The 57,671-nt window shown below is 54.3% G+C and carries 60 protein-coding genes (1 of these 60 running past the window's edge); 30 read left to right on the plus strand and 30 right to left on the minus strand.

The window, feature by feature from the left end:
• Positions 1–41: 41 nt before the first annotated feature.
• Complete coding sequence (locus BOW52_RS03150) at positions 42–812, plus strand: ATP-grasp fold amidoligase family protein (protein WP_172840095.1); 771 nt, start codon at positions 42–44, stop codon at positions 810–812.
• A gap of 122 nt (positions 813–934) precedes the next feature.
• Here the strand turns inward: BOW52_RS03150 and BOW52_RS03155 are convergent, their stop codons facing one another.
• Positions 935–1,576 (minus strand): adenylate kinase, encoded by a 642-nt coding sequence (locus tag BOW52_RS03155; RefSeq protein WP_078482638.1) that lies wholly within the window; start codon positions 1,574–1,576, stop codon positions 935–937.
• A gap of 266 nt (positions 1,577–1,842) precedes the next feature.
• Between BOW52_RS03155 and recQ the strand changes: the two genes are divergently transcribed.
• Complete coding sequence (gene recQ, locus BOW52_RS03160) at positions 1,843–3,975, plus strand: DNA helicase RecQ (RefSeq protein ID WP_078482639.1); 2,133 nt, start codon at positions 1,843–1,845, stop codon at positions 3,973–3,975.
• On the opposite strand, the gene BOW52_RS03165 is transcribed toward recQ, so the two are convergent.
• From BOW52_RS03165 to BOW52_RS03180, 4 genes are read right to left on the minus strand one after another with little or no spacing between them, the layout of a single operon-like run.
• Entirely contained in the window at positions 3,972–4,679 is a 708-nt protein-coding gene (locus tag BOW52_RS03165; protein WP_078482640.1) for a GGDEF domain-containing protein, read from the minus strand. The two genes, recQ and BOW52_RS03165, sit on opposite strands and share 4 nt — an antisense overlap.
• A complete protein-coding gene (locus BOW52_RS03170; RefSeq protein WP_078482641.1) occupies positions 4,676–5,836 on the minus strand; it encodes a HAMP domain-containing protein in 1,161 nt (386 codons plus the stop codon). The genes BOW52_RS03165 and BOW52_RS03170 overlap by 4 nt, the downstream gene beginning before the upstream one ends.
• Positions 5,826–6,020, minus strand: coding sequence for a hypothetical protein (locus BOW52_RS03175; RefSeq protein WP_078482642.1), 195 nt, complete (start codon positions 6,018–6,020; stop codon positions 5,826–5,828). The genes BOW52_RS03170 and BOW52_RS03175 overlap by 11 nt, the downstream gene beginning before the upstream one ends.
• Positions 6,017–7,390, minus strand: a complete 1,374-nt coding sequence (locus BOW52_RS03180) for a multiheme c-type cytochrome (RefSeq protein WP_078482643.1) — start codon at positions 7,388–7,390, stop codon at positions 6,017–6,019. Before BOW52_RS03180 ends, BOW52_RS03175 begins: the two co-directional genes overlap by 4 nt.
• 585 nt (positions 7,391–7,975) lie before the next feature.
• Here BOW52_RS03180 and BOW52_RS03185 point away from each other — a divergent pair.
• On the plus strand, positions 7,976–8,593 hold the full coding sequence (locus BOW52_RS03185; RefSeq protein ID WP_135621981.1) for a tetratricopeptide repeat protein: 618 nt from the start codon (positions 7,976–7,978) through the stop codon (positions 8,591–8,593).
• A 166-nt stretch (positions 8,594–8,759) separates the two neighbouring features.
• Positions 8,760–9,110, plus strand: a complete 351-nt coding sequence (locus BOW52_RS03190; protein WP_078482644.1) for a hypothetical protein — start codon at positions 8,760–8,762, stop codon at positions 9,108–9,110.
• Between the two features lie 797 nt (positions 9,111–9,907).
• Here BOW52_RS03190 and BOW52_RS03195 read toward each other — a convergent pair.
• Complete coding sequence (locus BOW52_RS03195; RefSeq protein WP_078482645.1) at positions 9,908–11,359, minus strand: multiheme c-type cytochrome; 1,452 nt, start codon at positions 11,357–11,359, stop codon at positions 9,908–9,910.
• Between the two features lie 442 nt (positions 11,360–11,801).
• Between BOW52_RS03195 and BOW52_RS03200 the strand changes: the two genes are divergently transcribed.
• Positions 11,802–13,583, plus strand: coding sequence for a DEAD/DEAH box helicase (locus tag BOW52_RS03200; protein ID WP_078482646.1), 1,782 nt, complete (start codon positions 11,802–11,804; stop codon positions 13,581–13,583).
• Positions 13,584–13,817: 234 nt separating this feature from the next.
• Here BOW52_RS03200 and BOW52_RS03205 read toward each other — a convergent pair whose 3' ends face one another.
• Genes BOW52_RS03205 through BOW52_RS16945 form a run of 3 tightly spaced genes read right to left on the minus strand, consistent with a single transcriptional unit; the run spans position 13,818 to position 15,037 of the window.
• Positions 13,818–14,453 (minus strand): MBL fold metallo-hydrolase, encoded by a 636-nt coding sequence (locus BOW52_RS03205; RefSeq protein WP_078482647.1) that lies wholly within the window; start codon positions 14,451–14,453, stop codon positions 13,818–13,820.
• Positions 14,447–14,812, minus strand: a complete 366-nt coding sequence (locus BOW52_RS03210; protein WP_078482648.1) for a hypothetical protein — start codon at positions 14,810–14,812, stop codon at positions 14,447–14,449. The genes BOW52_RS03205 and BOW52_RS03210 overlap by 7 nt, the downstream gene beginning before the upstream one ends.
• A gap of 48 nt (positions 14,813–14,860) precedes the next feature.
• Complete coding sequence (locus BOW52_RS16945; protein ID WP_172840096.1) at positions 14,861–15,037, minus strand: hypothetical protein; 177 nt, start codon at positions 15,035–15,037, stop codon at positions 14,861–14,863.
• Between the two features lie 788 nt (positions 15,038–15,825).
• Here BOW52_RS16945 and BOW52_RS03215 point away from each other — a divergent pair.
• Positions 15,826–16,266, plus strand: a complete 441-nt coding sequence (locus BOW52_RS03215) for a sulfur globule family protein (RefSeq protein ID WP_078482649.1) — start codon at positions 15,826–15,828, stop codon at positions 16,264–16,266.
• Positions 16,267–16,353: 87 nt separating this feature from the next.
• Here the strand turns inward: BOW52_RS03215 and BOW52_RS03220 are convergent, their stop codons facing one another.
• On the minus strand, positions 16,354–16,611 hold the full coding sequence (locus BOW52_RS03220) for a glutaredoxin domain-containing protein (protein ID WP_078482650.1): 258 nt from the start codon (positions 16,609–16,611) through the stop codon (positions 16,354–16,356).
• 152 nt (positions 16,612–16,763) lie between these two features.
• Between BOW52_RS03220 and BOW52_RS03225 the strand changes: the two genes are divergently transcribed.
• The 3 genes from BOW52_RS03225 to BOW52_RS03235 are packed head-to-tail and all read left to right on the plus strand — an operon-like array spanning position 16,764 to position 18,769.
• The gene (locus BOW52_RS03225; protein ID WP_135621983.1) at positions 16,764–17,090 is read left to right on the plus strand and encodes a hypothetical protein; all 327 of its coding nucleotides are present in this window, start codon (positions 16,764–16,766) and stop codon (positions 17,088–17,090) included.
• Positions 16,994–17,482, plus strand: coding sequence for a hypothetical protein (locus BOW52_RS03230; RefSeq protein ID WP_135621985.1), 489 nt, complete (start codon positions 16,994–16,996; stop codon positions 17,480–17,482). The genes BOW52_RS03225 and BOW52_RS03230 overlap by 97 nt, the downstream gene beginning before the upstream one ends.
• Positions 17,483–17,539: 57 nt before the next feature.
• The gene (locus BOW52_RS03235; protein ID WP_078482653.1) at positions 17,540–18,769 is read left to right on the plus strand and encodes a magnesium transporter; all 1,230 of its coding nucleotides are present in this window, start codon (positions 17,540–17,542) and stop codon (positions 18,767–18,769) included.
• A 51-nt stretch (positions 18,770–18,820) separates the two neighbouring features.
• Here BOW52_RS03235 and BOW52_RS03240 read toward each other — a convergent pair whose 3' ends face one another.
• Together BOW52_RS03240 and BOW52_RS03245 are read right to left on the minus strand one after the other, a co-directional pair.
• On the minus strand, positions 18,821–19,252 hold the full coding sequence (locus tag BOW52_RS03240; protein WP_078482654.1) for a DUF6524 family protein: 432 nt from the start codon (positions 19,250–19,252) through the stop codon (positions 18,821–18,823).
• An 84-nt stretch (positions 19,253–19,336) separates the two neighbouring features.
• Positions 19,337–19,825: a hypothetical protein gene (locus BOW52_RS03245; protein ID WP_078482701.1), complete on the minus strand. Its 489-nt coding sequence runs from the start codon at positions 19,823–19,825 to the stop codon at positions 19,337–19,339.
• A 109-nt stretch (positions 19,826–19,934) separates the two neighbouring features.
• On the opposite strand from BOW52_RS03245, the gene BOW52_RS03250 reads away from it, so the two are divergent.
• The 4 genes from BOW52_RS03250 to BOW52_RS03265 all read left to right on the plus strand — a co-directional run bounded on the left by BOW52_RS03250 (position 19,935) and on the right by BOW52_RS03265 (position 24,341).
• On the plus strand, positions 19,935–21,134 hold the full coding sequence (locus BOW52_RS03250) for an NnrS family protein (RefSeq protein ID WP_078482655.1): 1,200 nt from the start codon (positions 19,935–19,937) through the stop codon (positions 21,132–21,134).
• A gap of 90 nt (positions 21,135–21,224) precedes the next feature.
• Positions 21,225–22,154, plus strand: coding sequence for a MotA/TolQ/ExbB proton channel family protein (locus BOW52_RS03255; protein WP_078482656.1), 930 nt, complete (start codon positions 21,225–21,227; stop codon positions 22,152–22,154).
• Positions 22,154–23,089 (plus strand): coiled-coil domain-containing protein, encoded by a 936-nt coding sequence (locus BOW52_RS03260; protein WP_078482657.1) that lies wholly within the window; start codon positions 22,154–22,156, stop codon positions 23,087–23,089. Before BOW52_RS03255 ends, BOW52_RS03260 begins: the two co-directional genes overlap by 1 nt.
• A gap of 133 nt (positions 23,090–23,222) precedes the next feature.
• Entirely contained in the window at positions 23,223–24,341 is a 1,119-nt protein-coding gene (locus BOW52_RS03265; protein WP_078482658.1) for a PAS domain S-box protein, read from the plus strand.
• A 6-nt stretch (positions 24,342–24,347) separates the two neighbouring features.
• Here the strand turns inward: BOW52_RS03265 and BOW52_RS03270 are convergent, their stop codons facing one another.
• Complete coding sequence (locus BOW52_RS03270) at positions 24,348–25,016, minus strand: energy-coupling factor ABC transporter permease (RefSeq protein WP_078482659.1); 669 nt, start codon at positions 25,014–25,016, stop codon at positions 24,348–24,350.
• Between the two features lie 83 nt (positions 25,017–25,099).
• Between BOW52_RS03270 and BOW52_RS03275 the strand changes: the two genes are divergently transcribed.
• The 3 genes from BOW52_RS03275 to BOW52_RS03285 all read left to right on the plus strand — a co-directional run bounded on the left by BOW52_RS03275 (position 25,100) and on the right by BOW52_RS03285 (position 27,235).
• Positions 25,100–25,942: a class I SAM-dependent methyltransferase gene (locus tag BOW52_RS03275; RefSeq protein ID WP_078482660.1), complete on the plus strand. Its 843-nt coding sequence runs from the start codon at positions 25,100–25,102 to the stop codon at positions 25,940–25,942.
• An 80-nt stretch (positions 25,943–26,022) separates the two neighbouring features.
• Complete coding sequence (locus tag BOW52_RS03280) at positions 26,023–26,616, plus strand: malonic semialdehyde reductase (RefSeq protein WP_078482661.1); 594 nt, start codon at positions 26,023–26,025, stop codon at positions 26,614–26,616.
• A gap of 112 nt (positions 26,617–26,728) precedes the next feature.
• The gene (locus BOW52_RS03285) at positions 26,729–27,235 is read left to right on the plus strand and encodes a hypothetical protein (RefSeq protein ID WP_078482662.1); all 507 of its coding nucleotides are present in this window, start codon (positions 26,729–26,731) and stop codon (positions 27,233–27,235) included.
• A gap of 5 nt (positions 27,236–27,240) precedes the next feature.
• Here BOW52_RS03285 and sthA read toward each other — a convergent pair whose 3' ends face one another.
• Together sthA and moaC are read right to left on the minus strand one after the other, a co-directional pair.
• Positions 27,241–28,629, minus strand: coding sequence for a Si-specific NAD(P)(+) transhydrogenase (gene sthA, locus BOW52_RS03290; RefSeq protein WP_078482663.1), 1,389 nt, complete (start codon positions 28,627–28,629; stop codon positions 27,241–27,243).
• A gap of 75 nt (positions 28,630–28,704) precedes the next feature.
• Positions 28,705–29,187 carry a cyclic pyranopterin monophosphate synthase MoaC gene (gene moaC / locus BOW52_RS03295; RefSeq protein WP_078482664.1) on the minus strand — a complete coding sequence of 161 codons (483 nt, stop codon included), beginning with the start codon at positions 29,185–29,187 and terminating at the stop codon, positions 28,705–28,707.
• Between the two features lie 110 nt (positions 29,188–29,297).
• Here moaC and moaD point away from each other — a divergent pair, with 110 nt between their 5' ends.
• Positions 29,298–29,531, plus strand: coding sequence for a molybdopterin converting factor subunit 1 (moaD, locus tag BOW52_RS03300; RefSeq protein WP_078482665.1), 234 nt, complete (start codon positions 29,298–29,300; stop codon positions 29,529–29,531).
• Position 29,532: 1 nt separating this feature from the next.
• Positions 29,533–29,973 (plus strand): molybdenum cofactor biosynthesis protein MoaE, encoded by a 441-nt coding sequence (locus BOW52_RS03305; protein ID WP_078482666.1) that lies wholly within the window; start codon positions 29,533–29,535, stop codon positions 29,971–29,973.
• 5 nt (positions 29,974–29,978) lie between these two features.
• Here BOW52_RS03305 and BOW52_RS03310 read toward each other — a convergent pair whose 3' ends face one another.
• The 5 genes from BOW52_RS03310 to BOW52_RS03330 form a co-directional block, all read right to left on the minus strand.
• On the minus strand, positions 29,979–30,539 hold the full coding sequence (locus BOW52_RS03310) for a YfcE family phosphodiesterase (protein ID WP_078482667.1): 561 nt from the start codon (positions 30,537–30,539) through the stop codon (positions 29,979–29,981).
• A gap of 22 nt (positions 30,540–30,561) precedes the next feature.
• On the minus strand, positions 30,562–31,110 hold the full coding sequence (ppa, locus tag BOW52_RS03315) for an inorganic diphosphatase (RefSeq protein WP_078482668.1): 549 nt from the start codon (positions 31,108–31,110) through the stop codon (positions 30,562–30,564).
• A gap of 104 nt (positions 31,111–31,214) precedes the next feature.
• On the minus strand, positions 31,215–33,242 hold the full coding sequence (locus BOW52_RS03320) for a sodium-translocating pyrophosphatase (protein ID WP_078482669.1): 2,028 nt from the start codon (positions 33,240–33,242) through the stop codon (positions 31,215–31,217).
• A 115-nt stretch (positions 33,243–33,357) separates the two neighbouring features.
• Complete coding sequence (locus BOW52_RS03325) at positions 33,358–34,620, minus strand: 6-phosphofructokinase (RefSeq protein WP_078482670.1); 1,263 nt, start codon at positions 34,618–34,620, stop codon at positions 33,358–33,360.
• Between the two features lie 82 nt (positions 34,621–34,702).
• Positions 34,703–35,065: a hypothetical protein gene (locus BOW52_RS03330; RefSeq protein ID WP_078482671.1), complete on the minus strand. Its 363-nt coding sequence runs from the start codon at positions 35,063–35,065 to the stop codon at positions 34,703–34,705.
• Between the two features lie 246 nt (positions 35,066–35,311).
• Here BOW52_RS03330 and BOW52_RS17855 point away from each other — a divergent pair, with 246 nt between their 5' ends.
• Entirely contained in the window at positions 35,312–36,568 is a 1,257-nt protein-coding gene (locus BOW52_RS17855; RefSeq protein WP_078482672.1) for an adenylate kinase, read from the plus strand.
• Positions 36,569–36,722: 154 nt separating this feature from the next.
• Positions 36,723–37,793, plus strand: coding sequence for a glycosyltransferase (locus BOW52_RS03340; RefSeq protein ID WP_078482673.1), 1,071 nt, complete (start codon positions 36,723–36,725; stop codon positions 37,791–37,793).
• A gap of 31 nt (positions 37,794–37,824) precedes the next feature.
• On the opposite strand, the gene BOW52_RS03345 is transcribed toward BOW52_RS03340, so the two are convergent.
• From BOW52_RS03345 to BOW52_RS03390, 10 genes are all read right to left on the minus strand, one after another.
• A complete protein-coding gene (locus BOW52_RS03345; RefSeq protein ID WP_236725623.1) occupies positions 37,825–38,913 on the minus strand; it encodes a glycosyltransferase family 4 protein in 1,089 nt (362 codons plus the stop codon).
• A 47-nt stretch (positions 38,914–38,960) separates the two neighbouring features.
• On the minus strand, positions 38,961–39,785 hold the full coding sequence (locus BOW52_RS03350; RefSeq protein ID WP_135621987.1) for a sulfotransferase domain-containing protein: 825 nt from the start codon (positions 39,783–39,785) through the stop codon (positions 38,961–38,963).
• Positions 39,782–40,729 (minus strand): mitochondrial fission ELM1 family protein, encoded by a 948-nt coding sequence (locus tag BOW52_RS03355; RefSeq protein ID WP_236725624.1) that lies wholly within the window; start codon positions 40,727–40,729, stop codon positions 39,782–39,784. The genes BOW52_RS03350 and BOW52_RS03355 overlap by 4 nt, the downstream gene beginning before the upstream one ends.
• A complete protein-coding gene (locus BOW52_RS03360; protein ID WP_078482676.1) occupies positions 40,704–40,895 on the minus strand; it encodes a zinc-finger domain-containing protein in 192 nt (63 codons plus the stop codon). Before BOW52_RS03360 ends, BOW52_RS03355 begins: the two co-directional genes overlap by 26 nt.
• Positions 40,896–40,920: 25 nt before the next feature.
• Positions 40,921–41,844, minus strand: coding sequence for a branched-chain amino acid transaminase (locus BOW52_RS03365; RefSeq protein ID WP_078482677.1), 924 nt, complete (start codon positions 41,842–41,844; stop codon positions 40,921–40,923).
• Positions 41,845–41,887: 43 nt separating this feature from the next.
• Positions 41,888–44,770, minus strand: a complete 2,883-nt coding sequence (glnE, locus tag BOW52_RS03370; RefSeq protein WP_078482703.1) for a bifunctional [glutamate--ammonia ligase]-adenylyl-L-tyrosine phosphorylase/[glutamate--ammonia-ligase] adenylyltransferase — start codon at positions 44,768–44,770, stop codon at positions 41,888–41,890.
• A 159-nt stretch (positions 44,771–44,929) separates the two neighbouring features.
• A complete protein-coding gene (locus tag BOW52_RS03375) occupies positions 44,930–46,222 on the minus strand; it encodes an ankyrin repeat domain-containing protein (protein ID WP_172840098.1) in 1,293 nt (430 codons plus the stop codon).
• A 201-nt stretch (positions 46,223–46,423) separates the two neighbouring features.
• The gene (groL, locus tag BOW52_RS03380; protein ID WP_078482679.1) at positions 46,424–48,070 is read right to left on the minus strand and encodes a chaperonin GroEL; all 1,647 of its coding nucleotides are present in this window, start codon (positions 48,068–48,070) and stop codon (positions 46,424–46,426) included.
• 51 nt (positions 48,071–48,121) lie between these two features.
• A complete protein-coding gene (locus tag BOW52_RS03385) occupies positions 48,122–48,412 on the minus strand; it encodes a co-chaperone GroES (protein WP_078482680.1) in 291 nt (96 codons plus the stop codon).
• Positions 48,413–48,650: 238 nt separating this feature from the next.
• Positions 48,651–49,079 carry an FxsA family protein gene (locus tag BOW52_RS03390; RefSeq protein ID WP_078482681.1) on the minus strand — a complete coding sequence of 143 codons (429 nt, stop codon included), beginning with the start codon at positions 49,077–49,079 and terminating at the stop codon, positions 48,651–48,653.
• An 87-nt stretch (positions 49,080–49,166) separates the two neighbouring features.
• Here BOW52_RS03390 and cutA point away from each other — a divergent pair, with 87 nt between their 5' ends.
• From cutA to purH, 10 genes are all read left to right on the plus strand, one after another.
• Complete coding sequence (cutA, locus tag BOW52_RS03395; protein WP_078482682.1) at positions 49,167–49,487, plus strand: divalent-cation tolerance protein CutA; 321 nt, start codon at positions 49,167–49,169, stop codon at positions 49,485–49,487.
• A 4-nt stretch (positions 49,488–49,491) separates the two neighbouring features.
• Complete coding sequence (gene dsbD / locus BOW52_RS03400; RefSeq protein WP_078482683.1) at positions 49,492–51,759, plus strand: protein-disulfide reductase DsbD; 2,268 nt, start codon at positions 49,492–49,494, stop codon at positions 51,757–51,759.
• Positions 51,760–51,978: 219 nt separating this feature from the next.
• A complete protein-coding gene (gene aroQ, locus BOW52_RS03405) occupies positions 51,979–52,419 on the plus strand; it encodes a type II 3-dehydroquinate dehydratase (RefSeq protein WP_078482684.1) in 441 nt (146 codons plus the stop codon).
• Between the two features lie 30 nt (positions 52,420–52,449).
• A complete protein-coding gene (gene accB, locus BOW52_RS03410) occupies positions 52,450–52,914 on the plus strand; it encodes an acetyl-CoA carboxylase biotin carboxyl carrier protein (protein WP_078482685.1) in 465 nt (154 codons plus the stop codon).
• Positions 52,915–52,944: 30 nt separating this feature from the next.
• On the plus strand, positions 52,945–54,285 hold the full coding sequence (accC, locus tag BOW52_RS03415; protein ID WP_078482686.1) for an acetyl-CoA carboxylase biotin carboxylase subunit: 1,341 nt from the start codon (positions 52,945–52,947) through the stop codon (positions 54,283–54,285).
• A 72-nt stretch (positions 54,286–54,357) separates the two neighbouring features.
• A complete protein-coding gene (gene prmA / locus BOW52_RS03420) occupies positions 54,358–55,239 on the plus strand; it encodes a 50S ribosomal protein L11 methyltransferase (protein WP_078482687.1) in 882 nt (293 codons plus the stop codon).
• Between the two features lie 76 nt (positions 55,240–55,315).
• Positions 55,316–56,152: a DUF3426 domain-containing protein gene (locus BOW52_RS03425; protein ID WP_078482704.1), complete on the plus strand. Its 837-nt coding sequence runs from the start codon at positions 55,316–55,318 to the stop codon at positions 56,150–56,152.
• A gap of 92 nt (positions 56,153–56,244) precedes the next feature.
• Positions 56,245–57,234 carry a tRNA dihydrouridine synthase DusB gene (gene dusB, locus BOW52_RS03430; protein ID WP_078482705.1) on the plus strand — a complete coding sequence of 330 codons (990 nt, stop codon included), beginning with the start codon at positions 56,245–56,247 and terminating at the stop codon, positions 57,232–57,234.
• Positions 57,231–57,488: a DNA-binding transcriptional regulator Fis gene (gene fis, locus BOW52_RS03435; RefSeq protein WP_078482688.1), complete on the plus strand. Its 258-nt coding sequence runs from the start codon at positions 57,231–57,233 to the stop codon at positions 57,486–57,488. Before dusB ends, fis begins: the two co-directional genes overlap by 4 nt.
• Before the next feature lie 105 nt (positions 57,489–57,593).
• Positions 57,594–57,671, plus strand: the 5' portion of a protein-coding gene (gene purH / locus BOW52_RS03440) for a bifunctional phosphoribosylaminoimidazolecarboxamide formyltransferase/IMP cyclohydrolase (protein ID WP_078482689.1). It continues 1,482 nt past the right edge of the window; only the first 78 of its 1,560 coding nucleotides appear in the window; the start codon lies at positions 57,594–57,596; the stop codon falls past the right edge of the window.

Here is a 57,671-nt window from a genome sequence, read left to right on the forward strand (position 1 = left end):
GGGCGCCGTAGGCATAAACGGTCGCGTTAAGTATTTGCCGCTTGCTTGGGCTTGGATGCCCAAAACATGCTTCCGCAAAAATAGCGACTCCCCGAAGTAGCGGTTGGAATATCCGTGTAGCCAACAAAGCTCAAATCAGTTGGCACAGCATTAAAAAACAGCTCAAAAGGTGGTTATCACAGTGCTTCTACGAGCGTCACGGAGAAGCTAACTACAGAGGGATCAAGCCGAGAATCATGATTGAGCCTCTGCTATCAGAAGATCAGGGGGAGTTGCGTGACTACAAACTCTACTTCTGCAATGGTAAATATCTCGGTGCACACGTCGATTTTAACCGTTTCAGTGATCACCAATACCGAATCTACGATGTCGCGTGGAATGAGTTCGAAAAGGAGGATCCCAATATCGTACGAAATCTTCCATTATGTCCCAGACCCGAAAAGTTGGATGAAATGATCGAGATCGGCCTCAAGTTGTCTCAGGGTTTCCCCTATGTACGTGTCGATCTCTACTATCCTCAGGGTCAAATCTTTTCCGGGGAGTCGCTATTTTTGCGGAAGCTTGTTTTGGGCATCCAAGCCCAAGCAAGCGGCAAATACTTAACGCGACCGTTTATGCCTACGGCGCCCCTAACCGCCTTCGCTTCGCTATCCATAGCGGTCAGCGTCGGTGAGCTGACTTTCACCCCCGGCAACGGCCTGGCACGATACGACCCTATCGAAAGTGACTTCTACCTCGGTGCCCCCTTCAATGTACTCCCCTACCTCAACACCCCCTACTACGAACCACACTGGACACCGACTTCTCGCTAAGATGGGACACGCGCCGAACCAGAATCGTGATTCATGTCCATAGCAGGGTTAGCAACAATCTTGCGCCCACAAAAAAGCCCGCCAAAAGGCGGGCTTTTTTTCAGATCAGATTAGCGCCTGGCTTAGAGGCCAACCTTCTCCTTGATTGCATCTACTACGGCATCGCTTGAAGTAGCAACAACTTCCATCAGCATGCCTTCGTTCTTGTAGAAACCGGCCAGAGGTGCGGTCTTCTCGTTGTAGACGTCGAGACGGTTAGAGATCGCCTCTTCGGTCTCGTCATCACGCTGTACAACCGGACCACCACACTTGTCACACTTGCCCTCTTCCTTGGTGGGGTTCGATTTAACGTTGTAGATCGCGCCACAATCGGTGCAGGTACGACGGGTGGTGAGACGATCGAGGATTACATCACGAGGAACCTCAAGGCTTACAACAGCGTCAAGCTTCTCGCCGATCTCTTCCAGCAGAACCTTCAGCTGCTCAGCCTGGGGAATGGTGCGGGGGAAACCGTCGAGCAGGTAACCGGCCTTGCAGTCGTCCTCACGCAGACGATCCTTCATGATGTTCATGATCAGCTCGTCAGGAACCAGATCACCTGCGTCCATGAACGCCTTGGCCTGCTTACCCAGGTCGCTGCCAGCCTTAACTGCAGCACGCAGGATGTCGCCAGTAGAGATCTGTACTGAGCCGTCGATCGCGGTCAGCAGCTTGGCAACGGTGCCCTTACCTGCGCCTGGGGCGCCCAAAAGGATCAGTTTCATGGATATTTCCTCTAGTTAGTGGTTGAAAAATGGAATTCTTCGCCCGCAACATCCGGGCTTTGGAGCGCAAAGATTACTCGAAATATCAGATTTGTCTAATATTTTGTCTCTATAACGACCGAAAACCGCCTAATGGCGGCCAAATCTACCGGAGCAGCTCAATATCTGCTGCCATTAGTCGGGTTGGGCGGTGTAAAACGGGGTATCATCTCCCCGCCCGGCATGATCGTCGGCAGTCACTATAACGATCCAGACCCCCTATATTTATGGCACCCAATCACGCCCCGACAAATAACGCTCAGCAGATCCTCAGTACTGTCTTCGGCTACGAGCAGTTCCGTCCCCACCAGCAGGAGATCATTCAACACCTGATTGCGGGGGGTGATGGGCTGGTGCTGATGCCTACCGGTGGCGGTAAGTCGCTCTGCTTTCAGATTCCGGCGTTGGTGCGCAGTGGCGTTGGCATTGTCATCTCACCACTGATCGCTCTGATGCAGGATCAGGTCGATGCGCTACGCCAGAACGGTGTACGCGCCGCCTATCTCAACTCCTCACTCGCAGCCGATGAGGTGCGTGCCGTCGAGCAGGCGCTGATTAACGGTGAACTCGACATGCTCTATATCGCTCCTGAGCGATTGATGATGGGACGCATGCTCGATCTACTGACACGGGTGGAGCTGGCGCTGTTTGCGATTGATGAGGCGCACTGCGTCTCACAGTGGGGCCACGACTTCCGCCCGGAATATCGCCAGCTCTCGATTCTGCATGAACGCTTCCCTGAGGTGCCACGGGTTGCGCTCACCGCTACCGCCGACACACCGACCCGTAAAGAGATCGTCGAGCGGCTGGGGCTTGCAGGGGCTCGACAATTCGTTAGCGGCTTCGACCGCCCCAACATCCGTTATCGCATCACCGAAAACAACGGCAACGCCCGTGACCGGCTGCTGCGCTTTATTCGGAATGAACACGAAGGTGATGCCGGAATCGTCTACTGCCTGTCACGCAAACGCGTCGACCAGATTGCCGAGTGGTTGGAGGGCAAGGGGCTGACCGCCCTCCCTTACCACGCCGGCATGCCAGCCGAGGATCGCCGCGCCAATCAGGAACGTTTCCTGCGAGACGAAGGGGTGATTATTGTCGCCACCATCGCCTTCGGCATGGGCATCGACAAACCCGACGTGCGTTTTGTCGCCCACCTCAATCTTCCCAAGAGCCTCGAGGCCTACTATCAGGAGACGGGGCGCGCCGGTCGTGATGGGCTGCCCGCCAACGCCTGGATGAGTTATGGACTGCAAGATGTCATCACCCTGCGCCAGATGCAGGAGGGCTCCGAGGCCAGTGAAAATCACAAACGTAGCGAGCGGGCCAAGCTCGATGCAATGCTCGGTTTCAGCGAACTGACCAGCTGCCGACGTCAGGCGCTACTGCGCTACTTCGGTGACCAGCTTGATGAGCCGTGCGGCAACTGCGATACCTGCCTCGAACCGCCCGAGACCTGGGAGGCAACGGTAGCGGCACAGAAGGCGCTCTCATGCGTACATCGCACCGGGCAGCGCTTCGGTGTTAACTACCTGATCGATGTACTGACCGGTTCCGATCACGAACGTATCAAACAGTTCAGTCACGACCAGATCTCCACCTATGGGATCGGCCGTGAGCTCGACAAAAACGGTTGGCGTAACCTCTATCGCCAGCTGATTGCGCGTGGACTACTAGCCGTCGATATTGAGGGACACGGCGGACTACACCTCACCGAGGCGAGCCGTCCCGTACTGCGCGGTGACGAACTACTGATGCTGCGAAAGGCGAGCAAGGCCTCGAAACGAAAATCGAGTGGCCGCAAAACGAGTCACTTCAAGGGCGAGTCGGAGCGGCTCTGGGATGCACTACGGGAGTGTCGTCGTGAGCAGGCCGCAGAACAGGGTGTCGCCGCCTATATGATTTTCCACGACGCCACACTCATGGAGATGGTGGAGAACCGCCCCGAGACCCTTGAACAGCTCGGGCGAATTTCTGGCATCGGCGAACGCAAACTCGACGCCTACGGCGAGGCCTTTCTTCAGGTGCTCAAGGGGCACGACGAAGAGGGCGAATCGAAAACAGTCAGCCGTTACGAGGAGACACTACAGCTGTTTCTACTGGGGATGGACGTATCCGCCATCGCAACGCGCATGGCGATCAAACCCGACACCATCTACAGTCATCTCGCCAAGGCGATTGAGGCGGGTGCTGCCGAACTCTCTGAGGTGGTCTCTCTCAAACCGGGAGAGATCCAGTCGATCATCTACGCCTTTGAACAGAGCGACAGCAGCCAACTAAAACCGGTATTTGAGATGCTGGGTGGTCTCTACGACTACGGGATATTGCGTTGTGTGAAGGCGGCCAGACTAGCCAGCTAGGTACTCTTTTGAAAGACGGTATAGGCGTTGCGACCACGCTGCTTAGCCGCGTACATCGCACTATCGGCACCCTTAATGAGCGCCTCAATCGAGTCTGCGTCACGCGGATAGATGGCCACGCCTACGCTCCCCGAGATTTCAACCTCATGTTCTTGCAGCAGTGTAAATGGCAACGCCAGCTGCTCCAGCACACGTTCGACGACCTGCACTGTACTCTCTTCACTCTCTACCTCTGGCAGGATCACGGTGAACTCATCACCGCCCATACGCGCCACTGTATCGGCCTCGCGAATACAGAGTTCCAGGCGCCGCGCCACCTGCTCGAGCAGCTCATCACCGGCATTATGACCATAGTTGTCATTAACCCACTTAAAGCGGTCAAGATCGATAAAGAGCAGTGCCAACTGATGCTGCTCACGGTGTGAGACCTTGATCGCCTGCGAGAGGCGATCAAAAAAGAGGTTGCGATTAGGCAGTCCGGTCAGTCCATCAAAGTTGGCACGGCGAACCATCACCGCCTCGATCTCACGTCGCTCCGTTACATCCTGAACCGTACCCTCCAGCTTGATCGGGCTCCCCTGGCTATCGAGATAGAGCTCTCCCTCCAGCTCAACAATCTTCTCTTCGCCACCATCAGCCATCAGGCGCAGCTCCAACTCACCGACCTCACCCTTACTGATGGCGTGGGCACGAAGACCACTCATATAGGGCGATCATCAGGGTGGAGTCGCTCCAGCAAACAATCACGCCCACCGGGAAGGCCCGTGATACCGAAGATACGGTAGAGTTCATCAGAGCCACTGAAGCGATCGTTGACCAGGTCCCACTCCCAGCTACCGAGTCGTGCGATACGCTGCGCATTAGCCAGACTCCGCTCTTTATACTTGAGCACCGAATTGGCACGACTCAAATCCTCGGTACGCTCCGCTACCTGCTGCTCAAGTGTCTCACTGTAGTTACGCAGCTCACTATTTTTCTGCTCAATTGCATCAACCATATTGTTAAAGCGCTGCGCCAACAGCCCAACCTCATCGCGGCTATCGATTTCAATGTGGGTATTATCTCCACCCGCTGCGATCTGGTCAGTCCGCTCAGTCAGTCGCACGATTGGTGCCAGTACTCGCCGCGACAGCCCGCTGCCAATAAATGCCACTAACAGGAAGCCCATAAAAGAGAAGAGGAAAAATTGATTAACTAGATTCTGTTCGATCGTGCGAAAGGGTGCCTGAGGGTAGGTCAACATTATCGAACCTTCCATCGAAGGATCGATGGAGTCGAGCGCACGCGCCTCAACAAAGTAATGAGTATCACTAAAACGTATCTCACTCACCTTGTCGCGATCATTAAGTAACAGTTGATACTCGAGGTAGGAGAGCGGTATGGAACGAAGCCGGTTATCACCCCGGTTCAGCGTAGAGGCCATCACGGCACGACGCCTGACCAACGTGATATCAACATCGGTATCGCGACTGATATTACTAATGAGTTGATCGTTGATCACATACCCCACCAACACGATGCCATCAAATGCCCGCGCAGCATGACCATCGGGAAAGCCCGATGAGTAGATAATCAGGTTATTGAGATCCTGAACTACGCTGGTATCGCGCTTGTGATCAAATACGGCGCGGCGCACCAGACGCCATGACATCAGCGACAGACCTTGACGCTCAGGATCGGCTGAGTGGTGACGTACCCGCCCTTTGTGATCGAGCCATATCACCACATCGGCTGAAATCTCCTGACGCAGCTGATCGAGACGCGCAACGGTGCCATCACGGTCAGCCTGCACCTGTAGCGCAAGCAGTCGTTCATCGTGAATAAAACGGTTACTACCGATTCGCCCCATCTCACCGACCACGGAGAAGAAGTTCTCTACCAGTCGAAATGGTATTGTGAAATTGATCGTGCAGAACCTCGCGAAACTGTTTATCAGCGAGCTGCACCATGGTGAAAGCACCGGCAGCAGTCCCGATAAAGACCACCAGCGAGAAGAGCAGAATGATCCTAAAGCGCAGCTGTCGATAAAACGGGATCTTGTTCATTTCACCGCAGCGGTCGTATCTACCCTGATATCGGGATAGTGGCGTTCAAACGCCTCAACCGCCCACTCCAGTGTTCTCTCTTCATGACAGCCACCGTTTTGACACGAGTTGGGGATCTTATCTCCCTTGCTCAGATCGGGTGGAACAACCTTGAAGGCATGACTACGCAGGCTGAAGAAACCGCCGGTTTTGACCATGCGCGGCATATGACAATCGGCACAGCCAACGGCGGTGGTTGGGCAGGGGTAGTGCGTCTCACCACGTTCAGCCACCCAGTGCGACATACTGTCGATATGGCAGGCGGCACACTTGGCAGTGCCATCCTCTTGTGTCGCCTTACCTCGATCCTTGCCATGCGGCTCATGGCAGGCGACGCAGGTCACACCATATTTCGCACTATCAAGGGTCGGACGATTCTCGGGTTTCGCGTGACGATAATCTGTCGAGTGGCACTTCAGGCAGCGCTCCTCCAGCTCACCACGGCCGTCACCCTCGCCTGCATTTTCCATCAATTTACGATGGGCACTGGCGTGTTTGGATTTGCCCCAGTCACTAAACTCCTGGTGACGATTTTTCGCAATACCCGAACCCCACCAGAATTTACCTTTCTTATCACTCTCAGGTGTTGAGGGCTGCATCGCCTGCTCGATATCGCCATCGGGTGAGAAATTAACAGGAAAGTTAAATTTGTTGGCGTGCACCGCCTCACCGGCCGTATTAGTACCGCGATTATGGCACTGCCCACAGACTGAGGCCGAGACACTGCGAATAATGGTGTGATCGAGTGTCTTAGCCGCCTCATCATCTTTATGACAGAAGGCGCAGGTTGCCGAGGCGCTCATATCTGCTCGTTCGACATGGGTGCTGCCCGGTCCATGACACGCCTCACATCCGATACCAAATTCGGAGAATTTGAGTGTTACCGGATCGAAACCGGTGGTGTGACAGCCGTTGCACTTGTAGGACATTGGCGTCTCTTTCCAATCCTTCACCTTGTAGGGAACCCAACGCTTCTGGATGACATACCATTTGGCCGGCAGCAGATAGTATTCGCCATCGATCATTCGCACATAGACCTGCTCCCATTTATTACCGACCACATATTCGATCTCGCTCTTATCGAAAGTGACCACTTTGGGATCTGCGTTGTCGAAATCGGCAAGGATATCCGCATCACTCTTCACGGGTCTGAACATATAGGGGTGGAGTGTGTTGGCCTTCCAGGATGTGTAATTTTCCTGGTGGCACGACTCGCACGACTCGGAGGTGACGTAATGGGGCTCTCCACCCACTTCAAGATGCAGATAGACCGAATATAAGAACATCGCTACAGCCAGTGCAGCGAGGAGAGAGAGGAAGTTTTTGATCATTACTTACCCGAAACGGTTAATTCTCAACATTGAAACTGACCGCTCATCCCCCCAAGAGTGAGCGGTGCGCCACAAGACGCAACCGTGCCTTCGACCATTTCACTATACAATGAACAGGTATTACTAATTAGTAAACTTTTGTGTCCCTATAACAGACAGCTACCCAGTCGCCCCAAACTGGAGCGGATGGGATGATCGGGTTAAAGATACGGCAACAGCGTATCCAGACGTCATATCATCGGCTCATGCAACACATCATCGGCGTCACGACCAAGGCTGCCATCGATGAATTATCGTATCGCCATTAAGGTTTTCTGACTCTTCGAATTCACACACTTCATCGAGTCACGGGACTGAAGGTTCATGCACACCTGAACCTCGGCACCAGGGTGAATCGAAGTCCAATCAATTACTACAGAAAACGGCTGAAATAGATGCAGAAATGCAAATCTTCTACATTTTAGAATAATAATAATTTTCAGCGTGTTAGCCATTTTTTGGCGGACACTGAGCAGCGATTAGTATAGAATCTTAACTCATAATTGAAATAACGATATACAACGATTTCCAACGAGGAGGAAGGTAATGAAAATGATCAACCGATTCATTGCACACGCACTATTTGCACTGACACTGGTGTTTTCTCAATCAGGGGTTGCGTCTGCCGACAAATCAACAGAATCAGCGAAAATCTCCGATGCAATGACGCTCTATGCCCAGGCACTTCCCATGGAAGTCAATTCTCCCAAAAGAGCCGAGCTATTGGATCAATCTGCGGAGATCCTGAAAAAAGTCATCGAGTCGAATCCCCAATCGTTGGACGCTCACCGAAAACTGATGGGGGTCTACCTTCTGAAGCAGGATTATTCCAATGGCATCCGTACCATGCAGGATGCAATCACGCTCTCTCCCGAAGACCCTAAACTGTTTATCACTCTGGCCTTTCTCTACGAGCATTCGGGCTCTTTTGAATATGCCAGTGCAATGCTAGATCAGGCACTAGCCCTTGACCCCAATCACAAGCTGGCGAAGGAGTACAAAATCGCCATTAAGCAAAAGATTGCTCAGCGGAACATGGATCAATTGCATGAAGGCAAGGAGATAGAGGGCAATCCTCATGGGCAGGGCAAATCCCATGGGCAGAGTGATCCTCACGGAAAGAGTGCTGAACTCTCCCCTATCCCCGTTGAAGTAAAAAAGTAGCCGTATATTTGGCTTACAATGACCTGCCATTTTCCCTGAACCCTGTCAGCCTCGGGGTTCAGGGTGCGCTGAAGACGCAACCATGATCGAATCGCGTGACCGTCTGAGAATTTCAGGTTACCTGTTCTTTATCTGAAACCTTTCTATTCCGAGAAGATGTAAAAACATGAAGCCTTTTACAACAGCGATCGCACTTTTTTCGACTGCGCTAATCTGCAGTACGGCCTGGGCAGATGAGTCCGCTCTTGCCCAACGGGTTATCGATCTTGAAAATCGTGTAACAACACTCGAAATGCTCCTTGAAGAGACGAACACCAAAGATCGTTGGAAAGATCCCATTCTTTGGCAAAGAATCAAGAAAGAGATGTCCAGCAACGAGATTCGCAAACTGCTGGGAAAACCCGCTCGAGTAGAGGAGGCGATATTTGTCACCTGGTACTACCATCAAACCTCAAAACTACATAGTTACATCTGGTTTGATGAGGGAAAGGTACTCGGTTGGGAGATCACAGAGTAATTACCTCAGTATTCCTGCCAATTTAATTATCAACTTATCACCAATACTGCATGTGCAGGGAAAAGGGCAGCGACGCCTTTTTAACCACAGCTACCTAATCGGCCATCTTTTTCAAAGATCTATTTGCGCCTTCCACAGCACCCGCATCTAACCCAATCACATCTGCCAGTAGCTAACCGCCGCACCTGATTATTACGTCACAGTCTGCACGATGACTAAGCTATCACTTATATAGAAATAATCCTTGGGGTACTTATCTCCTTCGTAAGGAAAACAATGTAACTTTAGTTAAGCATTATTCCATCACCACTCGATTGGGCCCAATTGATACTCAGGTAGTACCAATTGATGCATCAACATACATCTTATTGTCAGCAACATTTAGCTCATTCACATTCGACCATTGATCACTCGAGAACTCAGGTTAATCTCAATAATTATTCTCACCCGTCTGATTCACTCAAAATAAACCAATGACTTCCTGGGATAGATGCCAATTGCATCAATTTATTTCTGGCGCCAGCCAGCTGGCGACAATCAAGGTGAGACATCAAGCGCTAAGCACTACATTCATTGACAACGGTTGGGCGTGCAGAGAAGTTAATCGATAACAAACCCATCAAATTGCCACTGTTCGGATCACCTCACACTTCAATGATCACTCTCATAGCTCCACCTGTCACCGCTGCTTTCTAGTACAACTTGTTTAGAGATGTAACGATTATCTTTCTCCCATAAAAAAACCCTCCACCCGAAGGTGGAGGGTTTTCTGTCATAACGACAGTACTTCTAGGATGTTACCTGGAACCACCAGTTTTCTTGTAACGTGCCTTGAAGTCGGCCTGACGTTTCTTACGCTCTGCAGCCTTCTTAGGATCCTCTTTACCGAGGAACCACTTGTGAGAATCGTGGTTCAGTACTTCGTCGAGTACCTTAGCCAGGTTCTTAGCAGCCTTCTTGTCAGCGGCAGAACCGTGCATGCCGTGCTCAATCAGCTCACGCAGTTCAGGCACCATCTCGGTGTAGAAGTTCTTACCCAGATCGTAAGTACCTTCCCAGTGAGTGATATCCGGACCCATCATGGACGCGGCCATACGTGCGCGACGACCTTCGTGATGCCAGAGTTCGAACCAGACGAAGTCAAGCTTGTGAGAGAACTTGGGTCCCTTCATCAGCGGCTTGGCAGCCTTCATCAGTTTCACGCCAGGCTTACCGAACTTACGGTTGTACATTTCAACAAGGCCGTCGTACTGGATGTACCAGTTCTCAACCCAACCCTCTTCGTGGCAAGACTGACAAACATCTTTCATGTTGTCGCGACGCTCTTCCCAACCCATGGTGCCTTTAACCCAGCCCTGCTTCTTGGAAACAGGAGGACGGTTGTTCCAGCTCAGGCGATCGCCCACATCATGGGTAACCGGCTGGTTCTTGGTCTCACTCATGTGGCAGGTAGCACAGGTCGGTGCAGCCCAGTAGTCTTCACCCGGGATCCACTTGGAGCTGTCCAGATTCATCTTCTCGCGATTGGCGCGATAGGCGATACCGTGCTTGGACTCGTTGTAGATCTCAATCTGTGGATGGTCAGGACCCATGTGGCACTTACCGCAGTTTTCAGGCTGGCGAGACTGCGCAACGGAGAAACTATGACGGGAGTGACAAGCGGCACAGGTGCCCTTGGAGCCATCTGGGTTGATTCGACCGATACCGGTGTTAGGCCATGTAGCCGGATCTAGTTGACCGTCCTTTAGTACCTTGACGGTAGAACCGTGACACTGCCAGCAACCGTTAACCGCCGCTGCTGAGATACCATCTGGGAATCCAGGGGTAACCATGCCGTTATCGCCTTCGATAACCTCGGCGAGCAGGTTGTCCAGAGAACCCATGATCTTACCCGCTTCAGAGTGATGAGACTTCTGCATCTCTTTCGCTTCATTCTCATGACAGTTTGAGCAGTCCTTAGGAGAAACGATGATGGAGATGTGTTTTTTAACCTTTTTCTCATCGTGGATGAAAGCATCCGGGTCTTTGGCATCAGCCTGGTGACACTCGTAGCAGCCTACGTTGGCACCATAGTGACGACTTGAACCCCACATCTGGACCAGACCGGGATTGTTCTTTTTGTGACACTTAACGCACTCTTTGGTCTCTTGCGACATCTGTTTCGGTGGAGCTTTTACCGCCGCCCAGCTCGCACCCTGCATCATCAGCAGAATGAGCGCCGCGCCGACTATTTTAATGTAGCTAGTCATTGTGTTTCCCCCATATGTGGATTATTGGTGTTAGTTTCCAAGACAGTTACGGCTATCCTCTCTTCCACCTAGCCTGCGCTCTCATTCAGTGCGAAAACATCAACTAGCAACACACCATCGAGACACATTCCCCCGTCTATGCATCAAGTTATAGCAGAGCCATGACCAATAACCACATGAATAAAATGACATCTTCTGCCACTACCTCCAACAGCATCGACAGTACTACTTTGGTGGTACGCCAAGCCCTGCTTTATGACAGCTTACGTCACAAGTCGAGCTGACAGCCCTCGACAATATCAGCCAACAAAATCACTCAGCTTTACCCCTTCTATTGCCGAATCAGCATTAACCGCGCAAATGGAGTATCATTAGCTATCGTAAGTACACCACCCGCTCGGCAAGACCATCACGTTCACCGGGCTCTCCAGATAGGCCCAACATGTCAGAAGAAACCATCAGCTCCTTTGCGCAGCTCGCTCTCGCCACCCCGATACTTAAGGTTATTGAGGAGATCGGCTACGAGACACCTTCCCCTATTCAGGCACAAAGCATCCCCCCACTACTTGATGGCAACGACCTGATAGGCATGGCACAGACCGGCACCGGCAAGACCGCCGCCTTTGCACTGCCACTGCTTAGCCGTATCGACCTATCGAACAAGACACCGCAGCTACTGGTACTGACACCCACTCGCGAGCTGGCCATACAGGTCGCCGAGGCTATTCAGACCTACGCTCGCCACCTGAAGGATTTCCATATCCTGCCAGTCTATGGTGGCCAGGGTATGGATATCCAACTGCGCCAGCTACGGCGTGGCGTACAGGTTGTTGTCGGTACACCCGGACGCGTTCAGGATCACCTTCGTCGCCGCACCCTGGTACTCGACAATCTCACCGGTCTTGTTCTTGACGAGGCTGATGAGATGTTGCGCATGGGCTTTATTGATGATGTCGAGGCGATTCTTGAGCACACACCCGAAACACGTCAGATCGCCCTCTTCTCTGCCACCATGCCGGATCAGATTCGACGCATCGCCAAGAAGTATCTTAAAGAGCCGGTCGAGATCAAGATCAAGGCGAAGACCGCTACCGTATCAACGATCACACAACGCTACTGGCAGGTGAGTGGCACCCACAAACTCGACGCACTGACACGCATACTGGAGGTGGAAGAGTTCGATGCGATGATCATCTTCGTTCGCACCAAGGTCGCCACCACTGAGCTAGCGGAGAAACTTGAGGCACGCGGCTACGCCACCTCACCGCTCAACGGCGATATGAATCAGGCGATGAGAGAGAAGGCCGTTGATCGCCTTAAAAAGGGCTCTCTCGATATCATCGTCGCCACCGATGTTGCTGCACGTGGTCTCGATGTACAGCGCATAAGCCATGTCGTTAACTACGACATCCCCTACGACACCGAGGCCTACATCCATCGTATTGGACGTACCGGACGTGCAGGCCGAAAGGGCGATGCCATTCTCTTCGTTGCACCGCGAGAGCGACGCATGCTGCGCTCCATCGAACGCGCTACCGGACAAGAGATCACCTCGATGCAACTTCCCAGCCGGGACGACATTGCCAGTCGTCGCGTCGATCAGTTCAAACAGACCATCACCGACACCCTCGAATCTCAGGATCTTGGTTTCTTTGAAGAGGTCATTGAGGGGTATCAGAGCGAACATAATATCGGCCTGAGTGAGATCGCAGCTGCGCTCAGCTACCTGGTTCAGAAAGAACGTCCGTTACTACCCAAACTTCAAGATACCAAGCCCGCGAGAGAAGAACGAAGCGACCGTGGCCGTGATTACAAAGAACGCGAGCCCAGACGCAGCCGTGAACGTTCACCTGTGCGCGAACGTGAACTCGAAGAGGGGATGATTCGCTACCGCATCGAAGTGGGTCACAGGCACAAGGTTGAGCCTAAGAATATCGTCGGTGCCATCGCTAATGAGGCGGGTATTGAAAGCCAGTTTATCGGTCAAATCGCCATTCACGACGATTACAGCAATGTCGATCTTCCTGACGGGATGCCCAAAGAGATCTTCAAACACCTGAAGAAGGTTTGGGTCTGTGGCCAGCAGCTACGCATCAGCGCGCCAAGCGAACAGGGTTCAAGCGAAAAACCGAAAGGCTATAAAAAACCAAAAGCCGACAAGGATAGAGGCGGCCACAAGCCACCTAAGAAACAGAGCGGGAAAGGGAAAAAGGATCGCAGCTAAACAAACCGTGACCAATAATAAATCCCGCTATCAGCAGGATTTATTATTCCGGACAGAATAGATCGCCCACTTCTTAAGTCTCCTCACTCAACCCGCCACCTTGCTCGATTCTGGAATCCAATACAGAACTGTTACCTCAGGCTGTACCTGTCTACATAACATGTCGTATCGACCTGCAGTAGACGTATGGTTGAGTTCTTCTCAAACAATGGAGCCCAGTAGCCCCGACTGACTTCAAGCCCCCACATAGGGGTTACTCCGTCGCTCCTCGCCCAACGTGGAACGGGGCCCATGCCCGGGGACAATCGTCACATCATCACCCAGCGGAAACAGTCGGCTTTGAATGCTCTGTATCAATGCGTGTTGATCGCCACCAGGAAGGTCAGATCTACCGATTGAACCTCTAAACAGCACGTCCCCGACAAAGGCCGTCTGCGACGGCTCATGATAGAAGACAACGTGCCCTGGAGAGTGACCAGGAGCGTGAATGACTTGCAGCGGCTCACTGCCAACATTGACCACCTCACCATCCTTGAGCCATCGATCTGGAGTAAATGGTTCTGTAGATGGCAAACCAAACATCTCCGCCTGCTGCTGAAGGGCGTTGAGTAGCGGCTCATCTCCAATATGGGGACCGGTTATTGCGTTCCCCGTGAGCGCCGATATTTCTGACGCTGCACCGACGTGATCGAGATGACCGTGAGTCAGCAGGATACCCTCCAGCGTCACACCCGCTTGTCCTACGGCCTCCAATAGACGTGTCGCCTCCCCTCCCGGATCGATCAATGCGGCCTTGTTGCTCTGATCACACCAGAGTAGTGAACAGTTTTGCTGAAAGCTGGTGACAGGAATCGAGTGATATCTCAGCACGGCTTAATCCACACTGCGAGCGCCTTGTTGAACCGCTGCTTGGCACGTTCAAGTTCGACTGCAGCCGCAGCCCCCGCCTCACCACCGGCGATATCAGCCAGGCCATTTACCGTTCCCATACACTCCTCATAAAAACGATCGAATGCTTCACGAACCACCTCTGCCGATAGCGACGCACTCTCTTCATTTACAACTTCAGAAATTTCGCCATCAAGCGGTTCAACCATTGCGGCACGCGGCACAATCTTCTGTCGACTATCGCTCTCAAATTCGGCAATCAACGGGCTCACCTTGCGCATTGTGTCGCCTCTAAATTCAAACCGACGACCAATCTCGAGCTGAAAGAATTTTATTTTCATATTGACGATCGCGCGCTGCTGTCAGGCGCCTCAACTAAACCACACATATTATTCTTCACCCTGCTGCTTTCCCTTCTCTCTAACGGCACGTTTGGTATTTTTCTCATCCTCACTAAACAGAAAACGACCGGCCAACACACACCCCTTCATACCGGGCTCACAATTACGCTGCTCCACCCGATCGCACAAACCTTTCACCTCATGCGGACAACCCCAACCACCCATTTCTCGCCCCTCTATTGAAGCCTAACGAACCACATCGATTGTAATTGACCATGTTACAGATTGAGATTCGCCTCAATCACGCAGATAACTGAGACACACGTGCCTGCTACTAACTCTTTATATGTCACACCCTTGACACAATCTCCCCCTACTCTCTGCGATGACAACAAAGACAAAACAGATGAGGTGAAGAGTATGGAAGTTTACACACATAGCACCAGCCACTCTGCGCCAAGCGCAGAAACAATTAGATAGGGGAGTCGCTATTTTTGCGAGAGTTTGTTTTGGGCATCCAAGCCCAAGCAAACAGCAAAAACTTCACGCGACCGTTTATGCCTGCGGCGCCCCACGACTTGCAGAGATGGGGCTGGCTGGCGACTGCGCCTATGAACACGCCCTCTCCCGTGTATACACCTCACTGATCGATGAAAAACGACTGCAGATCGCCGCCTTGTAAGTTGATTTAGCCGTTCATGCCATCACTGCCACAAGATTCCAGCCCCCAACCACTTGACCAGACTTCACTTGCACGCTTTAAGAATTACCTTGGTTATTCAGCACGTTATAAACATACAGTCGAATCAAACCCTAGCCCAGCCAACAGATTGATGAATAAATTTATGGCTAGAAACTTGACAAATAAATTAGCATATCAATAATAACTAATATGCATTAGTTCGCACAGGGGTAGTGCAACCAGTTATCAATGTGCGTGGTGAGTGACTTAGCTTTTTTTACTTAGCTTTATTTTTAAAACCATGATGTAACAAACAAAGAGGATTTAAACCATGATGAAATTCACTAAAGCAGCTGCTCTCGCAGCACTCGTCGGTGTTAGCGCACTCTCTATGTCTTCTGCCAGCGCCTGGTGGACCCCTTGGAACAACAACGGTTGGGGCAACAACAGCCCATGGAACAACGGTTGGGGTAACAACGGTTGGAACAACAACAACGGTTGGGGCAACGGTAACGGTTGGGGCAACGGTAACGGTTGGGGCAACGGTAACGGTTGGGGCAACGGCATGGGCGACATGATGGGCGATTTCGACCTGAGCTTCCGCGGTCGTGGTAACGGTAACGCTTCTGGCAACGGTTATAACGGCTACAACGGTTTCAACAACGGTTACAACGGCTACAACGGTTATGCTCCTTACGGCGCTCCTTACGGCTACGCTCCTTACGGCGCACCCGTAGCACCAGTTGCTCCAGTAGCACCTGCTGCACAGTAAGTCATTACTGTAGCAGGCACAAAAAAGGCGGCACTTGTGCCGCCTTTTTTGTGCCTGCTACCTTCGTAACAAGTTTTTCATTCAGTTCTAACCTCCCATCAGGGCATCGAGCTCACCATCCATCTTCAGCTCGGTCAGCTCGCTAAAGCCACCAATCCAGCGATTATCGATCGCGCTCTGCGGAACGGTCCTGGCATTATCGGTCACCTCGAGCATCTCTTTGAGTCCGGCGCGATCGAGATCGACACGCATCTCATCAAACGCAATATTCCACTTATCAAGCAACATCTTCGCCTTGTCACAGATTGGACAGGTACCGGTGCTGTAGATCTTTACCCTAGCCATAACGTCTCACAACCTCATTTCATACTTTATCAAAGCCCAGATAGTGCCTCTTAACCGAGCAACTAGGCAAATAACGACCGCTTTACATCCGCATGGGCGATGCGTACAAACGGATCAAAACCACTCGCCCGTTTGACCCGACTGGAGCCACTATGGATGACCGTCTACAGGAGCTGCTGCAAGATATTCAGCAGCTTGAGGATCAGCTACTCCTGGAGCTACAGAAGAAAAAAGAGGAGTTTCTCTACGAGGTCGAAGAGAAACGCGTGCTCTTCGACCGTGAGATCCGCAAACAGCACCGCAGACTCTCAACCGGCCTGTTTCGCTACCTGAGCCAGAGCAAACCGAAACATATCAGGGGAGTCGCTATTTTTGCGAGAGTTTGTTTTGGGCATCCAAGCCCAAGCAAACAGCAAAAACTTCACGCGACCGTTTATGCCTACGGCGCCCCGACGCTATCCATGGCGGTCAGCGCCTGACTGCACCACTGGTCTGGCTGATACTGTTTCCCGCGCTGCTAATCGATCTCAGCGTTAGCCTGTTCCACGCCATCTGCTTCCCGCTCTACGGTATACCCAGGGTTCGGAGAAGCGACTATATCGTCATCGACCGTCACTACCTGCGCTATCTCAACATCATTGAACGACTCAACTGCATCTACTGCGGCTACTTCAACGGACTGATCGCCTATATTCGCGAGATTGCCGCGCGGGTTGAACAGCACTGGTGCCCGATCAAGCATGCGCGTCATACTGCCGCCTTTCATAGTCGCTACAGCAACTTTATCGACTATGGTGACGCCAAACAGTTTCGGCAGCGCTATGAGAGCATTAGGGGCTCATTCAGCGACCTGAAACCTGACGACAAATAACCGCCAACCCTCAAGGGCAACAACCACAGCTAAACACCCAGCGTTACGGAACCAATAATGAACGAAGAGAGAGCGAAACATCTCGACGAGACGGTCATCAACGACCTCGTCAAGCTGGCCACACAACGTGCCCCGTTGGATGCCGTCAGCACCCTGAGCGGTGAGACAGCAGAAACCGTTACTGAGGTACTTCAGCGCCTGAAGCCGTCTCTGGCAATCAAGTTGCTCCACCACTTACCGAGCGAATTAACCGATGCGATCACAATCGACCGATCGGACAGCATCGGCGCGCAGTGGGAACTCAATCGCGACTATCCCGAAGATCAAATCGGCCGATTCATGGAGCAATCACTCGCGGTCTACACAGCAGAGACCACCGCTAGTGAGGCGATCGAGAATATCCGCCACATTACTCAAGAGAGCCTTATCACCTACGCCTACGTGGTAGACAGTGAACAGAAACTGATCGGTCTGGTAGTGATGCGCGATCTAATGCTTGCCGAAACCGATGCACCACTCGGCACTATCATGATCGACCAGCCGTTCTATCTAACAACCGACACCTCGATCAGCGATGCGATGGCGGCAACCGTACAGAGACACTATCCCGTCTACCCTGTCTGCAATGAGCTAGGCGTGCTGCAGGGAGAGCTACAGGGCTACGTGCTGTTTGAGGAGCACACCTTTGAGCTGACGGCCCAGAGTGGGCGAATGGTCGGTATCGAAAAGGAGGAGCATCTACACACTCCCTGGCGCAGCAGTCTCAAATCGCGTCATCCCTGGTTACAGTTCAATCTGCTCACAGCATTCCTTGCCGCCTTCGTCGTGGGCTTTTTTGAAGAGACGATCAGTCAGATCGTCATGCTCGCCGTATTTCTTCCGGTTCTGGCCGGACAGGCCGGCAATACCGGCAGCCAATCGCTCGCGATCACCCTGCGTGGACTGACACTCGGCGAATTCAAAGAGAATGCAACGCGAGACGCGCTATTCAAGGAGGGCCTGTTAGGTTTAAGCAACGGCATCCTGGTAGGTGTCACAGCGGGCGCGGCGATGTTTGCCTACGCCATGATCAGTGGTAGCAACGATGGATTGTTGTTGGCCCTGGTGGTCTTTATGGCGATGGTAGGCAGTTGCGTAATCAGCGGCATCACCGGCGTTCTGGTACCCCTCGGACTGGAGAAAATAGGCGCCGATCCCTCCACCGCATCGGCAATCTTTCTCACCAGCATCACCGATGTTGTCAGCCTGGGTCTGTTCCTTGGCTTCGCCACCTTGATCGTTCTCTAGACAAAAAAAGGGGCGCCGATCGGCACCCCCTATTTTCTGACTATCGGAGAGTTACTCTTCGATTTCGTCTACATCTGCCTGACCGCTGAGACGGCGGCGGATATGTGACCACGACATACCAACCGCAAGAATCGCGCACATCACCACCTCGGCCAGGTAGGTCACGGCGCGGATGCTATCGGTCGGAATCCAGCCCCAGTCGACGATCATCCACAGCAGGGTGCCGAAGAAACCGAAGGCGAGAATCAGGCCGATCGGGCCGAGTGAGCGCAGGGTCGCGCGGATATAGATCACCCAGCCAATCAGCAATACAAAACCGACAAAGAGCTTCACCGGCAGCGATTGCGGCAACGCCTCGAGATTGTTCATCACCACCCAGTTGAAGTAGTCGAACCCCTCGGGGTTATAGGTGGTGAAGACCAGAATTGCAGCGAAGATAAAGCGCAGCAGGATGCCCTGCCAGGTTATGGAGCCAACGGCCATGGATACTCCCTCTCTCGGTAGTTATTGTTGAGTTGCAGCGATTCTAAAGTATTGAAGAGGTGAAGCGAAACCGGATATCACCCCTCACTGGCGCAGCTGACCATTCGGCTCACCCGCCGCATCGAGCAGATTGTGATCTGCCAGCCACTGATTGGCATCTACAGCGTCCTGCTCAAACCAGCGTTGCGAGGAGCCGAGCCGGAAGCTATAACCCCAGGCATCCATATCGGCAAACATGCGCGCACGACCAAAACCAGCAATACGATCTGCGAGCAGCACCTGCAGATAACAGACACCGTTCTCCTCATCGTACCCACCACCGGCATCGGTGTGCAGCCCCTGGCGTCGTGACTGATCCATACAGATGTAGTGACACGCCTCATGCAGCGCCGAATGCAGTGGTGTGTCATCTCGCACCAGCAGACGGTTCTCGATCAGCCCCGCCTCCTCATCGCCCCAGAAACTACCAGGGATTTCCTCTTCAGCAGCCACCCCTTCAACCACCATCCCGTAGGGCTTCAGCACCCGCTGTAGGGGTTCCAGCCCCACCTCTCCACAGTTCAGCACATTCATCTCAAACACCTACATTCATTGCCAGTTTGCGATTGATACAAAACAAGGCACCGAGCCGGAACCTCCGCTATGATCGGCGCCGATACTAGCCCAACCTGAGAGTGAACGCATGCCACCGCTGAATATTGAAGAGCGCACCCCCACCCCATCACCGAATGGATTTGCTCTCTTTGCGCTCGGCTTTCGCCCCTTCTTTCTCGCTGCTGGTATTGCGGCCGTGGCACTGCTCGCCGGCTGGCTCCACAGTTACAGCTCTGGCACCCCGCTCTCTAACTATTACGGCTTTGTCGGCTGGCACAGCCACGAGATGCTGTTTGGCTATGTACTGGCAGTGGTGGCTGGTTTCCTGCTCACCGCAGTGCGCAACTGGACCGGTATCGACACCCCATCCGGGACACCGCTGATGCTGCTGTTTCTACTCTGGGCCGCAGGTCGTATCACCCCCCTCTTCTCAGAGCTGATCCCGGCGCCGCTGATTGCCCTCATCGATCTCGCCTTTGTACCGGCACTGGGCGTTGCTGCAGGTACCCCACTGGTCCGCGCGAAACAGAAGAACAACGCTATCTTCCTGTTGATTATCGCCCTGCTGACCATCGCCAACCTGATGATCCATCTCGAGGCGCTCGATATCGCACCGACGGGTAAAAGCGGCATTAACCTGGCCGTCGGCATGATCGTGCTGCTGGTGGCGGTGTTGGGTGGCCGCGTCATCCCCTTCTTCACCGAACGCGGTCTTGGCAACGTTAAGACCCATAGCTGGCCCTGGGTAGAGAAGAGCGCCATCGGTACGCTGCTGCTACTGGTGGTCACCGAACAGCTACTGCCAGATACCGTTGCGGTCGCTCTGGTCGCCATCTTTGCCACCCTGATTCACGCCTTTCGCCTCTACGGCTGGCTACCGCTGCGTACCGCCCGTACACCGCTACTGTGGGTACTCCATATCGCCTACCTCTGGATCGTGATCGGGCTGCTGTTCAAGGCACTGGTGATCTTCGACATAATCCCATCCGTTCTGGCACTGCACGCCCTGACCGTGGGTGGCATCGGCATGATGACGCTCGGCATGATGGCTCGCGTGGCCATTGGCCATACCGGGCGTGAGATGGTCATCGGCCACTCTATCGCCTTCGCCTTTGCACTGGTTGGCATTGCTGCTGTGATTCGCGTGCTACTACCGCTATCGATGATGGATCAATACCCACTGTTGATCACCCTCTCAGGGGTAGCCTGGATCACTGCATTTTCGATCTTTGTGGTGGTCTACCTGCCGATTCTGATCCGCCCCCGCATCGACGGACGCCCCGGCTAATCGCCTCGCACCGAATTCCCCCACAAAAACCTCTGTTGGTCACCGGGTGTCGAGCCGGTAGAATGCTATAAAAATTCAGGGAATTGCTCGATGAACGACTACAAAAAGAACTACAGCCGCCGCGTACTGATTCGTTTGGTGATAATGACGCTACTGGCGCTAGGCATCGTGGCGATCAACCTCGACCTGCTCACCGGCGTCTACTTCCGTAACCAGCTCACCCAGACCGGCATCATCATCAATAGCAGCATCCTGGTGCTGTTCCTGCTCGGCCTTTCCAAGGTGATCTGGATTCTGCTGCGCTATATGCGCGAAGAGTCAGCACTCTCACGTTTCATCTTCAAGCTCGAACAGGATCAACTCGGCAAGCCGGAGAAGGGCGAGAGCACCAATCTGATCAACGACCGCTACCGCACCATTCTAAATCTCGACCGGCAGAACGCGCCGATCAACCACAGCGCGTTGGCCGCCGTGTTACTGGCACAGGAGAGCACCCGCATCAGCTTTCCCAAGTTCATCCACAACATCCTGATCCTGACCGGCGTCTTCGGCACCATCATCTCGCTCTCCATTGCACTGATCGGTGCCTCCGACATGCTCGGTTCACCGCAGGAGATCGGTAACATGGGGCTGATCATCCATGGCATGTCGACCGCCCTCTCGACCACTATCACCGCCATCCTCTGCTATCTCTTCTACGGCTACTTCTACCTCAAGCTCACCGACACCCAGACCCACCTGGTCGGTGGTATCGAGCAGGTCACCACCCTCTACCTGCTGCCACGCTTTAGCCACAGCAGCGACACCCTGCTGCACGACATTGCCGGGCTAGTTAAGAGCCTGCGCACCACTGCCACCATCATGCATACGGCACAGGAGAGCTACAGCGAGGCGGGTAGCCAGTTGCAACAGATGTTCACCAGCATGAACGACCAGACCGGTTCTATCAGTAGCGACATGAAAGAGATCAAACAGCTGTTGCAGGAAGGTTTCCGCCTACCCGCACGAGATGACGCGTAATGGATCAGGGTTTCGTCGATCTTCGGCAGGCTCATAATGACAACAACAGCGTCAGTGAGAACTACTGGCCCTCGCTGACCGACATCATGACCGTGGTGGTGATGATCTTCATGCTCGCCAGCACGGTGCTGATCGTACGCAACTGGGAGCTGATGGCGGAGCTGCGCAATACCATGGAGGCCGAACAGCGAGCGGCATCGATGGCGCGTAATGTTGCCGACGCCAACGCCACCCTTGAGGAGCAGCTTGCCTCCGCCCAGCACCAGCTCTCACTGCTGCGCATGCAGATGATGCAGGCACAGGAGACCGACGCTGAGAAGAGCCGACAGCTCGCCGAACGCGAAGCACAGCAGCTGGCACTCGAATCTCAGCTTGAACAACTTCGTAACCAGCTCAACCAGACCGAGCAACAGCGCTCACTGCTGAGCGATCAGTTGCAGCAGGCCAACAGCCGCTACACCGAACTCAAGGCCGAACACGAAACGCAGCTGGCTCAGCTGAGCAACGCCGAAGAGAAGATCACCGCTCTGGAGCTGAATAACCAAAAGCAGGCCGATGCATTGATCGACCTCAAGCAGCAGCAGCTCTCCTCAACACGTAGCTTTACTTCACTACAGGGTGAGTATGACGACCTGAAAGTGAAGTACGACAAGCTGGTTCGTCCCGCACGTACGCCGGTTGGCAAACATGTGGTCGAGGTCCGCTTCGAGAAGATCTCCGGCAACAAGCGCATCGCCATTCGCGAAGGAGAGGCGGAGTACCGCCAGCTCACCATGGAGCAGCTCAACAATGAGCTCGGTGCTCTCAAGCAGGCGCATCCGGGCATGCTCTATGTGAAGATCGTGATCCCTGACGAGAGCGGCCTCTCTTATAATGAGGCGTGGAACTTTACCAAACAGATCCTGCAGGAATACGACTACTACCATCAGGAGTAACCTGCCAATGGTGAGGTGGCCTCACAGCCGGGTGAAGCCACTTATTCACCTGGGCTGCGGACAAGGTCTATACTTGCCCACCACTGCAGCGCACGGACTGACAGTGATAGACAACGTTTGATCAAGAGCGAACATGGCCACCACTAAACAGAGCAGTGAAGCGCAGAACCTACTCTCCTTTGGGTTTATTTTTGCCATCGCACTCGTCGTTGCCGTTATCTCCATCGGCCTCAATCGCATGAAGCACGTCACCAGCAATATCGAGAAGGTGGTGAACGAGCATAATGTACAGGCCGATCTGTTACGTCTGATGCGCAACGCCTCGCGCGAACGCTCACTGATTCTGCAGAGCATGGTGATGACGCCCGACCCCTTCGAGCGTGACGATCTCTATCTAAAACTGCGCGATCGTGGTGAGGAGTTTCTCAAAATACGAGAGGCACTGGAGCTGCTCGATCACGATGAAACCGAGCTCCAGATCCTTGCCGATGTACGCTCCGGCATCGCTGAGATTGTCACCTTTCAGGATCAGGTACTCGATCTGCTCGCCATTGATCAGTTCCAGTCGGCCGCAGACATCCTGACCCAGCAGGCGATACCAACCCAGAACAAAGTGCTGTGGCACATGGATGACTTTATCCGTCTGCAACAGGCCCACGGCCGCGAAGCCCTGGAAGTCGCACAGAAAGATTTTGACCTCGCCTACCAGCTGATGATCGCACTCGGCATTCTCGCTGCGGTACTCAGTGGTGTCACCGTCAACTACGTGATGCGACGTATCGCCGACATCATGTCCGATCTCAACACCACCGGCGACCAGCTACGCATCTCCAACGACCACCTCAAGGAGGAGATCGATGAGCGTTTCAGAATCGAGAGTGATCTACTCAAGAGCGAACGACGCGAGCGCGCAATTCGCGAGAACATGATCGACAGCGTGATTACCATCAATCGTCACGGCATCATTGAGTCGTGTAACCCAGCGGTGGAGAAGCTACTCGGCTACCGCGTCAAGGAGCTGATTGGTAAGAATGTCCGCATGTTGATGCCCCAACCCGACAGGGACCAGCACGACGGTTATCTAAAAAATTATCTCGATGGCGGTGAGCCGAGCATTATCGGTAAGGGGCGTGAAGTGACTGCACAGCACAAGGATGGCACCACCTTCCCGGTCGATCTGAGTGTGACCGAGATCGAACATGAGGGAGAACACCTCTTCTTCGGTATTCTGCGCGATCTGCGTGAACGCTAAATCCGATTACTTTCCATTCAGATAACGACGGTCATCGAAGCTGGTAACCCACTCTGGCTTGTTCAGCACTAGCGCAGAAATCAGCATTCCGGTCAGCAGCGCCTCTGCAAAGAGCATCATCGGGATAAAGATCAGATACTCCCCACCAATCCGTTCGAAGCTATAGGCTCCACTGAGCGCCAGTACCAGCGTGCTCGAGAGCACTCCAGCAGCAAAGGCGAGCGCGGCGGAGAGATAACCGCAGAAGAGTATGTAGACGAAGAAGTTCTTCGGCAGATATCGGACCGAAAACCTGAGCAGCAGGTGGCTCACCGCAATCGGCACTCCCCCCAGCAGTAGCGCATTGAGCGGCAGCGCCAACCACTGGGCTGCGCCATTGAGAGCGGTACCAACCAACACCAGTGAAATCGACAGCAACGCGTAGCGCCAGCCAAACATCAACACCAACAGCGTTACTCCCAAACAGTGGAACTCGAGCCCTGGCAGAACCCCCGCGCGCATGCTCCAGAGCAACAGCACTGCAACGGTGCTAGCAAGCCATGCATTCCAGAGTCTCAACTCACGTCGCATCTGCCCCCAGTCAGCACCGATCACACTCCATAAAATCAGTACGCCATATATCAACGTGGCCAGCCATAGCCAGCTATGGGGAATCAATTCAGTGGTCAGATTCAATTAGCACCTCGCAACACCACTCAATGCCATAACGTTATAATAGCCTCTCTCCTTTTTGATGATTACGGATACGCATTACCGCCATGGATACTGAACTGACACCTCAACAGCACAAACAGGCGATTGCCAAACTCTTCTCGCGCGTTGCCGATGGCTACGATAGCCCTGCACTACGCTTCTTCCCCTTCTGTGCCGACAAACTGGTCTCCAAGGTTGCACCCAGACCCGGACAGAAGGTGCTCGATGTGGCCACCGGCACCGGGGTTGTCGCCATCTCCATGGCGCAGGCACTGCTTCCAGGCGGTCGCGTTGTGGCAATCGACCTCTCGGAGAAGATGCTCGACCGCACCGCCTTTCATGCACGGAAGATGGGATTGGAAAACATCGATATTTTCGATATGGATGGCGCCAAGCTCGACTTTAAACGCGACTATTTCGATACCATCGCCTGCAGCTACGGCCTCTTCTTTATGCCTGATATCGATGCGGCGCTTCAGGAGTGGAAACGCGTCTGCAAACCGGGTGGCAAGATCATCTTCACCAGCTTTGACGTCAAGGCGTTCGTGCCGCTGCGCGATCTATTTCTCGATGATTTGGAGCGCCTCGGTGCCAAGCTCCCGGAGGGGCGCACCTTTATGGCCGATCAGCTCAACAACGCTGAGCGCTGCAGCGACGCACTCGATCGTAACGGCTTCGAAAAGATTCAGATCGACAATGAACAGCTCGGCTATCACCTCTCGAGTGCTGATGACTGGTGGGAGATCATCTGGAATAGCGGCTACCGCGCTCTGATCGATCTACTCCCCTCCGATCAACTCGGCAATTTCAAGGTAAAACACCTACGCGAGGTCGATAAACTGGTGACCGAAAAGGGAATCTGGCTGCCGGTCGACACCCTGTTCAGTCAGGCAATCAAACCCGCCTAACCCGCATCGGTTGCGTGGATTGCAGCCTATCGATGTGGTTTATCATCACTCACTTCTGAAACGCTCGACAAGGATCCAGCATGCGCGACCGTACTCTCTCCGAGAAGGCACTCGACACCCTGTTTCGTGAGGCACGAAGCTTCAGTAACTGGCTCGATCAACCAGTTAACGACGAGCTGCTGCACAAGCTCTACGATCTACTGAAGATGGGTCCAACCGCCGCTAACAGCTGTCCGGCACGTATTCGCTTTATCAAAAGTAGTGAGGCCAAGCAGCGTCTTAAACCGTGCCTGGCCGAAGGTAATATCGAGAAGAGTATGAGTGCGCCGGTGGTGGCCATTATCGGTATGGATATGACCTTCTATGATCAATTACCAAAACTCTTTCCCCACACCGATGCGCGCAGTTGGTTTGCTGGCAAGCCCGATAAGATTGAGGAGAGCGCCTTCCGCAACTCATCACTGCAGGCGGCCTACCTGATTCTGGCCGCTCGCTCACTCGGGCTCGACTGCGGTCCGATGTCGGGTATCGACTACCCCGCGATGGATGCCGAGTTCTTCCCCGAGGGCACCATCAAGACCAACTTCATCTGCGCCATTGGATATGGAGAGCCTGGCAAGCTGCACCCCCGTCAGCCACGTCTCGACTTCGATGAGGCGGCCAAAATCCTCTAATGGGCAGTTGAAACCCCATTACTTGACTGTTTTTATCAACATAACTATACCACTCCCATAGGCGACCATCACGACGGTTACAGCGGTAACCCCGGCCGCTTGGGAGTGAATCATGAAGAGACGACTCTACCTACTCTTTCCCGACGCCGAATTTGCACGCCGTGGCGTAGCCGCACTCAATCAGGACGGAATTGAGACCCGACGAATCCATACCATTGCCCGCAACGGCGAGTCACTGGAGGGGCTGCCCGGCTCCACCTTTGAGCAGCGCAGCGATCGGCTCCATCAACTAGAGCGCTGGGTCTGGAACGGTAATCTGACCCTCTTTTTCATCATGCTAGCGGGTTTTTTTGTCGCCATCAGTTATGGCGCCGTTGTGGTGGCAACCCTGTTGGTCGTCGCCATGCTGGTAAGCTTTCTGGCAGGCGAGCGCTTCACCCACCTGCCCGATGCCGACTTCCGAGAGGTGCGCGACGCCCTGGCCCACGGTGAGATCATGTTGATGGTCGATATCCCCGAGAGCGAGGTCTATCGCATCGAACACCAGATACATCAGCAGGTGCCTGAAGCACGCTTTGGCGGCGTCAGCTGGCTGCCCGACACCGCCGCCCAGCTCTAGACCGACTATCCGTTTAGACGGTTGTAGGCATCTAGCGCAGCGACCTTATAGGCCTCGGCTAGAGTCGGGTAGTTGAAGACGTTCTCAATAAAGTAGTCGAGCGTACCGCTAAGCAGCATCACTGCCTGGCCGATGTGGATCAGTTCGGTCGCGCCCTCACCCAGGATGTGCACACCAAGTACACGACGGTCTTCACTGCTAAAGAGGATCTTCAGCACACCGTCTTCGAGTCCCATGATCTGTCCACGCGCGGTCTCTCGCAGCCGCGCCAGCCCCACCTCGTAGGGGATCTGCTCCTTGGTCAGCTGCTGTTCAGTACGGCCAATCATGCTGATCTCCGGCACCGCATAGATACCGAAGGGGAAGTCACTACTCTGCTGACAGGCACTCTTGCCAAAGGCGTGACAGGCCGCAATACGTCCCTGCTCCATTGAGGTCGAGGCGAGACTGGGAAAACCGATCACATCACCACCGGCATAGATATGTGGCACTTCGGTCTGGAAAAACTCATTGACCTTGATGCGTCGTCGCGAGTCGGGTTCGATACCGGCGTTGTGCAGATTCAGTGCATAGGTGCAGCCAATTCGACCAGCAGCAAAGAGAATCAGCTCTGCACTAACCTGCTTACCGCTCTCCAGGTGGGCTACGATCTTCCCCTCCTCTTTCTCTTCTACGCGGTCAATATTTTCTGAGAGACGCAGCATCACACCACGATCCCGCATGTGGTGAACCAGCTCATCAGCCAGCTCTCGATCAAGAAAATCGAGCAGCCGCTCACGGCCATCAATCAGTGTGACCTTGACGTCCATAGCGCTGAAGATCGAAGCGTACTCGACACCGATCACACCACCACCGACGATAATCATCGATTTGGGGATCTCTTTGATATCGAGAATGCCGTCACTATCGACCACCGACTCACTCTCGAACGGAACCCCCTCGGGGCGAACCGGACGACTGCCAACGGCGATTAGGATCTTTTCACCGTGGAACCCCTCCAACTTACCGCCTGGACGCTCCACCTGCAGGGTGTGCTCATCGATAAATGAGGCCTCGCCCTGAATCACAGTCACCCCATTACGCGATAACTGGTGTGACATCACCTCGGTCTCATGATTGAGCGTAATGTGCAGACGTTGCATTAGATCTTCGATGGTCAAATTCTCTTTGAGCCGGTAGCTGCGACCATAGAGACCACGCTGATCCCAGCCGGTTAGATAGAGCACCGCCTCTCGAAGCGTTTTGCTTGGGATAGTGCCGGTATGGACAGAGACACCACCAATCTCCGCCTGACGCTCAATGATCGCAACGCGTTTGCCCAGCTTGGCGGCTTGAACCGCGGCCTTCTGTCCTGCTGGGCCACTGCCGATTACCAAAAAGTCGTAGTTCTGCATTTGCTCACCACTCCAACAGATCAAACCATGTTAAACAGACCACCCGACCACTGATCGGGCTCAAAAGCGCCTTAGCTAGTCGTCACCCCGATTCCAGGCACCCGACTTGCCACCGGACTTATGGATCAGACGAACACCCTCCATGCTCATGCCACGATCAACCGCTTTACACATATCATAGATGGTCAGCAGCGTAACCTGCACCGCCGTCAGCGCCTCCATCTCAACACCGGTCTGACCGGCCGTCTCAACCGTCACCCTGCAGTAGACGCGCGATGCATCTGTCTGGGGTTCAAGATCGATACCGACATGGGTCAGTGCCAATGGATGACAGAGCGGTATCAGATCAGCAGTACGCTTGGATGCCATAATGCCGGCCACCCGCGCGATGCCGAGCACATCACCCTTTTTGTGATCTCCTGCCACGATCCTCTCCAGCGTTGACGGCTCCATGCTGATCGCACCCTCGGCAACGGCTCTACGCTTGGTCACCGACTTCTCACCAACATCGACCATATGGGCCTCACCAGCGCTGTTGAAGTGGGTTAATTCGCTCATCGATCTCTCCGTCAGGAAGCCCTCTTTAGGGCAATTGGTAGATAGGATCATCCATGATAGGCTGCTGCGAATAGTGGTGCAATTGAGCACCTGCAGAGTAGGTAAAGACTATGAGGGTAACGGTAAAATTCTTCGCCAGCCTGCGTGAGCAGATGGGCTGCGATGGGGCCACCGTCGAGATCGGGGAGGTCGCCACAGCGGCCGATGTGTGGTTACAGGCCTCCGGCGGAAAGGCACTGCCCACCAACGTACTGGTTGCGATAAACATGGAGTACACCGACCAAAATCACCTGGTGAAAAGTGACGATGAGGTCGCCTTCTTCCCACCCGTTACCGGTGGCTAGTATGACCATCGAGGTACGTCCCGCGCCATTCGAACCCTGGCAGGAGCTGCAGCAATTTGAAGCTGCTCACGATCAACTCAAGGGTAAGGCCGGGGCGAGCGCTGTCTTTGTTGGCACCATGCGTGATTTCAACGAGGGTGATGAGGTTAACGGCATGTCGCTGGAGCACTACCCCGGCATGACCGAAAAACACCTTGAGAAGATTTGTGAGGAGGCAGCAAGCCGCTGGCAACTGCTCGATACGCTAGTCATCCACCGTGTTGGAGATCTCAAGCCAGCTGATCCGATCGTCCTAGTGGCTGTCTGGTCGGCCCATCGCAAAGACGCCTTTGAAGCGAGTCGCTTCATCATGGAGGATCTGAAATCGAAAGCCCCTTTCTGGAAGAAAGAGCAGCTTGAAGAGGGTAGCCGCTGGGTGGAGAAAAACACCTCAGGTTACTGAGGGGCCTACTTCTTATAGTCTGGGGTGTGCTGCGGTTGATGATCAACCTTGCCACCCGGCACATCGAAAATCTCAAACTCCATCGTCTCTAGATCACCCATAACGTAGGTAGCACGCGGCCCAACGCCCGCCACCGTTCCCGGATTCACAATCAACGACTCACCACCCTTAATGTCCTCCACAGGCGTGATCGCTGGGCGGTGATCGTGACCACAGCAGACCACATCCCACTCCCCTGTTAACGCCAACGCCTCAGCGTAGTGCGGATAGTGCACAATGAAAATCCGCTTACCGCCGAGATTCAAACCCGCATCCTGCCCGTGATAATGGATCACACTGTCGGGCTCCTGCACTAGCATGAACATGGCATAGGTATCACCCATGTTGTTGCCATGAATCACATGCACCGGCAGACCGAACTGCTGCAGCGGGCGCAGCGCGGTCGGTGCCACCACATCGCCGCAGTGCAGTACCGCCTCGGCACCACGCAGCTCCTTCGCCTCGTGCACGGCGGCGGTCAGCATCGGGCGGTTGTCGTGGCTATCGGAGACGACACAGATCTTCATCGTTGAAGTAACTCGCGGTTATTTAGAAATTAGGCTTCTCAGGGGCATCCTGGAACATCTTAACGCTATCCATGATCTCCTGTTTCGCCTCATCGATATCACCCCAACCACCGACACGAACCCACTTACCCTCATCAAGATCCTTGTAGTGCTCGAAGAAGTGGGAGATGCGGTTGAGAACCTCCTCCTGAACATCGCGGAAGCTGGTTACCTTGCGATAGGATTTGCAGAGCTTGTCGACCGGCACGGCGAGGATTTTGGCGTCATCACCCGACTCGTCCGCCATCTTCAGTACACCAACAGGACGACACTGAATCACCGAACCGGGAATCAGCGGATAGGGGGTCAACACCAGCACATCGACGGGATCACCATCTTTGGAGAGAGTGTGTGGCACGTAGCCGTAGTTACAGGGGTAATGCATCGCGGTCGACATGAAACGATCGACAAACATCGCGCCGGTATCCTTATCCAGCTCATACTTGACCGGATCGGAGTGTGCAGGGATCTCAATAATTACATTGATCTCGTTGGGAACGTCATTACCGGAGGTGACTCTGTCGAGGTTCATCGCTTCAAATCTCAGAAAAACAAAAGGGCCGGTAATTATACCGGCCCTTTATCAAGATTTGCTAATATTATCTGCCGCGCCACTCGGCGCGACAGACACCCTACTTAGAGCAGGGGCACAATCATCAGCGCAACGATATTGATGATCTTGATCAGCGGGTTGATCGCTGGACCAGCAGTATCCTTGTAGGGGTCGCCTACGGTGTCACCGGTAACCGCTGCCTTGTGAGCATCGGAACCCTTACCACCGAAGTTACCATCCTCAATGTACTTCTTGGCGTTATCCCACGCACCACCACCGGTGGTCATAGAGATAGCGACGAAGATACCGGTAATGATGGTACCGATCAGCAGACCACCCAGCGCTTCAACGCCGAGGAAAACACCGACCAGGATAGGCACCAGAATCGGCAGCAATGAAGGAATAATCATCTCCTTGATCGCCGCCTTGGTCAGCATGTCTACAGCACGACTGTAGTCAGGCTTCTCGCTGTGGTCCATGATGCCAGGCTTCTCTTTGAACTGACGGCGTACCTCGTTCACGATACCGCCTGCTGCACGACCTACCGCCTCCATCGACATCGCGCCGAAGAGATACGGAACCAAGCCACCAAGGAACAGGCCGATGATGACCATGTGGTTGGAGAGATCAAATGATGCTACATGCCCCGCCTTCTCCAGGGTGTGAGTGTAATCAGCGAAGAGTACCAGCGCAGCAAGACCTGCCGAACCAATCGCGTAACCCTTGGTAACTGCCTTGGTGGTGTTACCCACGGCATCGAGAGGATCGGTAATGTTGCGGATCTTCTCATCAAGCTCAGCCATCTCAGCAATGCCACCCGCGTTATCGGTAATCGGACCGTAAGCGTCGAGTGCAACGATAATGCCGGTCATCGAGAGCATAGAGGTTGCCGCAATCGCGATACCATAGAGTCCTGCCAGGTCATAGGCACCCCAGATAGAGGCACAGACAGCAAGTACAGGTGCTGCGGTAGATTTCATTGAAACACCGAGACCCGCGATAACGTTGGTACCATCACCCGTGGTTGAGGCCTCAGCGATATGACGTACCGGCTGGAACTCAGTCGCAGTGTAGTACTCGGTGATCACAACCATCGCTGCAGTCAGTGCCAGACCGATCAGAGAACAACCAAAGAGGCTCATGGTGACGTTGGTAACACCTTCGATTTCAACACCACCCATGAACATATCGGTGACGAAGTAGAAGGCAACCGCCGCCAGCAGACCTGCAACGATCAGGCCACGATAGAGGGCGTTCATAATCTTGCCTCCTTCACGTGCCGTTACGAAGAAGGTTCCGACAACAGAGGCGATGATCGAAACACCACCCAGCACCAGCGGATAGACCGCTGCCGCGCCACCAGTTTCGCCCAGCAGCAGGCCACCGAGCAGCATGGTCGCAACCACGGTTACTGCGTAGGTCTCAAACAGGTCAGCCGCCATACCCGCACAGTCACCGACGTTGTCACCAACGTTATCGGCAATAACCGCAGGATTACGTGGATCATCCTCAGGGATGCCCGCCTCAACCTTACCGACGATATCGGCACCGACATCCGCACCCTTGGTGAAGATACCGCCACCGAGACGTGCAAAGATCGAGATCAGTGAACCACCGAAGGCGAGACCGATCAGTGGGTGAAGGTTATCCGCACCAGGGTGCATCATCTCGAGCACCATGTAGTAGCCTGCCACACCGAACAGACCGAGCCCCACCACCAACATACCGGTGATAGCGCCGCCACGGAAGGCAACCTGCATCGCAGCATTCAGGCCATCATTAGCCGCCTCAGCAGTACGCACATTGGCGCGAACCGAGATATTCATGCCGATGTAACCTGCCAATCCAGAAAGGATGGCGCCGATGGCAAAACCAATCGCCGTATGCAGGTCGAGGAAGTAGCCAATTGCGACCAGCAGCACAACACCAACAACGCTGATGGTCATGTACTGACGATTAAGATAGGCCTTGGCACCCTCCTGAACAGCAGCGGCGATCTCATTCATACGCTCGTTACCGGTCGGTTTAGCCAAGATCCATTTCATAGAGAAGATGCCGTAAGCGATCGCGACACCTGCACAGATTAGTGAAAACAGCAAACTAGTGGTCATGTTATATACCTCTCCCCTTCAATTAACGTTTTTACTTATATGATGTTCATTATTATTGCGACTAATAATTAGTCTAGATACAAAAAAGGGAGCAAATAAGCCCCCTTTTTCATAACTATTTGACCTTGAATTCAGGCAGCTTTTTCTTCACTGACACTAACTTCAATTTCACATACTGCGGCATGCCGTTTTTATAGGGAGGATAATCTTCACCCTTAATCAACGGCTCGAGGTAGCGGCGACATTTCGGTGTGATACCGAAACCATCACGACTGATGAAGCTCTTTGGCATCATCTTCTCGACGTTGGCTACCTTAGAAAGCGGTGCCTCGCCGATGGTCCAGCGGTATGGCTTGTCAGACTTACGAACCACGGTTGGCATGACCGAGTTCTTACCTTTGAGTGCCAGCTCAACCGCAGCCTTACCCATAGCGTAGGCCTGATCAACGTCAGACTTAGACGCGATGTGACGGCTCGCACGCTGCAGGTAGTCAGCAACGGCCCAGTGGTACTTCAGACCGAGATCTTCCTGAATCATGCCGGCAACAACAGGTGCGGCACCACCCAGCTGGCTGTGACCGAAGGCATCCTTCAGACCGGTCTCAGCGAGGAACTTGCCATCTTTATAGTGGACACCCTCAGAGACTACGATCGAGCAGTAGCCATACTTCTTAACCTTAGCGCTAACCGCAGCCATGAACTTCTTACGATCGAAAACGACCTCAGGGAAGAGAATGACGATCGGTAGATCGGTCTTCTCATCAGAGGCCAGTGCACCGGCAGCAGCGATCCAACCAGCGTGACGACCCATTACCTCAAGTACGAAGACCTTGGTAGAGGTGGCGCACATAGAACCAACGTCGAAGCTCGCCTCGCGGGTTGAGATAGCAATGTACTTGGCAACCGAGCCGAAGCCAGGGCAGTTATCGGTGATTGGCAGATCGTTATCAACGGTCTTAGGTACGTGGATCGCCTGAACTGGGTAACCCATCTTCTTCGAAAGCTGAGAGATCTTGTAGCAGGTGTCAGCGGAGTCACCACCACCGTTGTAGAAGAAGTAACCGATGTTGTGTGCCTTGAAGATCTCGATCAGGCGCTCGTACTCCGCCTTGTTTGCCTCGAGGCTCTTCAGCTTGTAACGGCAGGAGCCGAAGGCACCCGATGGAGTGTGGCGCAGACCAGCGATAGAACGCACTGTCTCTTTTGAGGTATCGATCAGATCCTCTTCCAGCGCACCGATGATGCCGTTACGACCGGCGTATACCTTGCCGATCTTGTCTTTATTCTTACGAGCGGTCTCGATCACACCACAAGCAGAGGCGTTGATCACTGCGGTAACACCGCCGGACTGTGCATAAAATGCATTCTTCTTTGTCATTTAGGTTCCCCTTAATTTGACGCTATTTCAAAAGCTATTTTTGTAAAAACTATGGCCACCAACCAACTGAATGGATCGGCAGCTATTTCTGCGATTCTTTCTCTGCTTCATCTTGCAGATTTTTATCGTGATCGGCCTGAACCTGAAGCAGGGTCACAGTACAGTCGGCGAGGTTGTCAAACTCATGTACGCCAGTGCCGTACTGCTGGTGAACACGAAAGAAAAATTGTGCGCGAAAACGCTCGTCGCCAGTCTTACAGATAATGAAATTACAGTTATCGTAGTGCCAGTAAACAGTCGGGCAGGGGACCATTTCCGTTGAAGAAGGGTTGAGACGCAGCTCGGTCTCAGCCAGTTCCAGCTCAACATCATGCCCATAACGCTCCTGGAGCGTACTCTTGATGGTCCAGAGATCAGAATCATTAAAATCTGGGATAGTACTCATATCTACCTGTAAATTAGGCACATTCCGTAGTAACAGGCATAAAAAAGAGGATGATTCCCCTATCCATGGCTATTTCGTACTGTGCTTCGTTGACTTGGACGTTTGCGGAATGTAGGTTAATCGCTGATGGGTGACACGGCCATGCAAAATCGTGTATGCGGTCATGCAAAATTTTAATAACCAAGCGATTTCCGGCCACCCCGATAACAAGAGCAACAATAATATACAGCCAAGGGAGCTATTGCGATGAGAATCGTACTGCTTGGAGCGCCGGGCTCTGGAAAAGGGACTCAGGCCAAACTCCTTGTTGATAAATACAAAATCCCCCAGATCTCCACTGGAGACCTACTTAGAGATGCCGTAGCAGCGGGTACACAGCTCGGAAACCAGGCCAAACTGGCCATGGATGCCGGCCATCTCGTTTCTGATGAGATCGTGCTCGGCATTATTCGCGAGCGCCTCGAGGAGAAGGATGCCAAGAAGGGTTTTATCCTTGATGGTTTCCCCCGCAATCTCGCCCAGGCCGAATCACTCGATGCCCTGCTGATGGAGATCGGCCAGCCCCTTGAGCTGAGCCTGCTGATCGACGTCGACTTTGACATCTTGCTACAGCGCCTCACCGGACGGCGTACCTGTCGTTCATGTGGTCAGATGTACAACATCTACTCCAGCCCACCGAAGATGGACGACCAGTGCGACAAGTGTGGCGGCAGCCTGCACCATCGCGGCGACGACAACGAGGAGACGATCAGTAATAGACTGCGTGTCTATGAGACCCAGACCATCCCCGTGGTCGACTTCTATCAGGAGCAAGAGCTCCTGCGTAGCGTGCAGGGTATTGGAGAGATCAAGGACATCTTCAAAGCGATCTCAAAAGTTGTCAGCGCCACACCCAAACGCAAAGCAGTCATACCCTCTGCCAATGCACCCACAGTAGAAGACCTTGAGAAGAAGGTAATGGAGAAGGTTCTTGCGGCCGCCGGAACATCGGATTCTGCCGATGAGGCTCCCGAGCCAGCCACCTCTACGGCCAAGGCCCCTGCCAAGAAACCGAGCAAGAGCAAAACCTCTGCAGGCAAGAAGAACGCAACCAAGAAAAAGGTGGCTCCCACCAAGAAGGCCGTAGCGAAGAAAAAAGCTGCAACACCCAAGAAGAAGAGCACACCGGCGAAGAAGAGCGCCACCAAAAAGACTACGCCAAAGAAGAAAACAACCGCCGTTAAGAAAGCTGCGGTAAAGAAAAAGGTCACACCAGCGAAGAAAAAGGTAGCCTCTGCCAAAAAGCCCTCTAAACCAGCCGTCAAGAAGAGCATCCCAAAAAAGAAGACAGCTTCGAAGAAGAGCGCCAAGAAACCCGCCGTTAAGAAAAAGGCTGCCATCAAGAAGAAGGTTGTTAAAACCGCAGTCAAGAAACGTGCCGCCACCAAGATCGTACCTAAAAAGAAAACGATTACAAAAAAGGCTCCCGCTAAAAGCGGTAGCACCAAAGAAAAAAGTCGTTAAAAAGAAGAGCACCAAGAAACGTCGCTAACACTCAAAGTTACGCTTCAGTGATCAACTACTCGCGCCGCCCTGACTATTCAGCAGCGTGAGTGGTTGCATCCCACACCTCGAGTCATGCAGCATATGCGGCCTCTATTGAGGATGCACACGAATCATGATTAGCAGCACGCACATCATAGGCAGCCAGGAATCCGGAGGCGCTGAACGCTTCTACTCCAGACTTGTCTGTGCACTCCAACGTAACGGCGCCCCGACCCACGCAATCAATCGTCCCGACAGCGCTGTTGCCCAGCAGATTGGTGCATGCGCGCCTCAGACACATATTCAGATGAGTGGAATCATTCGCTTCCACACCAAATGGCGCATTCAGCAAGCGATAAAACAACAACAGCCCGATATCGTGCAGACCTACATGAGTAGAGCGACATCACTCACATCACTCAAACCAGACCGAGGGCCGATCCATGTTGCGCGCCTTGGCGGCTACTACAACTTAAAACGTTATCGTCACGCCCACGCTTGGATCGGCAATACCCGTGGCATCTGCGACTACTTGGTTCAAGAAGGCCTACCTGTAAATCGTGTTTTCTATATCGGAAATTTTGCCGACGCTCCTCCACCGCCAGACATCGACACACTCAATAGCCTGAGGAGAGAACACGGCATACCTGATGACGCATGGATAATCACCGCCGTAGGAAGGCTTCACCCGAACAAGGCGTTCGATACATTACTTAAGGCATTCTCTTTACTACCACACGAGATCGCAGGTCGTCCGACTCATCTGCTCATCGCTGGCGATGGTCCGTTATCAGAAGAGCTTCGCCAGCTCTCTAACAAGCTATCCATTAGCAATCGGACAACGTGGGCCGGTTGGCAGGCCAATCCCAGCAACTACTACTACCTGGCCAATCTGTTTGTCTGCCCTTCTCGTCATGAACCGTTAGGCAATGTGATACTCGAGGCCTGGGCGCACAACACACCTGTAGTTGCCACGGCCTCCCAGGGTGCAATGGAGTTAATTAGCGATGGAGAGAATGGTGTCGTCACACCAGTCGATCAAGCCGCACCACTGGCCGACGCAATGCTCTCTGTTCTACAAGAACCACAACGCTCTAATGAAATTGCGGACAGCGGTACGGCGCTAGTCAGTACTCGTTTTAGCGAGAAAGCCATTGTTGAGAGCTATCTGGAGACTTACAGAACACTACTTGAGCAGCGCTAACATAAGCGCCAACTTGTCGAGCTACGCGACATCAGGGGCGAGCAGCCAACTCTTCATAGAGCGCAAGAGTCAACGCTAACATATGTGCCAACGTATAGTTGTGACGCGACGGCCTCTTCAGCGAACCATCTCGCAAGTTAGCCAGAAGCCGACAAAGATCATCAACACCACCCACGACAACCCGCCCTTGTGGATAGACACGCCCAAGTATCTCACCCACACCACCATGATCGTAACCGAACACAGGCACACCCAGCGATAACGCCTCAAGCGTGGTGCGACCAAACGATTCGGGCTTGGTAGAGAGGGAGAAGACCGCATCTGAGATCGCATAGATTTCACGTACATCCGAACGATGCCCCGTAAAGGTAACGTCCTCCTGCAGGCCTCTCTGCACCACCTTTTCTCGCAACTCCTCGGCATAGGCCTGACGCCGAGGATCTTCACCTCCAACAATCAGACCATGCACCGCAATAGCTTTTCGTTTGAGACAACGGATCAGGTCAATGAAATCGTGATGTCCCTTAAGACGAGTCAATCGACCTGGAAGGGTGAGCACCAGCTTTCCATCAAGCTGAGGAAAATCGTCACACCATTGTTGCAGCCACGACTCGGAGGGAGTGAAGTCGTATGGAAACATCTCTAGATCAACACCACGAGGAATCACCCTCACTCTATTCACGTCGACCGAAGGGTAGTTGGTTTTGATATATCGTTTAACCGTCTCTGACACAGCGATGACCCGTTCTCCCTTAGTCATTACCGCACTGTAGCGTCCAACCGAGTAGAGTCCATGCACTGTGGTTACAAAGTGCGGTCTGTTTTTTTTAGGTATCCCTTGTAGCGCGAACCAGGCGATCCAGGCCGGTAAACGCGACCTGGCATGCACAACATCAACACGCCGTTTTCTAAAGAGTCTTCGCAGCTTCCAGATAAAACGCAGCGTTAACAGACTCTTTTTACCAATCGACCAATTAACATGCTCACTTCCCTCAGCATGTAGCTGCTCGACCATGCGCCCCCCAGCAGAGACCACCATAGATCGATGACCACGCTCAACCAGCGCCTGCGCCACTTCCAACGTGCCACGCTCAACGCCACCATCTTGAAGTGACGGCAACAGCTGAACGATTGTCAGTTGCGTTGCAGAGCCCACTCCGTTATTCGCTACCACCTGGTGAAGTCATACCCAAAGTTATAATTCAAATGACGTTTGAGGATATCCTCAACAAATCGTTTATCTATCTCCGAGTACCACTCACCCAGATCATCTGCCGACTTTCGAACTACAGGCGCCCGCTCACCGGGGCGCTCTCGTTCAGACATCTTGCTCTTTGTGCACTCATCAACCGCCCGCTCGATCGAATTCATACTTACACTCTCCAAGCCAAAGCGATAACACACGTTTTTTAGCATTGCGACAGGTTCAGTCCGTAGCGCTTCGTAGCTGACCATCAGAGATTTTTCGGGATATTTTTCGAGATATCGTCCCCACGCATTCATAAAGCGAATATCCCACCAGATATCTTTATCAAAATGTTTATCTCTCGGATCACCCTTTAGAAACTCCGAGAAATCGAGATCATAGCGCCGCTTCCAGCGTTCCTGCTTTGAACCATGCATTTTCACATAATGTGATACCAGCGCGTACCTTAAATCACGAACCAGTATTACTACCGGGGGAACTGGAGCAAGCACACTAAACAGGCTAGAGGAGATTAACGTGCTTGGTATAGTGTGGCTTTGCACTATTTTTGGCATTCCCTCATACGTCGGAGGACGCTTGGGGCTGCCAATAATCGAGTTATCCTGTATGTATTCGGGTAGATCAACGCCGTATTCATAGGACAATACATGCGCAAGTAAATTTTTCAGCCAATGCGTACCCGATTGATGCATGCTAACGAGAATGCCATCGAAGCCTCCCCAGCGTACAAAAGGGATATTTGTATAATCTTTACACGCACGGTACCAATTAGGAGACAGACTCACTTACAACTCCACTTACTGAATATCCACTCAGCACAACGCTCTGCTTCATTAAAGGGATCTGAATTCTCACGCAGCGTTCCGCACTCTTGCCAAGCCGAATATCCCGTAACCATTCCGCACTTCTTCAGCGCTCCAATTCCTACAGAGACACGCCCCTCCACTAGCTGAGGTACCGACAGCAATCCAACGGGGGATCCTGAGGTCAGCGCCTCGTAGACCATCGAGACACTATCTTCGCTCACCCATACACGATCCGCGCATGTTAGCTGTTGTGGCAACCAGTCGGACCCAGTCTGCTCATGGGACAGCACTTCAAGATTTTCAAGCTCTCGACTACGTAAGAGTGGTAGAAACACTGAAGGCGTACGACGTGAACTGGTCAGCACCCAGTTAACACCAGGAGCAGATGTGACAATTTCAAACACCTGAGCCAACATCTGATCATCTGACCAGCCATAATTTTTCGATGGCCCACCAATCAATATCAGCCCTTTATCAAGATCGCGTGCGGCGCCGGAAACGACGTTATTCAGTACACCATGCGTCAACAATACCGTTTCAGAGGCAGCGAGCCCGTCATGCTTGGGTACAATCGCAAGATCGAATAGTGAGATCGGCAAGGAGGGCTTCATTAACACCACCACACGACCACCACGCGCTCGACGTGCAGCCAACATGGGTAAGTGGGTAGCGTGGCCTGCGCCGATAATATAATCCGGACTGGGCAACCCTTCGCCAGCAGAAAATCGGGAGGTTAACCACTGTAACCACGGCAGCCTGACTGCAGTTGCAGGTATCTCGTGAATTGTGAGCGTAAAGTGGTTACCGAGGGCGCGAATCAGTCCGCGCCCCTGATTTTCATGCCCCGGCTTACCATCGGTGAACCACCAGACGACCCGGCAACCCAAGTCAGCCGATTTATCGTTTAAGTGTGTACTCGGCACCGCAATAGGGACACTTGGCGTGACCGCTCTTCTCAATCGATAGAAATACGCGTGGGTGTGAATTCCAGAGACTCATCTCCGGCGTCGGACAGTGCAGCGGCAGGTCACCCTGCACCATCTCGTAACGGTTCTCAGCATTAGGCTGACTGTTAGTTTCCTGACTCACTACAAAACTCCTGTACTATCGTTGCTCAGACCAGCGTCAGCCACTCAGGGCGATCGTTGCGACGACCATAGACGTAGTCGAAATAGATGCTCTGAATCTGCTCGGTAATCGGCCCACGCGAACCGCTACCGATGGTGCGATCATCGAGTTCACGAATTGGCGTCACCTCAGCAGCGGTACCGGTGAAGAACGCCTCATCGGCAACGTAGACCTCATCACGGGTGATGCGCTTCTCACGCACCTCGATACCGAGATCGGCCGCGATCTGCATGATCGTCTCACGGGTGATGCCTTCCAGTGCGGAGGTCAAGTCGGGAGTGAATATCACACCATTGCGAATGATAAAGATATTCTCGCCACTACCTTCCGCAACGTAACCCTCATTATCGAGCAGCAGTGCCTCGTCATAACCACAGCTGATTGCCTCCTGCAGTGCCAGCATTGAGTTCATGTAGTTGCCGTTGGCCTTCGCCTTGCACATGGTGATATTGACGTGGTGACGGGTATAGGAGGATGTACGGATACGAATACCCTTTTCGATACCGTCCTCACCCAGATAGGCACCCCACGGCCAGGCAGCAACCATGACGTGAGTTTTGAGGTTGTCTGCTCGAATACCCATTCCCTCTGAGCCGTAGAAACACATTGGACGCAGATAGGCAGAGTCGAGGTTATTCTCACGCACCACTGCACGCTGCGCCTCGTTGAGCGTCTCCTTGTCGAAGGGCATCGGCATCATCAAGATGTGAGCAGAGCGGAACAGACGATCAGTATGATCCTGCAGGCGGAAGATCGCCGCCCCCTTATCGGTCTGGTAGGCACGCACCCCTTCAAACACACCCATACCGTAGTGGAGGGTATGGGTCAGCACATGAGTCTTCGCCTCACGCCACTCAACCATCTCGCCATCCAGCCAGATGACCCCATCACGGTCAGCCATCGTCGTCATGCTCTACTCCTCAAAATATTTAGAACCACAAAATTATTCACATCTACGCTGGGTCTTCCATACGCTGACGCCACATTGCTGCGACCGTCTCGCGCAGTTCGGAGAACTCCACAGCATCAACCTCGGCCGACTGCTCCTGCAGCGTCAAGTGGTGGGCCCGCTTACGAAATACTCGATAGGCATCACACAACAGCGCCACCTCGTCAGCGGCCATCAGACCCGCCCGTCCAAACCCTTCGAGAATACGAATATTGTCGGTAAATTCGGTCAACTCGGGATGATCGTGCGCCCATGCCAGAACGCCGTATTGCACCATAAATTCGATGTCGGCGATACCACCTCGATCGTGCTTTAGCTTGAATCGACCCGGCTTTTTCGAGCCAAATTCGCTGCGCATCCGCTCGCGCATCTCACTCACTGCTTTGCGCAACTCCTCAGGTTCTCTACGCTGAGTCAGAATGGTGTGGCGGATCTTCATAAATCGTTCTGCAATCAACGGATCACCGGCCACCGGACGCGCGCGCACCAGCGCTTGATGTTCCCAGGTCCACGCCTCGCCCTGCTGATACTCCTCAAATGCGGTGAGATTGCTTACCAGCAGTCCAGAGGCACCACTGGGACGAAGACGAAGGTCAATCTCATAGAGCACGCCCGCCGGGGTCAGGGTAGTCATCAAATGAACAATGCGCTGTCCAAGCCGTGCAAAGAACTCTGGCACCGCCATTGCCCGCTTGCCGGTGGTCAGCTGCGACTCATCCTCCGCACTATGCAGGAACACCACATCAAGATCGGAGCCGTATCCGAGCTCAAGACCACCCATCTTGCCGTAGGCGATCACGGCAAAACCTTTGTCACAGAGCGTGCCGTCGCTGCTGCAGACTGGGCGACCGTGTTTGGCAACAAGATGATGCCAGGCAAGCTCCAACACCTCATCGACGATCCCCTCTGCAATCCAGGTCAGGTGATCGCTAACCACCATCAGTGGCATTGCTTCAGCGATATCAGCGGCGGCGACGCGCAGCACATTGGTCTGCTTAAAGAGACGCAACACCTCCATCTGCTGCTCAAGATCATCGAGAGGTAGGCGTAACAGCATCTGCCGCAACTCATCCACCAACCGTTCTCGGTCGGGGGGTGAGTAGAGTGTTCTAGGGTCAAGCAGCTCATCGAGCAGAATCGGGTGGCTGGCGAGATAGCGTGCAATCCAGGGGCTGGCACTGCAGAGACTCACCAGCTGTGAGAGCGCCAGCGGGTGCTCAGAGAGCAGTGCAATGTAGGCGCTACGGCGCGCCACTGCCTCGATCAAATTCACGACTCGCGGTAGCGCCTCATCGGACTTCTCATTTTCGCCAACCGCTGAGATCAACAGAGGCATCAAGCGATCGAGACGCTCGCGTCCGTGGGTAGAGAGCGATTCATAGAGACTGCTCTCGCGCAGCGCACGGAGTCGCCACACGATCTCTTTCGGCTCAGCGTAACCGGCCTCAGCCAGCAGCCCTGGTGCCTGCGACTCCTTCAGTCCCTCTTGCCAGAGCGAAACCAGATCGGGACCAGCATGCTGCTCGCCGCCCTTATCCTCGGTCTGTGGTGCAGCAAAGATCTGCTCAAAATGTTGCTCAACCCGCTGTCGATAGCTGTCGAGCCTCTCAAGGAAACGCTCCCAATTTGAGAATCCCATCGAGAAGGCGAGACGCAGCTGCCCAATCTCTTCTTGCGGCAGCAGATGGGTCTGCCGGTCAGCCCACGCCTGCAGGCGATTCTCTACGCGACGCAGGAAGTCGTAGGCCTCAATCAATTCACTGCTGGCGTAGTCGGGAATCAGACCGTAGTGAGGCAATGCAGCCAACACCTTGAGGATACGACGCTCCTGTAGCTCGACCTCACGACCACCGCGCACCAGCTGAAAGGCCTGGCCGATAAATTCGATTTCACGTATACCGCCCGGCCCCAGCTTGACGTTGTGCGCCATCCCCTTGCGCGCCACCTCGCGTGCAATCATCCCCTTCATCTCACGCAGCGACTCAAACACGCCGTAGTCGAGATAGCGGCGATAGACAAAGGGGCGCAGGCTCGACATCAGCTCGGCTCCCGTGTCGCGATCACCCGCGACCACACGCGCCTTGATCATCGCGTAGCGCTCCCACTCACGCCCCTGGGTCTGGTAGTACTCCTCCATCGCGTCAAAGCTCATCGCAACGGGACCACTATCTCCATAGGGGCGCAGACGTAAATCGACACGATAGACAAAACCATCATCGGTCGATTGATCAAGCACCCGCGCCAGCTGCTGTCCCATACGGCCGAAGAATTCACTATTGCTCAGACCATTGCGTTTGCGTGTCTCTCCCTCTTCGGCATAGGCGTAGATCAGATCAATATCAGAGGAGAAGTTAAGCTCCCAGGCACCGAGCTTGCCCATGCCGAGCACCACCAGGCCAAGCGGCTTACCATCACTCCCTTTAGGTGTACCGTGCTGCTTGCGTGCCCACGCCTCGACCTTCTGCAGCGCGCCATCGATACACGCCTCGGCCAGATGAGTCAGATCACGTAGCGTCTCCTCCAGGCCACTCCAGCCTGCCAGATCACGCCAGGCAATACGCACCATCTCTCGACGCCGGAAGCGACGCAGCCGCAACATCAACCCCATCTCATCCTTGACCGGTTTCAGCTGCGTATCGAGCTTCTCGACATACTCATCTGACAGATAGTCACTCAGCAGGTCACCACTCTCGAGCAGATCACCGATCAAACCCGGTTCACGTGCACAGGCCTGCGCGACAAACTCGCTACTGCAGAGCACTCGTAGTGTCACGCGCTGGAAATCTTCACTCTCTGGAACCCGGCACTCATGTCGCTCAGCGGCTTCAACAAACTGCTGCCAATGGTGAAGCGTTACGGATTGCAGGGGTTCAGGGATAACCGCCATTGCGGTGTTGACATCGGAGATAGCTGAATCGGCCAAGAGCGCTCCAAATAAAACTGATTAACGATAGCTTGCTGACGGGTGCATTCCAGCTCACTCATGCAGCGAATAAAAAGGCAGCCACACTCAACAAAGTGGGCTGCCTCGCTTAACAAAGAAGCATCATTTTACGGGGGGTAACGGTGACTCTCTCTTGGGCGCTTCCATCTGATGTGCGGCTACAGCACCGCGCTGAGTCAACAACGCCGCAATCTCTTTGTGCCCACCACGGGTTGCAACAACCAGCGGCGTTTCGCCATAGTCGTTACGCACATTCACATCGGCGCCCCACTCGATCATCATTCGTACGATATCCATATTGCCCTTCTCTGCGGCAACAAACAGCGCAGGACTGCCTCTATCGTCCTTGGCATTGATATCGATTCCACGCGCAATCAACTGCTCAAGCACCTGTAGATGTTTATGTTTAACCGCCCAGTGCAACAGGGTCTGACCATAACGACGACGCACGTTGACATCCGCACCCTTACTGATCAGTAACTCGACGATTTCAACCCGCGACTCATCAGCCGCCCAGCAGATAATTGGCTCACCCTCCTTGCTCACCGCATCAACATCGGCACCCTTGTTGATCAGGAACTCAACCATATCAACCTGCCCCTTCAGCGCCGCCCACTGCAGCAGCGAATCGCCATAGCGGTTCTTGGTGGCGATATCAGCACCCTTATCCAGCAGGTACTTAATCACCTCGACATGGTTATGCTCGGCCGCCATATGAATCGGTGTCTGACCCAGCGGATAGGTCGCGTTCACATCCGCCCCCTTGCCGATCAACATCTTCACCACCTCAAGGTGGCCATGATCGGCCGCTCGGTGCAGCATAGTGGTGCCATCCTTACTGCGCACATCGATATCGCCAATTCTCTTTATCAGCAGATCGACCACATCACGATTCTCCTGCGCCGAGGCGAGATGGATCGGTGGTTGGCCATTACCATCCTCAACATTGGCATCGGCACCGCTGTCGAGCAGGTGCTTGACCACATCAACATGGCCAACCAGAGCGGCCAGATGCAGCGGCGTGCTGCCCTGCACATCACGACTATCTACCAACGCGCCACTTTTCAGCAGTAGCGCGGCGATATTGCTGTAACCAAATTCGGCACTAGCATGCAACGGACTCTTACCGCTATTACCGGCCATATCGACGCCCGCACCACGTTCAAGCAGTATTGCAGTGGCGCGCTCATAACCTCGTGCGACCGCCCAGTAGAGAGGTGTATGGCCGTTTTTGTCTTTGAGATTGATATCGACCCCAGCATCAAGCTGGGCCGCAATCTTCTGCAGGTCTCCCGTACTCGCGGCGTAGTGGAGCGAGACCGTCTGCTCGCCACTCTCCTTACCGCAACCGACCACCACCAGCGCAAACAGCAGCACGGCAATCGATCTCGACACCCACTTCCCTCTAGCGAAAAAACTCATCGTTTCAAACCCTCGTTGTAATCCACTCAGTCGGAGTGAAACCACTCAATCCGGACCATTCTATACCCAAATGAGGCGCTAAGAACTAGTCACTTTTTTACCCTTACAAAACAGAAAGGGCCTCACCATTTCCGGCAAGGCCCCTTCAGGGTCAGAATGGTTCTGAGACAGCTATTACATCATGCCGCCCATGCCACCCATACCACCCATACCACCACCCATGTCACCACCGGTAGGTGCATCGGAAGGCAGCTCGGCAACCATCGCCTCAGTGGTCAACATCAGGCCCGCAACCGATGAAGCATTCTGCAGTGCAGAACGGGTCACCTTGGTTGGATCGAGAATACCCATATCGATCATATTGCCGTAGTTACCATTGGCAGCGTTGTAGCCGTTATCACCCTTGCTACGCTTAACCTTATCAACCACAACAGAGGCCTCTTCACCAGCATTGCTGACGATCTGACGCAGCGGCTCTTCCATCGCGCGACGTGCGATCTCGATACCGATATCCTGATCGTGGTTATCGCCCTTGAGCTTGGTGATCGCAGCCTGTGCGCGAATCAGCGCAACGCCACCACCAGGAACCACACCCTCTTCAACCGCAGCACGGGTCGCGTGCAGCGCATCGTCGATGCGATCCTTCTTCTCTTTCATCTCAACTTCGGTGGCTGCGCCAACCTTGATAACAGCAACACCGCCAGAGAGCTTGGCAACACGCTCCTGCAGCTTCTCCTTGTCGTAATCAGAGGTGGTCTCTTCGATCTGGGCACGAACCTGCGCAACACGTGCTTCGATATCGGTGTGTGAACCCGCGCCATCAACAACCACGGTGTTCTCCTTGGAGATAACAACGCGTTTGGCGGTACCGAGCATATCGAGAGTCGCCTTCTCCAGCTCCATGCCAACCTCTTCAGAGACAACCTGACCACCAGTCAGAATCGCCATATCCTGCAGCATCGCCTTGCGACGATCGCCGAAGCCCGGCGCCTTAACAGCAGCAACCTTAACGATGCCACGAATGCTGTTCACAACCAGAGTGGCCAGCGCCTCGCCCTCAACGTCCTCGGCGATGATCAACAGTGGCTTACCTGCCTTGGCAACACCCTCGAGTACAGGCAGCAGTTCGCGAATGTTAGAGATCTTCTTGTCGTGTAGCAGGATGAAGGGATCTTCCAGCTCGGCAACCATCTTCTCCTGATTGTTGACGAAGTAGGGAGAGAGGTAACCGCGATCGAACTGCATACCCTCAACCACCTCAAGCTCATCCTGCAGTGATGAACCCTCTTCAACAGTGATAACACCGTCCTTGCCCACCTTGTCCATCGCATCGGAGATAATCTGGCCGATGGTAGAATCAGAGTTGGCCGAGATGGTGCCAACCTGGGTGATCGCCTTGGTATCTTCACAAGGCTTGGAGAGATCCTTCAGCTGCCCAACAGCGGCGATAACCGCCTTGTCGATGCCACGCTTCAGATCCATTGGGTTCATACCAGCGGTAACCGCCTTCATGCCCTCACGCAGGATGGCCTGCGCCAGAACGGTCGCGGTGGTAGTACCGTCACCGGCAACATCGGAGGTCTGTGATGAGACCTCTTTCACCATCTGTGCGCCCATGTTCTCGAACTTATCTTCCAGCTCGATCTCTTTGGCCACTGAAACGCCATCCTTAGTGATGGTCGGTGCACCGAAGCTCTTCTCCAGAACTACGTTACGACCCTTCGGTCCGAGGGTTACCTTGACCGCGTCGGCCAGGGTATTAACACCGCGCAGCATACCGTGGCGCGCGTCATCACCAAACTTAACTTCTTTTGCACTCATTGATCTCTTTCCTCTATAGAATTCTGTTTAAAGCGGTTAATGGTGTAGGGATTAACCCTCAACCACACCCATGATGTCCGCCTCGGTCATCATCATCAGCTCTTCGCCGTCGACCTTGACTGCGGTGCCCGCATACTGGCCAAACAGAACCTTGTCGCCGACCTTCACGTCCATCTGACGCACTTCGCCGTTCTCGAGGATCTTGCCCTTACCAGCAGCGATAACTTCACCCTGATTTGGCTTCTCGGTAGCGGAACCGGGTAGGACGATACCTGAAGCAGTGGTGGTCTCCTCCTCCATACGGCGCACCAATACACGGTCATGTAGCGGACGAATATTCATTCAGAAACTCCTTAACTTATTGATTTAAGATCAAAAAATAAAACCGCATTACGGTTAATTACATATTCCTGGGGCGTTAGCACTCACCCCGAGTGAGTGCTAATAATAGTGACGAAGAGGTGAAAATCAAGGGTCGTGGGGTGAGATTTCTACTTCAGAGCTGCTTATTAGTGCTCAAAGAAGGGATTTTCGCTCTGACAAGCGGAGAAATGGAACCGAACTGGCAGATACTGACGATTTAATCGCGCCAGAACTCGCCCTCAAGGGTGCGCGGACCATCACCGCTGCCGCCGCTCGGCGGGCGGGGACCACCGCGCTGCCTCAACATCCAACGAATCACCACCTTACGCAGCGGTGGTACCAACATCAGAAAACCCAGACCATCACTGAGAAAACCGGGAATCAGCAACAACGCACCACCCAGCAGCAGCGCCACCCCCTCCAGCATCTCAAGCTCTGGGGTATCGCCACGCGCCATCGCCTCCTGTGCGCGCTGCAGGGTCTTGAAGCCCTGGTAACGCATCAATAGCAGTCCCAGCGCAGCTGTAAAGATGACCAGAAAGACGGTGGTGAAGGGGCCAATCAGACCACCCACACCGATCATCACGTAGAGCTCCAGCAGACCGATCAGGATCAGCGCAACAAAGGGGTACAGTAGGGTATTCATCAATGTTTTCCATGCACCATTTGAGGCATTGTAACAGCCTGCAGAGCTATAATAACCCGCCGACGAGCTACGGGACCGAACAATAAAATGGATGATGCCAAACTACTGGTCTACTCCACCTGCCCCGACCGCAACTGCGCCGAACAGATTGCGCAGCAGCTGGTTGAGCTACGTCTTGCTGCCTGTGTTTCGATTGCTCCCGGCCTCACCTCCATCTACCGTTGGAAGGAATTGGTTGAGCGAGACGAGGAGCTGCTGCTTATAATCAAGACTTCAGAGAGAAGTTACTCTGCGCTCGAAACGAAGCTGAACGAACTCCATCCCTATGAACTTCCTGAGATCGTTGCCGTCCGAATCGAGAGGGGTCACCCCCAATACCTGAACTGGATCGACGAGAACCTGGATTAATACTATGCATCGTAAACTGACCCGCTGGCTCACCACCCTGCTGATCACTCTGCCACTGCTCGCCTTCGCTGAAGAGGGGGAGCTGCTCGATCCGGAGCAGGCGTTCCAGTTAAGTGTCAGCGCAGCTGATGCAGAGACCCTTATTGCTGAATGGAAGATCGCCGAGGGTTACTACCTCTATCGCAAGCGCTTCAAATTCAGCACTGAGACAGGCGGCATCACGCTAGGTGAGATCAAATTTCCAGCGGGTGATGTTGAGCCCGATCTCGACGGCAAACCGGTGGAGACCTATCGCGGCAGCGTTCGCATTGAGATTCCCGTCAGCCACTCCCAGAGCGGTCCGGTTGACCTGACCCTACTCACCACCTCACAGGGCTGTGCTGATGTTGGCGTCTGTTATACCCCGGTCAACGAGAGCAAGCTGATTACCCTACCCGCAGCCGCTGCGCCCGAAAGCAGCAACACCTCATCCCCCTTCTCCAGCCTGAAAAAGCTGGGACAAAGCTTTGGACTCGGCGGCGAGGAGAGCGAATTTCTGCCGGTCGACGAGGCGTTTGCCTTCAGCGTCGACTCACCCGGTAACAATCAGCTGCTTATCAACTGGCGCGTCACTGAGGGCTATTACCTCTACCGCGACAAACTCCACTTCTCAATCAAGGGCGCCTCCACCGCCACCCTTGGCGAGGTCCAGCTACCCGCCGGCAAGGTAAAAAATGATGAGTTCTTTGGTCGCATGGAGATCTACCAGAAGAACTTCACCGCCACCGCACCGGTTAGCTGGGAAGGCGAACCCACAGAGCAACTCACACTGGTGATCGGCTTTCAGGGCTGCGCCGAGAGCGGTCTCTGCTACCCACCTGAGGAGCGCGAGCAGTCGGTTACTATCACCGCCTCTGCAACGACCGCGTCTGCAGTGACAACCTCAGCTCCCGCCGCTGACGCACCACCACTGGCCGAGCAGGACCGTATCGCCCAAATGCTGCAGAGTGGTAGCGTCTGGTTGATCCTGCTCGCCTTCTTCGGCTTCGGCCTGCTGCTCACCTTCACCCCCTGCGTACTGCCGATGGTGCCGATCCTCTCCAGCATCATCGTCGGTCAGGGTGAGGACATCACCACCCGTCGCGCCTTCACCCTCTCGATCGCCTATGTAATCCCGATGGCCATCACCTACGCCATCGCCGGTGTCATTGCCGGGATGTTTGGTGCCAACCTGCAGGCCGCCTTTCAGGACCCGTGGATTCTCGGCAGCTTCAGCCTGATCTTTGTCGCACTCGCCTTCTCAATGTTCGGTTTCTACGACCTGCAGATGCCCAGCGCAATTCAGAACAAACTCAACGCTATCAGCCACCGACAGGAGGGCGGCACCATCATCGGCGTGGTGATCATGGGCTTCCTCTCGGCGTTGATCGTCGGCCCCTGCGTTGCCGCACCGCTGGCGGGCGCACTTATATATATAGGTCAGAGCGGTGATGCGCTGCTCGGTGGTGCCGCACTGTTTGCGATGGGACTCGGCATGGGTGTACCACTGCTCGCCATCGGCACCTCAGCCGGCAAGCTGCTGCCGCAGGCCGGCGGCTGGATGAATAACGTCAAGGCAGTATTTGGCGTAATGCTGCTAGCGATCGCGGTATGGATGCTCGAGCGCATTGTCCCCACTGCCGTCACCATGATGCTCTGGGCCGCGCTACTGATCGGCTCAGCCATCTACCTCGGCGCCACCGAGCCGCTACCCTTCGAGGCGAGCGGCATGAAAAAATTCTGGAAGGGTTCTGGCGTGGTCATGATGGTCTACGGCGTGCTGCTGATGGTCGGGGCGGCATCCGGCGGTCAGGAGGTACTGCAACCACTACGCGGCCTCTCCTTTACCAGCGGCACAGCAGGCGCTGGCGCTGTGGCCGAAGCAGAACATCGTTTCAAGCAGATCAAGGGGATCGATGAACTTAACGCCGCAATCGCCGAGGCGAGCAGCCAGAACCGTCCGATGATGCTCGACTTCTATGCCGATTGGTGTATCTCCTGCAGAGAGCTTGAACGTTTCACCTTCTCCGATCCCAAGGTCGAACAGACCCTGAAAACGGCGGTGCTGTTGCAGGCCGATGTGACCGATAACGATGCGACTGACAAGGCGTTACTCAAACATATGAGCGTGCCCGGCCTCCCCTCGATCCATTTCTTCGACCGAAATGGCGATGAGCTTCGCCCCTACCGTCTGGTCGGTGTTCTCGGTGCCGAGGCGTTCGCAGAGCATGCCAGTGCTGCCTTCAAGCCCTAGACCTACCATCGGAGCAGACCCGGCAAATTTGATGCCATCTGCTCCGATCTCCACAGAACAAGTAATCTTCTCGTAATCATATGGACAACTCCGTCCAATTTGGGCAAAATGCGCCTGACGCTGACAGCCTTGTCAGCCGTTGAACAAGTTCTAAGAAAATCGGTGCGGTTAGCAACAAAATCGCCCAATAATTAACGTCGCAAAGGCGTTGGGGGAAAAATGGCTCGTCTGCTGCTCCTGAACGGCCCAAATCTCAATCTGCTCGGTACCCGTGAACCCGATCACTACGGTGCAATGGACCTTGCAAGCATTACCGAGAGCCTGACCGAGATGGCTGGCGAAGCGGGCTATGAGCTCGATAGCTTCCAGAGCAATGCTGAACATGAACTGGTAGAGCGCGTCCATCAGGCCCGCCTGGAGGAGGTTGAGTTCATCATCATCAACCCGGCCGCCTTTACCCATACCAGTGTTGCACTGCGTGATGCGCTGCTGGGCGTCTCGATTCCCTTTATCGAGATTCACCTCTCCAACGTTTTCGCTCGCGAATCGTTTCGACATAAATCCTATTTTTCTGATGTCGCCATTGGCGTTATCAGCGGTCTCGGGGCTATGGGGTACAAGCTGGCGCTACTCGCCGCACTCGACCACCTCTCCGAGTAATCACCACCACAAACATATACAGGTCTGAACATGGACATTCGAAAAGTAAAAAAATTGATAGAATTGCTGGAAGAGTCCGGCATCGCTGAGATTGAAATTCACGAGGGTGAAGAGTCGGTACGTATCAGCCGTCACTCACAGGGCGCACCTGTCGCTATGCCCGCGATGGCAATGCCTGCAGCGGCTCCTGTAGCCGCACCAGCGGCGGCTCCAGCAGCTGCAGCTGCCGAGCCGGAAGCGAGTGGAGACGCCATCCCTGCTGGACATCAGGTCACCTCGCCGATGGTCGGCACCATGTACCGCTCATCCTCCCCAAGCGCCAAGTCGTTTGTCGAGGTGGGTGATTCAGTCGCTGCCGGCGATACGCTCTGCATCATTGAGGCGATGAAAATGTTCAACCAGATCGAGTCTGACAAGGCGGGCACCGTCAAGGCGATCCTGGTTGAAAATGGCACGCCGGTCGAGTTTGGCCAGCCGCTCTTCGTTATCGAATAATCGATTCGCCCTACCTATACGGATTCGAACATGCTGGATAAAGTAGTTATTGCCAACCGCGGGGAGATCGCCCTGCGAATCCTGCGCGCCTGCCGCGAGATGGGCATCAAGACCGTTGCCGTCCACTCCACCGCAGATCGCGACCTGAAACACGTACGCCTTGCCGACGAATCGGTCTGCATCGGCCCACCACCCTCGGCCCAGAGCTATCTCAACATCCCGGCGCTGATCAGCGCCGCCGAGGTCACCGACTCTGTCGGCATCCACCCCGGTTACGGTTTCCTCTCTGAGAATGCTGACTTTGCCGAGCGTGTTGAGCAGAGCGGCTTCACCTTCATCGGACCGCGTGCCGCGACTATTCGCGTGATGGGCGACAAGGTCTGTGCCATTCGTGAGATGAAAAAGGCCGGCGTACCCTGCGTACCCGGCTCGGATGGCCCGCTCGGTGAAGATGATGCTGAGAACATTCGTATCGCCAAGAAGATCGGCTACCCGATCATCATCAAGGCCTCCGGTGGCGGCGGTGGTCGCGGCATGCGCGTGGTCCACAGCGAAGCGGCACTGCTCAATGCCATCGCCATGACCAAGTCCGAAGCGGGATCGTTCTTCGGTAACGATGAGGTCTACATGGAGAAGTATCTGGAGCATCCACGTCACGTGGAGATTCAGGTGCTTGCCGACGAGCATGGCAACGCCATTCATCTGGGAGAGCGCGACTGCTCGATGCAGCGCCGTAATCAGAAGGTCGTCGAGGAGGCACCTGCTCCCGGTATCAGCGAGGAGCTACGCGCCGAGATCGGTGAACGTTGCGCCAAGGCGTGTATTGATATCGGCTATCGCGGTGCCGGCACCTTCGAGTTCCTTTACGAAAACGGTGAGTTCTACTTCATCGAAATGAACACCCGCGTACAGGTTGAGCATCCCGTCACCGAGATGATCACCGGCGTAGATATCGTCAAGGAGCAGCTGCTAATCGCTGCCGGCGAACCACTCTCCTATCAACAGAGCGATATCAAGGTGCGTGGCCATGCAGTCGAGTGTCGTATCAACGCTGAGGATCCAGAGACCTTCATGCCTTCACCCGGCAAGATCGCCCTCTACCACCCACCCGGTGGCCCCGGCATCCGTGTCGACTCACACATATACACCGGATACACCGTACCTCCGCACTACGATTCGATGATCGGTAAGCTGATCTCTTACGGAGACTCACGTGAGATCGCCTTCAACCGGATGCAGAACGCTCTGGCGGAGCTGGTGATCGACGGCATCAAGCACAATGGTCCGCTGCACCAGGAGATCCTCTCCGATGCAGCCTTCCAGGCGGGTGGTACCGACATCCACTACCTGGAGAAGAAGCTGGGGCTCTGATCACCACCCCCTGCTCGTTAGCTTAAAGGCCGCCACACTGTGGCGGCCTTTTCATTTTGAGCGATAGAGAATATGGACTGGATTCAAATCACCTTCGAGAGCAGTGCTAAAGATGCAGAGCGACTCTCCGAGACACTCAGTGAACTCGATGCCGCATCGGTCTCCTTGAAGGATAGTGGCGATCAACCGATCTTCGAACCGGAGCTCGGCACCGAACCGCTCTGGGGCGACACACAGGTCGTGGCACTCTTTCCCGGGTCGATCGACCTGGATGCCCTGATGAAAGAGCTGAGCCATCGCATCAGACCGATCAAGCTACCGCCGTGGAAACAGGAGCCACTTGAGGAGCGTGACTGGACCCGCGAGTGGATGACCGACTTCAAACCAATTCAGTTTGGTGAGCGCATCTGGGTGGTGCCGAGTTGGCACGAACCACCCGAGCCCGAAGCGATAAACATCATGCTCGATCCCGGACTCGCCTTCGGCAGCGGCACCCATCCAACCACAGCACTCTGCCTGGAGTGGCTCGACGGGCTCGATCTCCACGATAAACAGGTTATCGACTACGGCTGTGGCTCCGGCATCCTTGCCATCGCTGCGGCCAAGCTGGGCGCCAGGGCAGCACTGGGAATCGACATCGACCCGCAGGCACTTACCGCGACTCGCGACAACGCCGAACAAAATGGTGTTGCAGAAAAGATCAACGTCGCACTACCCGAGAATGCCCCCGAATTTGAAACCGAGGTCGTGGTGGCCAACATTCTGGCCGGGCCTCTGGTCGAGCTGGCACCCCAGCTCTCGGCACTGCTGCCAGCCGGTGGTCAGATTGGTCTCTCTGGCATCCTTGAGGAGCAGGCCAAGATGGTACGTGATGCCTACCTGCCCTTCTTCGCAATGGCAGAGCCTGTGGTTCGAGACGACTGGGTTCGCCTCAGTGGTGTACGACTCGATTGATTGTCCATCGGCTTAAATATCGGCTAGAGTTGACCGATAACAATAACCGCTAAAACGGAATACAGACGCGACGCCCATGTATACACAGTGCCCCGAATGCCAAACCATCTTTGAAGTAAGTGATGCCGACCTCGCGGTCGCCTCTGGAAAGGTACGCTGTGGTAGCTGCAATCAGGTCTTCAAGGCGGACGAACATCTGATGGAGCAGTTACCCGAGCCGACACCTGTCGCGATCGAAGAGGATATCGTCGACCTCTCCACGCCAACAGCGGCCATAGATGAACCCGAAATCTTAGAGATCCCTGACACCCCTGCTGAGGCTGCACCCCAACCTGCAGCCGAAGATTTTGCCAAGGTGCTGGCCGAAACTGAGCTGGAGAAGGAACAACAAGAGGCGGCAGCCGCGCAAAAGTCAGCCACCAAGGTAAAACACAGTGGCGGCCTGCTCTCCACACTAGCCTGGAGCTTCGCCTCACTCTTGCTGATTAGCGCCCTGCTTCTACAGGGGCTCTACGTGCTACGCGTCGAGCTCTCTCAAATCGCCTTTCTGGCCGAACCGATCGAGATGCTCTGCGACACACTCGATTGTGAGATTCCGGAGCGTCGCGATCTGCAGCGCATTGAGGTCGTCGAGCGCGATGTACGCAGCCACCCTGACAATGCCAAGGCACTACTGATTTCAGCCAAACTGGTCAGCACCGCCGAGTTCACCCAACCCTACCCGACACTGCGCCTCTCACTTGCCAACATCAACGGCCAGACCACCGCAGCACGCGATTTTCAGCCTTGGGAGTATATTGCAGATGAGACTGACCTCGATGAGGGGATGGCCGCCAACACCCCCACCACGGTCCGACTCGAAGTGATCGATCCCGGCAGCGATGCCGCCTCATTCCAGATCGAGTTGCTCTAACCCGCCACACTCTCTTTCAGCCACCCCACTTTGGGGTTATGATACTGCGTTCGCTCCACCGCCCGAACGGGCGTCAAGACACGAAGATGGCGATGCAGATCGGACCCTACAAACTACGCAATAGACTTATTCTGGCACCAATGGCTGGCATCACTGACCAGCCTTTCCGTCAGCTCTGCCGTGAGCTGGGCGCGGGTATGGCCGTCTCCGAAATGGTCTCCTCCAACTCGCTGCTCTGGGGCAGCAAGAAGACCCAGCGCCGCGCCAACCACGATGGCGAATCAGAGCCGCGCTCGGTACAGATCATGGGCGCCGACCCAAAGATGATGGCCGATGCGGCACGCTATAACGCCGACAACGGCGCACAGATTATCGATATCAATATGGGTTGCCCAGCAAAAAAGGTCTGCAACGTCCAGGCGGGCTCCGCCCTGCTCAGAGATGAGCTACTGGTCGGCAAGATTCTGGAGAGCGTGGTCAACGCCGTTCCTAATCTTCCCGTCACGCTCAAGATTCGCACCGGCTGGGATCGCGATAGCCGTAACGGCGTATCAATCGCCAGGATCGCCGAGAGCGCAGGCATCCAGGCACTGGCGGTCCACGGCCGCACCCGCGCCGATGCCTATCGTGGTGATGCCGAGTACGAGACAATCGCCGCCATCAAATCAGAGATCGCTATACCGGTCACAGCAAACGGCGACATCACCACCCCTGAGAAGGCCAAGTTTGTGCTGGAACAGACCGGTGCCGATGCGGTGATGATCGGTCGTGCCGCTCAGGGGCGCCCCTGGATCTTCCGCGAGATTGAGCACTATCTGACGACCGGCGAAAAACTACCCGATCCGGCTGTCGACGAGATTCGCGACATTCTGCTGGGTCATCTCGAAAACCTCTACCACTTCTATGGTGAGTACACCGGTGTACGTATGGCGCGCAAACATATCGCCTGGTACAGCAAGGGGCAGCGCAACGGCGCACAGTTCCGCAACGAGATGAATCACACTGAGACGATCGATGAGCAGCTACGGATCACTCGGGAATTTTTTCAACAACTCAGTGACGAGCAGGGAATTGCCGCATGAGCAGTGTAAAACAGAAAAAGAGCGCCAAACCTCTGCGTGAGAGCGTTCGATCGGCACTCGAACTCTATTTTATGGACCTCAACGGCCATCAGCCTGAGGACCTCTATCGCATGGTAATGGGCGAGGTAGAACATCCACTGCTCGAGACCGTGATGATCTATGCGCAGGGCAATCAGACCCGCGCCGCCGAGATCCTCGGCATCAATCGCAGCACCCTGAGAAAGAAGCTCAAAGAGCACAACCTGGACAGATAAACCATTTCACGGCTGGAGCATAGCGCCTACCGTAGCGAGCCTCTCCGGGCCGAATGAGCCCCGCGCTTGCGGCAACATCTTTACATAAATTTAGAAGGATCCATCATGAGCAAGATTCAACGCGCCCTGATTAGCGTCTCCGACAAGAGCGGAATCGTCGACTTCGCCAAAGAGCTGAGCGGC

The organism is Solemya pervernicosa gill symbiont (assembly GCF_002020875.1).
In the GTDB taxonomy this organism is placed as follows: Bacteria; Pseudomonadota; Gammaproteobacteria.

Bases quoted from the DNA above. Each gene is read 5' to 3' on its own strand.
- BOW52_RS03155 (WP_078482638.1), bottom strand. From the start codon at position 1,576: ATGAAACTGATCCTTTTGGGCGCCCCAGGCGCAGGTAAGGGCACCGTT.
- recQ (WP_078482639.1), top strand. From the start codon at position 1,843: ATGGCACCCAATCACGCCCCGACAAATAACGCTCAGCAGATCCTCAGT.
- BOW52_RS03165 (WP_078482640.1), bottom strand. From the start codon at position 4,679: ATGAGTGGTCTTCGTGCCCACGCCATCAGTAAGGGTGAGGTCGGTGAG.
- BOW52_RS03175 (WP_078482642.1), bottom strand. From the start codon at position 6,020: ATGAACAAGATCCCGTTTTATCGACAGCTGCGCTTTAGGATCATTCTG.
- BOW52_RS03180 (WP_078482643.1), bottom strand. From the start codon at position 7,390: ATGATCAAAAACTTCCTCTCTCTCCTCGCTGCACTGGCTGTAGCGATG.
- BOW52_RS03185 (WP_135621981.1), top strand. From the start codon at position 7,976: ATGAAAATGATCAACCGATTCATTGCACACGCACTATTTGCACTGACA.
- BOW52_RS03190 (WP_078482644.1), top strand. From the start codon at position 8,760: ATGAAGCCTTTTACAACAGCGATCGCACTTTTTTCGACTGCGCTAATC.
- BOW52_RS03195 (WP_078482645.1), bottom strand. From the start codon at position 11,359: ATGACTAGCTACATTAAAATAGTCGGCGCGGCGCTCATTCTGCTGATG.
- BOW52_RS03200 (WP_078482646.1), top strand. From the start codon at position 11,802: ATGTCAGAAGAAACCATCAGCTCCTTTGCGCAGCTCGCTCTCGCCACC.
- BOW52_RS03210 (WP_078482648.1), bottom strand. From the start codon at position 14,812: ATGAAAATAAAATTCTTTCAGCTCGAGATTGGTCGTCGGTTTGAATTT.
- BOW52_RS16945 (WP_172840096.1), bottom strand. From the start codon at position 15,037: ATGGGTGGTTGGGGTTGTCCGCATGAGGTGAAAGGTTTGTGCGATCGG.
- BOW52_RS03215 (WP_078482649.1), top strand. From the start codon at position 15,826: ATGATGAAATTCACTAAAGCAGCTGCTCTCGCAGCACTCGTCGGTGTT.
- BOW52_RS03220 (WP_078482650.1), bottom strand. From the start codon at position 16,611: ATGGCTAGGGTAAAGATCTACAGCACCGGTACCTGTCCAATCTGTGAC.
- BOW52_RS03225 (WP_135621983.1), top strand. From the start codon at position 16,764: ATGGATGACCGTCTACAGGAGCTGCTGCAAGATATTCAGCAGCTTGAG.
- BOW52_RS03235 (WP_078482653.1), top strand. From the start codon at position 17,540: ATGAACGAAGAGAGAGCGAAACATCTCGACGAGACGGTCATCAACGAC.
- BOW52_RS03240 (WP_078482654.1), bottom strand. From the start codon at position 19,252: ATGGCCGTTGGCTCCATAACCTGGCAGGGCATCCTGCTGCGCTTTATC.
- BOW52_RS03245 (WP_078482701.1), bottom strand. From the start codon at position 19,825: ATGAATGTGCTGAACTGTGGAGAGGTGGGGCTGGAACCCCTACAGCGG.
- BOW52_RS03250 (WP_078482655.1), top strand. From the start codon at position 19,935: ATGCCACCGCTGAATATTGAAGAGCGCACCCCCACCCCATCACCGAAT.
- BOW52_RS03255 (WP_078482656.1), top strand. From the start codon at position 21,225: ATGAACGACTACAAAAAGAACTACAGCCGCCGCGTACTGATTCGTTTG.
- BOW52_RS03260 (WP_078482657.1), top strand. From the start codon at position 22,154: ATGGATCAGGGTTTCGTCGATCTTCGGCAGGCTCATAATGACAACAAC.
- BOW52_RS03265 (WP_078482658.1), top strand. From the start codon at position 23,223: ATGGCCACCACTAAACAGAGCAGTGAAGCGCAGAACCTACTCTCCTTT.
- BOW52_RS03275 (WP_078482660.1), top strand. From the start codon at position 25,100: ATGGATACTGAACTGACACCTCAACAGCACAAACAGGCGATTGCCAAA.
- BOW52_RS03280 (WP_078482661.1), top strand. From the start codon at position 26,023: ATGCGCGACCGTACTCTCTCCGAGAAGGCACTCGACACCCTGTTTCGT.
- BOW52_RS03285 (WP_078482662.1), top strand. From the start codon at position 26,729: ATGAAGAGACGACTCTACCTACTCTTTCCCGACGCCGAATTTGCACGC.
- sthA (WP_078482663.1), bottom strand. From the start codon at position 28,629: ATGCAGAACTACGACTTTTTGGTAATCGGCAGTGGCCCAGCAGGACAG.
- moaC (WP_078482664.1), bottom strand. From the start codon at position 29,187: ATGAGCGAATTAACCCACTTCAACAGCGCTGGTGAGGCCCATATGGTC.
- moaD (WP_078482665.1), top strand. From the start codon at position 29,298: ATGAGGGTAACGGTAAAATTCTTCGCCAGCCTGCGTGAGCAGATGGGC.
- BOW52_RS03305 (WP_078482666.1), top strand. From the start codon at position 29,533: ATGACCATCGAGGTACGTCCCGCGCCATTCGAACCCTGGCAGGAGCTG.
- BOW52_RS03310 (WP_078482667.1), bottom strand. From the start codon at position 30,539: ATGAAGATCTGTGTCGTCTCCGATAGCCACGACAACCGCCCGATGCTG.
- ppa (WP_078482668.1), bottom strand. From the start codon at position 31,110: ATGAACCTCGACAGAGTCACCTCCGGTAATGACGTTCCCAACGAGATC.
- BOW52_RS03320 (WP_078482669.1), bottom strand. From the start codon at position 33,242: ATGACCACTAGTTTGCTGTTTTCACTAATCTGTGCAGGTGTCGCGATC.
- BOW52_RS03325 (WP_078482670.1), bottom strand. From the start codon at position 34,620: ATGACAAAGAAGAATGCATTTTATGCACAGTCCGGCGGTGTTACCGCA.
- BOW52_RS03330 (WP_078482671.1), bottom strand. From the start codon at position 35,065: ATGAGTACTATCCCAGATTTTAATGATTCTGATCTCTGGACCATCAAG.
- BOW52_RS17855 (WP_078482672.1), top strand. From the start codon at position 35,312: ATGAGAATCGTACTGCTTGGAGCGCCGGGCTCTGGAAAAGGGACTCAG.
- BOW52_RS03340 (WP_078482673.1), top strand. From the start codon at position 36,723: ATGATTAGCAGCACGCACATCATAGGCAGCCAGGAATCCGGAGGCGCT.
- BOW52_RS03365 (WP_078482677.1), bottom strand. From the start codon at position 41,844: ATGACGACGATGGCTGACCGTGATGGGGTCATCTGGCTGGATGGCGAG.
- glnE (WP_078482703.1), bottom strand. From the start codon at position 44,770: ATGGCGGTTATCCCTGAACCCCTGCAATCCGTAACGCTTCACCATTGG.
- groL (WP_078482679.1), bottom strand. From the start codon at position 48,070: ATGAGTGCAAAAGAAGTTAAGTTTGGTGATGACGCGCGCCACGGTATG.
- BOW52_RS03385 (WP_078482680.1), bottom strand. From the start codon at position 48,412: ATGAATATTCGTCCGCTACATGACCGTGTATTGGTGCGCCGTATGGAG.
- BOW52_RS03390 (WP_078482681.1), bottom strand. From the start codon at position 49,079: ATGAATACCCTACTGTACCCCTTTGTTGCGCTGATCCTGATCGGTCTG.
- cutA (WP_078482682.1), top strand. From the start codon at position 49,167: ATGGATGATGCCAAACTACTGGTCTACTCCACCTGCCCCGACCGCAAC.
- dsbD (WP_078482683.1), top strand. From the start codon at position 49,492: ATGCATCGTAAACTGACCCGCTGGCTCACCACCCTGCTGATCACTCTG.
- aroQ (WP_078482684.1), top strand. From the start codon at position 51,979: ATGGCTCGTCTGCTGCTCCTGAACGGCCCAAATCTCAATCTGCTCGGT.
- accB (WP_078482685.1), top strand. From the start codon at position 52,450: ATGGACATTCGAAAAGTAAAAAAATTGATAGAATTGCTGGAAGAGTCC.
- accC (WP_078482686.1), top strand. From the start codon at position 52,945: ATGCTGGATAAAGTAGTTATTGCCAACCGCGGGGAGATCGCCCTGCGA.
- prmA (WP_078482687.1), top strand. From the start codon at position 54,358: ATGGACTGGATTCAAATCACCTTCGAGAGCAGTGCTAAAGATGCAGAG.
- BOW52_RS03425 (WP_078482704.1), top strand. From the start codon at position 55,316: ATGTATACACAGTGCCCCGAATGCCAAACCATCTTTGAAGTAAGTGAT.
- dusB (WP_078482705.1), top strand. From the start codon at position 56,245: ATGCAGATCGGACCCTACAAACTACGCAATAGACTTATTCTGGCACCA.
- fis (WP_078482688.1), top strand. From the start codon at position 57,231: ATGAGCAGTGTAAAACAGAAAAAGAGCGCCAAACCTCTGCGTGAGAGC.